The organism is Leptospira ainlahdjerensis (genome assembly GCF_016919175.1).
Classification (GTDB): domain Bacteria; phylum Spirochaetota; class Leptospiria; order Leptospirales; family Leptospiraceae; genus Leptospira; species Leptospira ainlahdjerensis.
The window spans coordinates 1-57,671 of the sequence record NZ_JAFFPU010000074.1; the positions used below are offsets into that span (position 1 = coordinate 1).

The 57,671-nt window shown below is 40.9% G+C and carries 47 protein-coding genes, 1 tRNA gene and 2 pseudogenes (1 of these 50 running past the window's edge); 19 read left to right on the plus strand and 31 right to left on the minus strand.

From position 1 onward, the window contains the following. Window positions 1-10 precede the first annotated feature (10 nt). Both rsx and JWG45_RS18090 read right to left on the minus strand, forming a co-directional pair. Window positions 11-1,381, minus strand: coding sequence for an LIMLP_03685 family anti-sigma factor (rsx, locus tag JWG45_RS18085; protein WP_205281027.1), 1,371 nt, complete (start codon window positions 1,379-1,381; stop codon window positions 11-13). A 12-nt stretch (window positions 1,382-1,393) separates the two neighbouring features. After that, a complete protein-coding gene (locus JWG45_RS18090; protein ID WP_205281028.1) occupies window positions 1,394-1,918 on the minus strand; it encodes an RNA polymerase sigma factor in 525 nt (174 codons plus the stop codon). 616 nt (window positions 1,919-2,534) lie between these two features. On the opposite strand from JWG45_RS18090, the gene JWG45_RS18095 reads away from it, so the two are divergent. Beyond that, entirely contained in the window at window positions 2,535-2,783 is a 249-nt protein-coding gene (locus JWG45_RS18095; protein ID WP_205281111.1) for a DUF433 domain-containing protein, read from the plus strand. A 66-nt stretch (window positions 2,784-2,849) separates the two neighbouring features. On the opposite strand, the gene JWG45_RS18100 is transcribed toward JWG45_RS18095, so the two are convergent. From JWG45_RS18100 to JWG45_RS18125, 6 genes are all read right to left on the minus strand, one after another. Continuing rightward, window positions 2,850-3,377: a NuoI/complex I 23 kDa subunit family protein gene (locus tag JWG45_RS18100; protein WP_205281029.1), complete on the minus strand. Its 528-nt coding sequence runs from the start codon at window positions 3,375-3,377 to the stop codon at window positions 2,850-2,852. Then, the gene (locus tag JWG45_RS18105; protein ID WP_205281030.1) at window positions 3,364-4,824 is read right to left on the minus strand and encodes a 2Fe-2S iron-sulfur cluster-binding protein; all 1,461 of its coding nucleotides are present in this window, start codon (window positions 4,822-4,824) and stop codon (window positions 3,364-3,366) included. Before JWG45_RS18105 ends, JWG45_RS18100 begins: the two co-directional genes overlap by 14 nt. 162 nt (window positions 4,825-4,986) lie before the next feature. Beyond that, window positions 4,987-6,129 carry a chorismate synthase gene (aroC, locus tag JWG45_RS18110; protein ID WP_205281031.1) on the minus strand — a complete coding sequence of 381 codons (1,143 nt, stop codon included), beginning with the start codon at window positions 6,127-6,129 and terminating at the stop codon, window positions 4,987-4,989. A 65-nt stretch (window positions 6,130-6,194) separates the two neighbouring features. Beyond that, window positions 6,195-7,676, minus strand: a complete 1,482-nt coding sequence (locus tag JWG45_RS18115; protein WP_205281032.1) for an HD-GYP domain-containing protein — start codon at window positions 7,674-7,676, stop codon at window positions 6,195-6,197. 342 nt (window positions 7,677-8,018) lie between these two features. Then, complete coding sequence (locus JWG45_RS18120) at window positions 8,019-9,488, minus strand: HD-GYP domain-containing protein (RefSeq protein WP_205281033.1); 1,470 nt, start codon at window positions 9,486-9,488, stop codon at window positions 8,019-8,021. 159 nt (window positions 9,489-9,647) lie between these two features. Further along, a complete protein-coding gene (locus JWG45_RS18125; protein ID WP_205281112.1) occupies window positions 9,648-10,262 on the minus strand; it encodes an ACT domain-containing protein in 615 nt (204 codons plus the stop codon). Window positions 10,263-10,445: 183 nt separating this feature from the next. On the opposite strand from JWG45_RS18125, the gene JWG45_RS18130 reads away from it, so the two are divergent. Next, on the plus strand, window positions 10,446-12,278 hold the full coding sequence (locus JWG45_RS18130) for an ABC transporter ATP-binding protein (protein WP_205281034.1): 1,833 nt from the start codon (window positions 10,446-10,448) through the stop codon (window positions 12,276-12,278). A 54-nt stretch (window positions 12,279-12,332) separates the two neighbouring features. After that, window positions 12,333-12,731 carry an SET domain-containing protein gene (locus tag JWG45_RS18135; protein ID WP_205281035.1) on the plus strand — a complete coding sequence of 133 codons (399 nt, stop codon included), beginning with the start codon at window positions 12,333-12,335 and terminating at the stop codon, window positions 12,729-12,731. Here JWG45_RS18135 and JWG45_RS18140 read toward each other — a convergent pair. Together JWG45_RS18140 and JWG45_RS18145 are read right to left on the minus strand one after the other, a co-directional pair. After that, entirely contained in the window at window positions 12,720-13,943 is a 1,224-nt protein-coding gene (locus tag JWG45_RS18140; protein WP_205281036.1) for a DUF3095 domain-containing protein, read from the minus strand. The two genes, JWG45_RS18135 and JWG45_RS18140, sit on opposite strands and share 12 nt — an antisense overlap. Window positions 13,944-14,474: 531 nt before the next feature. Continuing rightward, complete coding sequence (locus JWG45_RS18145) at window positions 14,475-16,517, minus strand: sigma-54-dependent Fis family transcriptional regulator (protein WP_205281113.1); 2,043 nt, start codon at window positions 16,515-16,517, stop codon at window positions 14,475-14,477. 287 nt (window positions 16,518-16,804) lie between these two features. On the opposite strand from JWG45_RS18145, the gene JWG45_RS18150 reads away from it, so the two are divergent. The 3 genes and pseudogenes from JWG45_RS18150 (at window position 16,805) to yihA (ending at window position 20,734) form a co-directional block, all read left to right on the plus strand. After that, window positions 16,805-18,751, plus strand: a complete 1,947-nt coding sequence (locus tag JWG45_RS18150) for a GAF domain-containing SpoIIE family protein phosphatase (protein WP_332476749.1) — start codon at window positions 16,805-16,807, stop codon at window positions 18,749-18,751. Window positions 18,752-18,771: 20 nt separating this feature from the next. Then, a pseudogene (gene tilS / locus JWG45_RS18155) lies at window positions 18,772-20,072 on the plus strand (tRNA lysidine(34) synthetase TilS). After that, complete coding sequence (gene yihA / locus JWG45_RS18160) at window positions 20,069-20,734, plus strand: ribosome biogenesis GTP-binding protein YihA/YsxC (RefSeq protein WP_205281038.1); 666 nt, start codon at window positions 20,069-20,071, stop codon at window positions 20,732-20,734. Before tilS ends, yihA begins: the two are co-directional and overlap by 4 nt. A 7-nt stretch (window positions 20,735-20,741) precedes the next feature. Here the strand turns inward: yihA and JWG45_RS18165 are convergent, their stop codons facing one another. From JWG45_RS18165 to JWG45_RS18175, 3 genes are all read right to left on the minus strand, one after another. Continuing rightward, window positions 20,742-21,419 (minus strand): hypothetical protein, encoded by a 678-nt coding sequence (locus JWG45_RS18165; protein ID WP_205281039.1) that lies wholly within the window; start codon window positions 21,417-21,419, stop codon window positions 20,742-20,744. Window positions 21,420-21,538: 119 nt separating this feature from the next. Beyond that, entirely contained in the window at window positions 21,539-21,889 is a 351-nt protein-coding gene (locus JWG45_RS18170) for a PilZ domain-containing protein (RefSeq protein WP_205281040.1), read from the minus strand. A gap of 133 nt (window positions 21,890-22,022) precedes the next feature. After that, window positions 22,023-22,961 (minus strand): MBL fold metallo-hydrolase, encoded by a 939-nt coding sequence (locus JWG45_RS18175; RefSeq protein WP_205281041.1) that lies wholly within the window; start codon window positions 22,959-22,961, stop codon window positions 22,023-22,025. A gap of 49 nt (window positions 22,962-23,010) precedes the next feature. Here JWG45_RS18175 and trmB point away from each other — a divergent pair, with 49 nt between their 5' ends. Further along, a complete protein-coding gene (trmB, locus tag JWG45_RS18180; RefSeq protein ID WP_205281042.1) occupies window positions 23,011-23,664 on the plus strand; it encodes a tRNA (guanine(46)-N(7))-methyltransferase TrmB in 654 nt (217 codons plus the stop codon). A gap of 14 nt (window positions 23,665-23,678) precedes the next feature. Here the strand turns inward: trmB and JWG45_RS18185 are convergent, their stop codons facing one another. The 5 genes from JWG45_RS18185 to rsgA all read right to left on the minus strand — a co-directional run bounded on the left by JWG45_RS18185 (window position 23,679) and on the right by rsgA (window position 32,370). After that, window positions 23,679-27,272 (minus strand): tetratricopeptide repeat protein, encoded by a 3,594-nt coding sequence (locus JWG45_RS18185; protein ID WP_205281043.1) that lies wholly within the window; start codon window positions 27,270-27,272, stop codon window positions 23,679-23,681. Beyond that, window positions 27,269-28,888 (minus strand): LIC10124 family lipoprotein, encoded by a 1,620-nt coding sequence (locus tag JWG45_RS18190; protein WP_205281044.1) that lies wholly within the window; start codon window positions 28,886-28,888, stop codon window positions 27,269-27,271. Before JWG45_RS18190 ends, JWG45_RS18185 begins: the two co-directional genes overlap by 4 nt. A gap of 157 nt (window positions 28,889-29,045) precedes the next feature. Further along, window positions 29,046-29,975 (minus strand): FecR family protein, encoded by a 930-nt coding sequence (locus JWG45_RS18195; protein ID WP_205281045.1) that lies wholly within the window; start codon window positions 29,973-29,975, stop codon window positions 29,046-29,048. A 131-nt stretch (window positions 29,976-30,106) separates the two neighbouring features. Then, window positions 30,107-31,417 carry a hypothetical protein gene (locus tag JWG45_RS18200; protein ID WP_205281046.1) on the minus strand — a complete coding sequence of 437 codons (1,311 nt, stop codon included), beginning with the start codon at window positions 31,415-31,417 and terminating at the stop codon, window positions 30,107-30,109. Continuing rightward, entirely contained in the window at window positions 31,414-32,370 is a 957-nt protein-coding gene (rsgA, locus tag JWG45_RS18205; protein ID WP_205281047.1) for a ribosome small subunit-dependent GTPase A, read from the minus strand. Before rsgA ends, JWG45_RS18200 begins: the two co-directional genes overlap by 4 nt. 18 nt (window positions 32,371-32,388) lie before the next feature. On the opposite strand from rsgA, the gene JWG45_RS18210 reads away from it, so the two are divergent. Genes JWG45_RS18210 through thiD form a run of 3 tightly spaced genes read left to right on the plus strand, consistent with a single transcriptional unit; the run spans window position 32,389 to window position 35,458 of the window. After that, the gene (locus JWG45_RS18210) at window positions 32,389-34,188 is read left to right on the plus strand and encodes a sensor histidine kinase (RefSeq protein ID WP_205281048.1); all 1,800 of its coding nucleotides are present in this window, start codon (window positions 32,389-32,391) and stop codon (window positions 34,186-34,188) included. 38 nt (window positions 34,189-34,226) lie between these two features. Then, complete coding sequence (locus JWG45_RS18215) at window positions 34,227-34,601, plus strand: MGMT family protein (RefSeq protein WP_205281049.1); 375 nt, start codon at window positions 34,227-34,229, stop codon at window positions 34,599-34,601. A 47-nt stretch (window positions 34,602-34,648) separates the two neighbouring features. Then, window positions 34,649-35,458: a bifunctional hydroxymethylpyrimidine kinase/phosphomethylpyrimidine kinase gene (gene thiD / locus JWG45_RS18220; RefSeq protein WP_205281050.1), complete on the plus strand. Its 810-nt coding sequence runs from the start codon at window positions 34,649-34,651 to the stop codon at window positions 35,456-35,458. A 7-nt stretch (window positions 35,459-35,465) separates the two neighbouring features. Here thiD and JWG45_RS18225 read toward each other — a convergent pair whose 3' ends face one another. From JWG45_RS18225 to hisB, 7 genes are all read right to left on the minus strand, one after another. After that, entirely contained in the window at window positions 35,466-37,283 is a 1,818-nt protein-coding gene (locus JWG45_RS18225) for a DUF885 domain-containing protein (RefSeq protein WP_205281051.1), read from the minus strand. Window positions 37,284-37,383: 100 nt separating this feature from the next. Next, window positions 37,384-38,796, minus strand: coding sequence for a PP2C family protein-serine/threonine phosphatase (locus JWG45_RS18230; RefSeq protein WP_205281052.1), 1,413 nt, complete (start codon window positions 38,794-38,796; stop codon window positions 37,384-37,386). Window positions 38,797-38,802: 6 nt separating this feature from the next. Next, window positions 38,803-39,327 carry a zinc ribbon domain-containing protein gene (locus JWG45_RS18235; RefSeq protein WP_205281053.1) on the minus strand — a complete coding sequence of 175 codons (525 nt, stop codon included), beginning with the start codon at window positions 39,325-39,327 and terminating at the stop codon, window positions 38,803-38,805. Between the two features lie 16 nt (window positions 39,328-39,343). Beyond that, window positions 39,344-40,564, minus strand: a complete 1,221-nt coding sequence (locus tag JWG45_RS18240; RefSeq protein ID WP_205281054.1) for a vitamin K epoxide reductase/DsbA family protein — start codon at window positions 40,562-40,564, stop codon at window positions 39,344-39,346. Window positions 40,565-40,657: 93 nt separating this feature from the next. Continuing rightward, window positions 40,658-41,383 carry a 1-(5-phosphoribosyl)-5-[(5-phosphoribosylamino)methylideneamino]imidazole-4-carboxamide isomerase gene (hisA, locus tag JWG45_RS18245; RefSeq protein ID WP_205281055.1) on the minus strand — a complete coding sequence of 242 codons (726 nt, stop codon included), beginning with the start codon at window positions 41,381-41,383 and terminating at the stop codon, window positions 40,658-40,660. Then, window positions 41,380-42,012, minus strand: a complete 633-nt coding sequence (gene hisH, locus JWG45_RS18250; RefSeq protein WP_205281056.1) for an imidazole glycerol phosphate synthase subunit HisH — start codon at window positions 42,010-42,012, stop codon at window positions 41,380-41,382. The genes hisA and hisH overlap by 4 nt, the downstream gene beginning before the upstream one ends. Next, window positions 42,009-42,590 carry an imidazoleglycerol-phosphate dehydratase HisB gene (gene hisB, locus JWG45_RS18255; protein ID WP_408611654.1) on the minus strand — a complete coding sequence of 194 codons (582 nt, stop codon included), beginning with the start codon at window positions 42,588-42,590 and terminating at the stop codon, window positions 42,009-42,011. The genes hisH and hisB overlap by 4 nt, the downstream gene beginning before the upstream one ends. Window positions 42,591-42,707: 117 nt before the next feature. On the opposite strand from hisB, the gene JWG45_RS18260 reads away from it, so the two are divergent. Then, window positions 42,708-42,791, plus strand: a tRNA-Leu gene (locus JWG45_RS18260). Between the two features lie 189 nt (window positions 42,792-42,980). Here JWG45_RS18260 and JWG45_RS18265 read toward each other — a convergent pair. Next, window positions 42,981-43,898, minus strand: a complete 918-nt coding sequence (locus tag JWG45_RS18265) for an LA_3696 family protein (RefSeq protein WP_332476751.1) — start codon at window positions 43,896-43,898, stop codon at window positions 42,981-42,983. Window positions 43,899-44,426: 528 nt separating this feature from the next. Here JWG45_RS18265 and JWG45_RS18270 point away from each other — a divergent pair. The 4 genes and pseudogenes from JWG45_RS18270 (at window position 44,427) to JWG45_RS18285 (ending at window position 47,438) form a co-directional block, all read left to right on the plus strand. Further along, window positions 44,427-45,138 (plus strand): annotated as a pseudogene (locus tag JWG45_RS18270) (TetR/AcrR family transcriptional regulator). Beyond that, window positions 45,116-45,781, plus strand: a complete 666-nt coding sequence (locus tag JWG45_RS18275) for a rhomboid family intramembrane serine protease (RefSeq protein WP_205281060.1) — start codon at window positions 45,116-45,118, stop codon at window positions 45,779-45,781. Before JWG45_RS18270 ends, JWG45_RS18275 begins: the two are co-directional and overlap by 23 nt. 164 nt (window positions 45,782-45,945) lie before the next feature. Then, the gene (locus tag JWG45_RS18280) at window positions 45,946-46,380 is read left to right on the plus strand and encodes an NUDIX hydrolase (protein WP_205281114.1); all 435 of its coding nucleotides are present in this window, start codon (window positions 45,946-45,948) and stop codon (window positions 46,378-46,380) included. 11 nt (window positions 46,381-46,391) lie between these two features. Continuing rightward, the gene (locus JWG45_RS18285) at window positions 46,392-47,438 is read left to right on the plus strand and encodes a carbon-nitrogen hydrolase family protein (protein WP_205281061.1); all 1,047 of its coding nucleotides are present in this window, start codon (window positions 46,392-46,394) and stop codon (window positions 47,436-47,438) included. A 3-nt stretch (window positions 47,439-47,441) separates the two neighbouring features. Here JWG45_RS18285 and JWG45_RS18290 read toward each other — a convergent pair whose 3' ends face one another. After that, entirely contained in the window at window positions 47,442-48,602 is a 1,161-nt protein-coding gene (locus JWG45_RS18290; RefSeq protein WP_205281062.1) for a hypothetical protein, read from the minus strand. Window positions 48,603-48,628: 26 nt separating this feature from the next. Further along, on the minus strand, window positions 48,629-49,234 hold the full coding sequence (locus JWG45_RS18295; protein ID WP_205281063.1) for a hypothetical protein: 606 nt from the start codon (window positions 49,232-49,234) through the stop codon (window positions 48,629-48,631). 40 nt (window positions 49,235-49,274) lie between these two features. Between JWG45_RS18295 and prfA the strand changes: the two genes are divergently transcribed. Next, entirely contained in the window at window positions 49,275-50,339 is a 1,065-nt protein-coding gene (gene prfA, locus JWG45_RS18300) for a peptide chain release factor 1 (protein WP_205281064.1), read from the plus strand. A 66-nt stretch (window positions 50,340-50,405) separates the two neighbouring features. After that, complete coding sequence (locus tag JWG45_RS18305; protein WP_205281065.1) at window positions 50,406-51,908, plus strand: PLP-dependent transferase; 1,503 nt, start codon at window positions 50,406-50,408, stop codon at window positions 51,906-51,908. On the opposite strand, the gene JWG45_RS18310 is transcribed toward JWG45_RS18305, so the two are convergent. From JWG45_RS18310 to JWG45_RS18320, 3 genes are all read right to left on the minus strand, one after another. After that, the gene (locus JWG45_RS18310; protein WP_205281066.1) at window positions 51,905-52,816 is read right to left on the minus strand and encodes a hypothetical protein; all 912 of its coding nucleotides are present in this window, start codon (window positions 52,814-52,816) and stop codon (window positions 51,905-51,907) included. The genes JWG45_RS18305 and JWG45_RS18310 overlap by 4 nt on opposite strands. 103 nt (window positions 52,817-52,919) lie before the next feature. Beyond that, window positions 52,920-53,531 (minus strand): TetR/AcrR family transcriptional regulator, encoded by a 612-nt coding sequence (locus tag JWG45_RS18315; RefSeq protein ID WP_205281067.1) that lies wholly within the window; start codon window positions 53,529-53,531, stop codon window positions 52,920-52,922. A gap of 52 nt (window positions 53,532-53,583) precedes the next feature. Continuing rightward, on the minus strand, window positions 53,584-55,758 hold the full coding sequence (locus tag JWG45_RS18320) for an MASE1 domain-containing protein (protein WP_205281068.1): 2,175 nt from the start codon (window positions 55,756-55,758) through the stop codon (window positions 53,584-53,586). 31 nt (window positions 55,759-55,789) lie between these two features. Here JWG45_RS18320 and pabB point away from each other — a divergent pair, with 31 nt between their 5' ends. Further along, window positions 55,790-57,604: an aminodeoxychorismate synthase component I gene (pabB, locus tag JWG45_RS18325; protein WP_205281069.1), complete on the plus strand. Its 1,815-nt coding sequence runs from the start codon at window positions 55,790-55,792 to the stop codon at window positions 57,602-57,604. A 10-nt stretch (window positions 57,605-57,614) separates the two neighbouring features. After that, window positions 57,615-57,671, plus strand: the 5' portion of a protein-coding gene (gene thpR, locus JWG45_RS18330) for an RNA 2',3'-cyclic phosphodiesterase (RefSeq protein WP_205281070.1). 507 nt of this gene lie beyond the right edge of the window; the window shows 57 of its 564 coding nt (coding positions 1-57); its start codon is at window positions 57,615-57,617; its stop codon lies off the right edge, out of view.

The following is a 57,671-nucleotide window of genomic DNA, read 5'->3' on the forward strand; positions in this document are numbered from 1 at the left end:
ATCGAGTCTTTTATTCGAAATCGATCGAGTCGACCGCATCCACCGGAAACAATAGATTTCCGTCCGATTTTAAAAGAATATAAAAACTATCGTGTTGATAGACAAAACCTTTCACTTTCGAACCGTCCTTGAAATAGATCACTCTTTCAATATCGGGCTGATTCTTATCTTTTAAAATTTGAATCAAGGGGGTATTGTCCAATTTTGCAACCAAAGACTTGAGCTTTTCCACCTCGTGCAAATCGGTTGGCGGAAACCGAACCATCGAATTGAACTTTGCGGTAAGATCTTCTTCTTCGCTCGGAAGGAGATTTTTAATCTTCTTACTTAAATTTTGATCGATCGCAAAAATATGATCGCCATTTATTTTTTGAACGTCCGACGAAAGTGCAAAAACGAAATCGCCTTCGACTTTCATTCCTTTCGCTTTCGCTTCTTCGATACTTTTTTCCAAAGATCGAATTTTCTTAAGACCGGACTCGGGAATCCCTTTCCATGATAAAGATTGTCCTCGATTGATTTCGACTTTTTTGCTTTGGAATAAAATCGGGAAATTAAGTTTTAAAAATTCTCTTTCCTCTTCCGTCAGACTGTTTGCGGTTTTTTCAAAGGCAACGGAAGGACCGGTTTCAATTTCAACTTTTCCGTCTAAAACATCCAGATCCAAGTCGGAATAAAATTCTCCAACCTTTCGAGAATAAACAACTTTTGTACCGACCAAAAGCGCCCGCACATCCGGAGAAAGAATCGAAAGCAAACCCTCGGATGAATCCGTTTCACTTTTTACGGAATCAATGAGAACCGATCCTCGATCCACGGTTACGGAAGAATTTTTCCGATCACCGGTTACCGATACTTCCGAATCCGGAAGCACGCGCACAGCGACACTTTTGGCTCCTTCCATTTGAAATTCACAAATGGAATAGTTTCCGGAAACCAATTTTCGATTTAAAAGATTAGCCCCGGGTTGAGAGGCAATTCCGTCGATCTTACAATCTCCATAAGAATTGATAAATGCTTGTTCTAATTTCGTGTTTGAATCGGATCGAAAACCCAACCAGATCGAAATCCCGGAGACAAGAAGAATCGCGGCCGCCAAACCGGAAACGATCCATGTCGACGGAAAGATGGAATTCTTAAATTCTAATAGTTTCCCGAATCGATTTTCCCCTGAACCGGAATTTTTCCCGTTTTCCGAATCCGAAAGAGTGTAAGAAAGAATCGAGTTTGTTTGGGTCGTAGCTTGATATATAGAACGGGCTTTCTCATTTTTGAATATGAAATTCAGTAATTCTTTCTTACCTTCCATATTCAATTCGCCGAAGAGATATTTCCCCAGCAGGTCTTCGAATTGTTCTATGTTATCCACTTTCAACTTCATAGAGCCTAGGGTTTAGAATTGTAATCCTTGTTTATCCATTTTCTCTCTTAGTAAAGAGACGGCAGAAATCAATCTTCTACTGACTGTTCGTTCTGAAATCCCAAGGGCAAGCGCCGTTTCTTTCAGAGTTTTTCTTTCTAGTTCCTTAAAGAGTATTATACTCTTTTCGGGTTCGGGAAGACTCTCAATTGAATCTTTTATTGCCTTTTCTAAAAAAGCTTTCTCTAAATTTTCAGGGATTTCCGGGTTTACTTCGATATCTATGACCAGGTCACCGATACTAAGATTCCCAAATTCCTTTTTCTGCTTATTATAATGTTTGAAGTAGAGGTTTTTTGCAATGGAACAAACCCATGTGCTGAAAGACGCGATGTTTGGGTCGAACTTTGCAAAAAAAGTGAAGGCTTTTAGAAAGGCTTCCTGTGTTAGATCTTCGGAAACTTCCGGGTCGCCGGAGATTTTGAGAAGAAAGTGGTAAACGGTCCTGTGGTTTTCTTCGTAGAGTGTTGAAAAATCTGTAGAATCGGAATGGACCATTTATAAAATGCAATGAAACCGGGGTTTTTTGCAGTTTTTCAAAGAAATTCTGATCCTAAAAGCACAAAAAAGAAATTAAATCGCTCCTCTGTTGATCGGAGTTGCTAAAAACTATGTCACAAAAGTCCGTAAATAAACCAACTACGCCGAGAACAAATCTTTGGAATCGATTGTTTCGTCCTCTCCAGTGGCTTTTTTTTATCTCTTTTCTTTTTCATTGTGCCTCCCAGGATTTTGAACCAAAAAGTTCGAGTTGTGCCGGGAAAGATAAAAAGAGAAATGAATGCTACGAACGATTGCTTTCGTACTGCATCTTCAACACGATGAGCACCGACAAACCGTTAACCAATTTTTGCGCTGGGAATCAAGGGCTCGTTTTTCTACTTTCTTGCGACGCGTTGTTCCCGGAATGCCCGTCGAAGTCTTCCTCTTCTTCCAGCAGTTCTTCCCAGTAATTTTTTAGATTCCTCGAAAACTTGAGCTCCGCAAAAAATCCAGATGAAAAGGAAAATCGGAATCTTGAAAATGCAGTATACAAAAGTTATTGAATGGAATGAATTTCGAAAAAAACTTTTCCGCTACAAATTTCAGCGATCCCCGCTGTTATTGAATGTATATGAGTAACGACGAGTTTACTTCGATTGAAATGATTCCCGGATATTTGGGTGGAAAACCCTTTATCAAGGGAACCGGCGTTCGCGTTTTAGAAATACTAGATTTGCTTTTATCGGGAATGTCTAGAAAAGGAATTCTTCGCGAATATCCCGGAATCTCCAATGATGATATCGATGCTTCCGTTGCGTATTTGGAAGCGAAGTTGGAAATCGCCAGACAAAATGAATACCTAAAACAAAAAGTAAGTTGAGAATTTAGAATCCCCCACAAGAATCCCGCGTACGACTGAACTCTGGATTCGGAGAAAGAACTTTTTTTAAATTCTTTCTCCGAGGATAGGCCCGCCTACTTTTTGCATCATTCTTTCCTTTGTGAGTATCAGATCTTCGCGGTTATCAGTTGCCATCTCTCCAGGACCATCCAAATAGATAGCTCCCTTCGGACAAGCCTCCTCACACAAACCGCAAAAAATACAACGTAACAGATTGATTTCAAATTTTTTGGCGAACTTATCTTCGGGATGAAGGTGTTGAATTTCCGGAGTGACCTCCGCGGCCTCGATATAAATCGCATCCGCAGGGCATATCCACATACAACAAAAACAACTCGTACATCTTTCTCTGCCTTGTTCGTCGCGTTTCATCGTATGCATTCCGCGAAAACGTGTAGAGTATTTTCGTTTTTTTTCAGGAAATTCTATCGTTACGGCGCCTCTTAAAATCGCCGCTTTTATAAAGTGTTTGAGGGTGATCCATAGTCCCTTTCCAATAGAATAAAAATAGAATTTCTCATACCAAGTGAGTTTATGCCGACTCGCAACTCGGATTACATTAACGGTTCCCAATTGAGCTAACCTCCTTCGGAGAAGAAGACAATTCTTTGACTAATTCGGAAAGCCTTTGAAATACCGCCCCGGAACTCAACAATCCCTTAGGGGGATCCATTGCTTTTTGAAAACGCTGATTCAAACCGTTCTTATTTGTAAAAGAACCCGCTTGCTCCGCAAAAGTCTGAATCGGAACTCCGTAGGCAACTTCCGAAATATCCGAAGTCAAATTCGTATGCAAGAGAACAACGGTAGTTTTGGAAGAAATAGAAGGAAGCATATCCTTTAGGTTTTCCTTAATTACGAAAACGAGATCGATGGCACCTGATTCTAAGGATTTGCGAATCGATTCGATTCCCTGTGATGAGATAAATCCCAGGTCCACTCCGCCTCTTGTGTTTGGTCTTAAATCGGTGGTCATGAGGAAATCTTTTTGTTCCGGTTGTTTTGATTGAGTGGAATCCACTCGAACTTCTAAAACTACGGATTTTCCAAAGGATCCTGCACTCTGTAGAATCGATTTTAAATTCTCATTGGATTCGGATCCGCCGCCTAAGATCGCAATTTGATTCGCTTGTCGGATTTTTTCGGCTATCGCAGGTAGAACGACTCCGCTTTCGGAAGATTTTCCTTCCTGATAATAGGCGAAAAGACGGTTTTCATTCAGCCAATCGATGTCGAAACGGCCTTTATCGCAGAGAAAATACATATCTTTCTCCTCGTCAATTCGAGGCATATAACGATACATTTTGTTGTCTCTCACGTTCGTTGTGATATTACACCCCGTGCTACAACCGTGACAGATGGATTCCGCGGTTTTATACCACCAAACTCTCGATTTGAATAACGTCTTATTGTTGAGCAAGGCGCCGGTCGGACAAAGATCCGCAAGCGCGCCTTGAAAGTTATGTTGAATAGGTTCATTCTTCGCGAGCCCGATGATCGAATGATATCCCCTTTCGAATAGGCCGAGATTGGATTCTCCAACGATCTCCTCTTCGAAACGAACACAACGATAACAAACGATACAACGATTATGATTGATGATAAGATTAGATCCGATTTCTTCTTGAGGAACATTCCTTTTTTCTAATGTAAACCTGGAGTTTCCTTTTCCTTCTTTGAATGCGTTATCCTGAAGTTGACATTCCCCGGCTTTGTCGCATACGGGACAATCCAGAGGATGATTTGCGAGAAGAAATTCCATCGTTCCTTCACGGGCCTCTTTGATTCGATCGTTCTTAGTAAAAATGGAAAGGCCTTCGGTGACCTTAGTATTGCAAGCGGCCTGGAGCCTTGGAACCCCTTCGATTTCTATGAGGCACATTCTGCACATACCTACAATGGAAAGTTTCGGGTGATAGCAGAAGAAAGGAATTTCTATTCCGACATCTTTCGCAGCAGAGATAAGATTTTTTTTCTCATCCACCTCGTACTCGATTCCGTCGATTTTGATTTTTACCATGGAATCATCCTTTTGATTGAACCCGGGTATTGGGAAACAATTCTATAGAAACGTACCGTTCTCATTCTGGCAACCCGTTTCTAAAAGTTCCCTGCATCGCTCCTCCGCTTTCCATTTCCTTGAAAAGTTCGGAAACCTTTGCTTCCATTTTGAGACTGATTCTTAAAGTTCTAAGTCTTTGTAATAATCCGGAACGTTTGCCCATTTTTGAAACCAAAGCGGATTGATCGCTCTTTGGTAGAGATAGGCGTCTACAAGAACCAAGTTTACGACAGCCTCGATGATTGGAACGGCCCTAGGCAGCACACAAGGATCGTGGCGACCCTTGGCTTCTAAAGTGGTTTCTTCGCCCTTTAAATTTACCGTATTCTGCTTTTTAAAAATTGTAGAAGTAGGTTTGAACGCCGCCCGAATTACGAGTTCTTCACCGTTGGAAATTCCGCCTTGTAGTCCGCCGGAGTTGTTGGTTTTAGTTCGAACGCGTCCGGTTCCCTCTTCGACATAAAACTCATCGTTATGCGTGCTTCCCGTAAGAAGTGTTCCCGAAAATCCGGAGCCCACTTCAAATCCTTTGCAAGCGGGAATCGAAAGAATCGCTTTTGCAAGATCTCCATCCAGTTTATCATAAACCGGATCGCCCAAACCGGGTGGAAGATTGTAGGAAACACATTTGATCGTTCCTCCGACGCTGTCTCCTGCTTCTTTCATTTTAAGAATCAAGTCTCGCATTGCATCAGCGCTGGACGTTTCAGGACAACGAACTTCGTTTTGATCCACATCGTCTCGGGACTTCGGATAATTCTCACCGATCTTAGATTGAACCGGTCCGATCGAATCGACCCAAGCTACGGTCTCGATTCCTAAATCGTCCTTGAGAATCATTCTTGCAATCGCGGCGGCCGCAACTCTTCCGATCGTTTCTCTGACGGAAGAACGACCTCCACCGACGTGAGCGCGGAAACCGTATTTTACTTGGTATGTATAATCTGCGTGAGATGGTCGAAATGTGGTTCTTAAATTTTCGTAATCTTTCGAAATCGTATTTTGATTGTTAACGATCAACGCAATCGGGGCTCCGATCGTTTTCCCTTCGAAAACGCCCGATACGACGCGAACCGTATCGGCTTCGTCCCGAGGCGTTGTCAAATTGCTCTGACCCGGTCTTCTTCGGTTTAAATCTTTTTGAATCTCTTCTAAACGAATTGGAATTCCCGCCGGAACTCCTTCCACGACAACGCCCACGGACTCGCCGTGGGATTCTCCAAACGTACTGACTTTAAAAATTTTTCCCCAACTTGAAGGCATAATACCAAGAAAACAAGGTAAAGCTCAGGGATAAAGCGCGTTTCTGGGAGAATCCTTTGGTTTTGTCAGGCGACGGAACGAGGAGCGCTTCCTCTGAAATTCTGATCCACCTTTTCAAAAAGACTCGGCTCTAATTCAGGATCGATAATGTAGATGACCCTTCTCGGATCCATGCTGTTGTTCAAATTAAAAACGGCCTTTCGTTTATCTTCACGGAAAGAATGCGGATCGTATCCTTCAATCTTGATCTTACCTTTGTTCGTGATCAACGGTCGAATCGTTCCGATTCTTTCCAAGAGCGGTCTTGTTTGATGTCTGTAAATTTCTTTGATAACGCAGGTTTCGAAATGCACTTTTCTCTGGGAATCCATAGAAACTACGATGATATAATCCCCCGGATTTAGAACGCTTTGATTTTCACAAAGACTCAACGCCATTAAATCGAAAAAGTCCCGAACTATCTTTTCGTTATAAGAAAAGAAACTATTGTTCAAAATCAACTTCATCGATGTAAGCGCGTTAAACGCGGGACGCCAATCCTGTTCGGAGCTAAGAGATGCGAATTCTCCGGCGATGGAAATGATTCCTGGGTCTTCGTCAGTATAAGTACTGTTCAACAAGTGATGAATCTGTCTCTGAATATCTTCGATGAGAGTGTGTTTGGTTTTATCGTCTTTGTATTTCTGAAGATATTCCGTCAATTTTCGAATCAACATATTCGTGGAAGGATAATTGTTGTTCAAACCTTCTCCGCGAAAAGTTCTATGGCTGTTGAGGACCGCCGATTTAACTTCTGAATCAATTCCGGTAAGATTTCCGATCATAAGATAACTGATAATCGGATGATTTTTAATATATTCGAATTCTTCCGGTCTGAGATTTGAATGATTCGGCAGTTTCATCCTGGACTTTCCGATATCGACCATATAGGAAGCAAGCATAACGTTCAGTTGTTTCGCTTTCTGAAGATCATTCTCCGCTTTATTCAAAGCTTTCATTCCACGAAGTTTCATCGCCATAGAAATCACGGTTCTCTTGGTCATAATTTCTGAATCCGTTTTAACCCCGGCCTGTCTCATAACTTCGATGACGTTTACGAGACCGAGTTCCATATCGGAACTGGACTTAAAGTCCACGAGGATATCATCGATTCCTTTTTGAACTTTTCGGATATGATTGTTATTGAGAGGGAAATGTTTGAGTTCTTCCAAGAGGTCCGAAGCCTCTCTCGCGAGCGCAATCGTAAGGTCGGTATTGACCAGTTTCGTAAATGAAACTTCGCGACCATGAATTGAATCCGGTTTTTTATTCTTAACTATTTTATCTTTTTCTGATATAAGAAAAAAGATACCTTGGCTTTCGAATTTTTGAAGTCGTGTTATGTCCTCTTCGGAAGCGTCCGACTTTTTGTGAATTAGAATTTGACCATTCTTATTATAAAAATCTACGGGAATTTCGTTCTGGCTTACAAAACTCTTAATTACTTCCGAAGTGAATTCAAATTTTTCTAGGAGTTCTTTGTTTACAGAATGTGAGTTAACGCTCATATTACAACTCTTCTTTTAAATTGCCCGTAGGCGTCGATTTGGGAGAGAATCGCGTACCTTAGAAGGTAAAGGCAACCCTTTCTTAACGATTGGAATATATGACTGGAAAAAAATTATTTATGACACTTGAAATAAGGTTTTAATTTCGATTCTGGGGGGAAAAGTTCGCTTTGGAAAAACTCCTTTCCAGTTGTTTCGATTCCGAGGCGAATGTTTATTCTTTAAGCAAATTGGAGACACGGTGTCGCATAACGATCTTTCTGAAGTATCGGAATAGGATAAAAGATATCGATACCCCGAAAAGTCGCAACGGTTCTGGTTCAAAAGACCGAACTCGTGTACTTAAGCGCCCTCCTTCGGAATTTCTCCGGTTTGTTTGACCAATTCTTCATAAAGACGTCCGTCCATTTCCGCGTCGAGAACGTAGATGATTCTTCTCGGATCCTGATTTTTTTCTAAATTATAGATGGCCTTTCTTCGATCCGGTTTGAACGAATTCAGATCAAAACCCGAAATTCTCAGTTTTCCCATATTGCTGAAGTTCGGACGGATCGTTCCGATTCTTTCGAGCATCGGACGAATCAGAGTTCGATACATTTCGCGAATAATACAAACTTCAAAAAAGACCTTTTGATTGGAATCCTGAGTTACAACGATTACAAAGTCGCCTTCTCGGATAAAAGGTTGGTTATTACAAAGCGACAACCCAATATGATCGTAAAAGTCTCGGAGAGTTTTTTCATTATATGCAAAAAAACTGTTATTCAAAATCAATTTCATCGCAACCAAAGGTTCGTAAGCGTCTCTCCATTCCTGCTTCGTGGTGAGAGAGGCAAATTCACCCGCAATCGAGATCACGCCGATATCGTCCATAGGAAGATTGTTTGTAAGAATGTTTCGAATTTGTTTCTGAATATCCGCGACTAAAACGGTCCGTTTCGGATCGTCTTTGTATTTTTCTTTGTAGAGATTCAGTTTTTGAACGAGCATCTTCGGCTGAGGATAGTTGTTATTCATACCCTCTCCCTTGTGAGGGCGATGATGATTGAGAACCAAAGTTTTAATATTGTCGTCAAGATCGGGAAGATTCGCGACCATAAGATAACTGATGATCGGATGATTTTTGATATATTCAAATTCTTCCGTTTTCAGATCTTTTTGTACGGGAATTTTCATTTGTGTATAACCGACATCCGCCAAATAGGAAGACATCATCAAATTCATCTGATCGAGTTTTTTTTGTTCCATGTCGACTTTAGTAAAAGCCTTTCCCGCTCTGACTTTCATCGCCATTGAAATAACCGTTCTTTTGGTCAACATCTCCGAGTCCATCGGAACACCCGCCGAACTCATCACTTCGATGATATTCACCAAACCGTTCTCCATATCTGGAGTGGATCGGAAATCTTCTAAGATTCCGTCGATCGATTTAGAAAGTTGTCGAACTTGACCGCCGTTTAACGGGAATTTCTTAAGCTCCGATAAAAAACCGGCCGCGTTTTTCGCAAGGTCTACGGTCAGCTCTGAGTTTACGAGTTTGGAAAAACTTACCTCGCGACCGTTGACACTATTCGGACCGGAAGCCTGTTTACCGCCGGAGATTTTTTCGAATTCGGATTTGAGAAAATAAATCCCCTGACTTTCAAACTTGAGAAGTTTCGTTATATCATCGCCGTTTGCATTTTCTTTTTTATGAATTAGGATTTGACCGTTCCTGTTATAAAAGTCCACAGGAATGACGCTGTTTATCTTAAAATGCTGGATGATTTCTTCAGTGAAATCGAACTTCTGTAAATCTTTTTGTGCGTCCATGCAAATCGTTGTAAAATTGAAATTTATTTAAGAAGTGATTAAGGTTACATAACGTGGAAAAATTCGCTTGGAGAAACTTCGTCCTGAATCCATGAAAAGGCAGGAATGCACCGTTTGCACCGAATATTTTCTTAACTGACGAAAAAAATATTTTCCGGATTACTTCCAGGAAGAATTCAAACTGATTTCGAGAATATTTCTGCTCACTCTTTCTTCCAGGGAAGAACCCGCAAAACCAGTCCCTTTGGAATCGGACAAAACAAAAGTATCTTGAGCTCGATTTCCGGTCCGATCCGTTCTGATTGTCGCGGAATGAATGTTAATTCCGTTTTCTTTTAGAACGCCGGTAACAAAATAAAGAAGTCCTTTGCGATCGGGTGCTTCCAGATAGAGTTTTGTTCTATTACCGCCTTCGATATCTTCAAAGTCGAGTTTAGAATCGTTGCTAAGATGGTGCGTATTTCTGAGATCGATTTCGCTGGAATGGTGAATGATTTCTTCCAAAGCCGAATCTTCCGTAAATACCGAGGACATAAGAATTCCCAGTTTGGACGCTTTGATTTTAGAATCCGTTTCTTCAGACTTTAAGGTAAAAACGTCGTAACTGAACAGCTGTCCTTTTTCTTCGATCGTTTGAATATCGCCGGAGACAATTTCCCAACCCATAAAGAACATCGCTTTCACCATCTTATGAAGAGTACCCGGAGCCGTTTCGGACGTTTTGAGGGTCACAGTATAAAGTCCGTTTTCCTCTTTGTAGTGAAAGTTAATCATCTCATTGAGCCTACTTACTAGCATAATAGGCGGTTTCTAAAAAAACGAGTCTTTTCCGGGTGGATTCTGTCTCTTAGCAGGTGAAAAATTCTTGCCTCGGACTTTCCCGGAAAAACAGTCAAAGTAGAGTGGAAATGGAAGATATTTGCCGAAAATAAAAGGACTGCATTTTCCAAAAACGGTATGAAAAGACCTCTCGAATACAACCCGGAGCAACTGATCCAAAAATCGGAACCCTTACCTCTTGATAAGGAAAAAGGATTCTCGAAAAAATGGAAAGCTCCCTACCTCAAAAAAGAGAAGCCCTCGTCCGAAAATGAAGGCGCTCCCGGATTATTGATTTTTGGGCTTTTCCGTTTTGTAAAAAAATACAAGGGAAGAATTTTTATCATCATCGCGCTCCTCTGTTTCGAGATAGGCTTTTACGCAAGCATTCCTTTTAGTTTTAAATATCTCATCGATGAAGCTCTCATCAACCGAAATCAAAACGCTCTCTATTGGATCGGGGCTTACTTAGCGGTAGGAACCGTAACGTTCGCGATCTTGGGAACACTTCGCGATTATTTATACAACTGGGCTTCTTCCAGAATCATCCAAGATCTTCGATTACAGATGTATGACCATTTGGACCAGTTGAGTCTAGATTTTTTCTCGAACAATAAGCTGGGCGATATTCTATCTCGTTTTTTTAACGACCTCGCCTCTTTGGAACACGCGTTACTCGCCTTTATCCCTTGGGGTCTTGGTCCTTTGTTAGAGGCCCTTTTTGGAACAATTCTTCTTTTTTTATTGGATTGGAAATTGGCTCTGATCGCCCTCTTAATCTGGCCGATCACATTTTTGGGTCCCGGTTTTCTTTCCAGAAAATCGACCGAGATCAGTTATTCCCGAAAATTAGAGGAAGCCCAGGTATTGAGTATGGTCGAAGAATCGATCTCAGCTCAAAATCTCATACGGGCCTATGATTTGAGCGATTATTTCTTCAGCAGATTTAAAAACAACTGCGAGAAACTCTTTCAAGTTTCTTTGAGGTTAGGACTTACAAATTCTTACTTGGAACGTTCGGCTGGTTCCGGAATTCTTCTTCTACAGGGGGTTCTGCTGTTGGCGGGAACCGCTTTTGCCTATAACAATACGTTGAGCATAGGAACCCTCGCGGCGTTCTTACCTCCATTCTTAAACTTAAGTTATTCTTTGCTTTATCTTTCTCAATATCTTCCCGCTTTAAATCACGCGAGCGGGTCCGCAAAAAGAATATTAGAATTATTGCGAGCTCCCGTTTTCGAATCGAACTTGGAAGAATCTTCCATTCCTGAATTAAAACAAGAGATTCGTTTTGAAAACGTCCACTTCCGGTATAAAGGCCGTTCTAAAAATCTAAGCGATATTTCGCTCACGATTCCAAAAGGAAGTTACACTGCGATCGTGGGAGGCTCCGGCGTCGGAAAGAGCACCTTTATCAAACTTCTTCTAGGCATGGTACAACCGAACGAAGGAAGAATTTATTTCGACGGTATCGATTTGAATTCGGTCTCAAGAAGTTCTGTTCGATCCTTGGTCGGAGTCGTATTCCAAGAAACGTTTCTTTTTAATACTACGATTTTTGAAAATATCCGAATCGGAAAACCGAGTGCGTCTCTGGAAGAAGTGATCGAGGCCGCAAAACGTGCGGAAATTCACGAACTGATTCTTTCGCTACCGATGGGTTACGAAACCAACACTGGAGATCGGGGCACAAAACTTTCCGGTGGAGAAAGACAAAGAATCGCAATCGCCCGCGCTTTTTTAAGAAATCCTCAAATTCTTCTTTTGGACGAAGCCACGTCTTCTTTGGATCCCGTAACCGAAGCGAGAATCATGAAAACACTTTCTTTATTGAGAGAAGGAAGAACCGTTATTTCGGTCACACACAGACTTTCTACAATTCGAGAAGCGGACAGGGTCTTTCAGATTAAAAACGGAAAACTCGAAAGATTTTCCGTTCCGGAACCCGAACAGCAGGCGATGGTTCTTTAAAGAATCTCGGTTTCTTACTTGCAATTTTATTCACGGCTATTTTAGATTTTCCAAATGCTTTTAGTACCCACTTACATAGCCGATTCCCCAATCGGAGGTTTTGGTCTTTTCGCAGGAAGAGACATTCAAAAAGGTGAATTGGTTTGGAAATACCATCCTAAAACCGTTTGGGTTCTAACGGATCAGGAACTCAATTCTCTCCCTTTCACGGTTCAAGAAATGTTTCGTACCTATTCTTATCAAACTAATGGAAAATGGTTCTACTGCTCCGATAATTCCAAGTTTATGAATCACAGCGACGATCCGAACACCAAGGAAGATTTCACGAGCGATCGAACCAATCCTATGGGCCAGGACAGCGCCACAAGATTGATTCGGATGGGAGAAGAACTTACCTGTAATTATAAACTCTTTGACGAAAATTGGAATATTAAACTCGGATCAGTTTCCTAATCGGATTTGCTCTTTTAGTTGAAGAGCCGCGAGAGCATAACCGCCATCTGCGGAATCCACGAAATGCACTTCTCGAACAGAACCTTCGTGCAGAGCGCAAGTCATAAGGGCGCGATCCGAAATATGATATCCGAAATACAACTTTCCTTCTTTGTAAAGTCCTTGCAAAAAATCGATGAACGCTTCTCTCGACTTCGTATCACAAGCGACTACCATTTTTAAGGTTCCGTCGTATTTTCGAAAGTCGGACGCGATGATCTGAGACTTTCTCAACTCTCGTAACTCCATTCCGTTGACCTTGGGACCGAATTTCCACTGCGTCTTAACCGCAAGATTTACCGCAAAACCTTCGACTTTGATTTTGAGAAATCTGAGAAAGTGCAGGAATCCTTTTTTACTTCCGGTGTGAACCGTCGCTTCTTTGTTATAATATTTTCCGGATAGATCTACCTTGATTCCGTCTTCGGTCAAAGGATGGATTTGTGTATCGTTACCGAGAAGAATTCCGATTTGATCCAGAATCAATTTTAACAGAGCCGGATCCGAGGAGGCCTGAACAGGATTCAACTTTATGATAAAGGAAACCGTCTCCCCCCGATGACTTGGAATGTCCTGCCAACGACAGGTGAATCCTGTAAAATCAGGTTTGATCTTCGGTCTGTGAGTCAAAGGAATGATATAAGGATTTGAAGAATCGTCATTCTTAACGAGATTCTCCGCAGCGTCCAAAGCGTTTCCTGTCAGGATTGCTTGGTTATAAAATTCGGAAATTTTAAGTTTACAAAGTTTTAATTCTTTTCCGGATTTTTTCAAATCTCCTACGTTGACGATTCCGGCTCTGAGCTTTAATCCAAAATTATTTTTTACCAATTCCCGAATGGAGAATAGAATATCTTTCACTCCCGGGAGAACGCTATTCGGTAAGAGTAGAGTCATCCCGTCCCCGCCGAATAAAAACGGGTAATCCATATCTCCCATCAAATTGGAAACCGCCATCGCGGTCACACCGCCCGCGATATTCACGTCCTTATAGTTACCGTTTCGAATCGCCTCGGTGGAATTTACGACGTCTGTGACGATCAAGTTCCAATCATCGGGCACAGTGTAATAATTAGAAGGCTCAATAATTTCGGTAAACGAAGAAAGGAACGGAAGATACTTGTAGAAGTTTTCGGTATTTACACTTGGCGTTTTATCCGCAGTCTGGATCATTCTCGCTCACCTAATTGAATATTTTTGAATCGAAGAAACGGATCGTCTGAAAATTTTGCGGTATCGGACTTTAAGAAAACTGATGATTCTTACATCCGGACCTAATATTTTCCATAACAATCGGTTAGAACGAAAACCGTCCTATTCTTAGACACATTCAAAAAAATTACACGTATTTTTTGCCTTAGAAAAGCGCGATTTAATTTCAGAATTAAGACATAAGCTCTTCTTCTAAAATCAACGCCATTTTGGAAGAAAGGAAATCGCCTGAGTTCCGACTAAAATTCTCTTGATAAAAAGACTAAAATCGGATCCAGAGCCTTCTTCGAAAACAAACTCGACCAAAAACCGATTTTGGATCTTGCAAAAATATCGTTAGAATTCGAATCGCGAGAATCCGATTTTCGTTTAGATTCGAGTTGAAATTTCAAAAACAATACAAGCAATGATAGACATCCGGTTTGTTTTTGAAAGTAATCAAAAGAAAAAAGATCTCAAAAGTCGATTTTGTCGGGTTGGACGGAACTCCGTTCAATAATCGATTTTGAGATCTTTTATTTTCTTATCGAGAGTGTTTCGATTGATTCCTAAAAATTTCGCGACTCGCGTTTTTGTGTATTTGAATTTTTTCATGGCATACTTGATCAAACGGGCTTCCACCTCTCCGACCACAACTTCGATAGCCCGACCGTCCAAAGCATCCAGATGCGAAGAGGAGAATCGAGAATTCGCAATTTCCACGGAGGAATCCGAATCACCCACTTCCGGATCAAATTCTTCATCCCCGTAAAGAAGTCTTCCGTTGATTTCGGAAAAATCCTGGATATCGAGCATTTCTAACTGGGAAAGAACGACCGCTCTTTCGATGACGTTTTCGAGTTCTCGAACGTTTCCAGGCCAATTGTAATTCATCAGAAGTTTATGAGCTTCTCTCGTTACACCGTTGATTTTTTTTCCGTTTTCTTCCGCGTATTTTGCGATGAAGTGATTGATCAACAAAGGAATGTCGTCCGCTCTTTCTCTCAGAGGGGGGGTTATCATATTAACAACGTTGAGTCTGTAAAAAAGATCCGGTCTGAATTTTTTTTCGGAAATTAATTCTTCCAAGTTCGCATTCGTTGCGGCAATGATCCTTACGTCGATCTTCTTTGGTTTTACGGAACCGACCGCTTCGATCTCTTTTTCCTGAAGAACTCTTAAAAGTTTGGATTGCAAGTTCAAATCCATTTCACCGATTTCATCCAGAAAAATCGTTCCGGTATCGGCCATTTCGAACTTACCTTTTTTATCCGCAACCGCGCCGGTAAAGGATCCTTTTTTATGACCGAAAAGCTCGCTCTCCAATAAATTTTCGGGAATCGCGGCGCAGTTGATTTTGATAAAAGGTTTATCGGAACGGGAAGAATTATAATGAATCGCAGATGCGATCATCTCTTTTCCGGTTCCTGATTCACCGGTAATCAAAACCGAAGCGCGAGAATCCGAAACGAGGTGGATCATTTCGAACAACTTTTCCATCGGTTTCGATTTTCCGATGAGAGAACCGAACTTATATTTATTCTTCAATTCCCTTTTTAGAAGAACGTTCTCTCTTGAAATTTCCCGCTTCTCTTCGTCGATCAACTTTTGAATTCGAATCGCCTGATAGATGATCGAAGCAACTACTTGCAAAAAGTCTAAATAAGTCTTTAAATCGATGTATTTCTTATGAACAAAATAAACACTGACAACTCCTAAAACATCCGTATCCGATTTAATGGGCGCGGCGAGGAAACTAACGTTCTCCGGATTGTTCTTAAAATGCGCTGCGTTCCCGACACGATTCAAAAAATTTTCGTCGTTTGCGATCGATTCTACGATGATCGGTTCTCCGGTTTCAAAAACCCTTCCCGTCACACCTTCGCCGGGAAGATAAACTCCCTTTTCCATTTCTTCCGCGGTTAAACCGGAAGCAGCTTCCAATTTAAGAATCGATTTCTCAGGTTCAAAAAGGACAATACTCCCTCTTTCGAGATTCAAAGATTTTTCCAGACGATCCATGATGTCTTCGAAAATTTCCTGAAGAACCAAAGTGGATGTGACCGTTCTAGAAATATCGATGAGCACTTGTTGAATCTTATTCTTCTGCTCCAATTGTCGGAATATCTGTAAATTCTTAAAAATCTGAGCGGCTTGATTTGCGAGAGTGGAAATAATTTCGAGATGTTCGTCATTGAACGCACCCTTGCGGCTGGAATCCAAAGAGATAACGCCGATCACTACGTCTTCGACGATCATAGGAACCGCGAGTTCGGACATAATGTCGTCTTTTATAGAAATGTAATGTGGATTGGCGGTAACGTCGCTGACGATCATTCCTTCACCGGAAGCTGCGACGATTCCGGTGATCCCTTCTCCGACTTTCAACTTTACTTTAGTCCGGATCGACGGGTTCATTCCACGAAAAGTAACGATATCTAAAAGGTTTTCTTTTTCGTTGATAAGCATCAAGGATCCAGAGCCGACTTCGCAGATCTGAATACAACGCTCCAAAATTAGATCCAGAAGTTTGTCCGGATCCAAGGTAGAATTCATCGCGGTCGCAACTTCTTGTATAGATCTTAAGGGACTTGGCTTCACATATCCTGACATGCTTAAAATTTTTGCGATTTGATGCTTTTGAGGTCAATCCATTTTTTTCATTTCGCTTAATTTAAGAGCGTCTTTTTTGTGTTTATTTCCAAATTATTTGTATCATAACAAACCGTATTTTTTATAATTTTACGGCTATGACCTGTGCATTTTGCTCAGAATTTAAGACTCCGGACGGTTTATTCCGAAATGGACGCTTTTTCTGTAGATCCTGCGGTAGAGAATGGATTTTGGAAAAGAGAAAAAATCCGCGTCTTCAACCTCCGACGGATACAAACTTTAGCAATGAAATTCTACTCGAGTTCCTTTCGCTCTTCAATACCAGTCCGAACCTAAGCCATCTCTTAGAGAGTTTCACTTCTCTTGCATTTTACAAATTAGGAATCCCTGGCGTGAGCGTGATGATTTATGAGCCGCGTCTGGATCGGATGACCGTGATGTCGGTGAAAAATCAAAAAACCTCTCTTTCCAGAGTCGCCCAGCATTTTGAAATTAAAAAGGGCGAAGACAACGGCCCTCTCACGGAATGTATCGAACACTGCAAATCGATTTATTATAAATTCGCGGATCAAAAACACAAACATTTCAAACAATATGCGAGGCTCAATCGAACGGTCGCCGCATTGGCAGTTCCGATTCATCTCAACGGAGAAGTTCTCGGGATCATAACCGTCGACTATAACCGGGACGATCCGGAAAAAGCCGAGAATGATCGGTACTTTTTAGAACTACTCGCAGCGCAATTTGCCGTAACTCTGAAAAATCGAATCCTATTTGAAGTTTCGCAAACCCAATCTAGAAATTTTAGATCTCTTCATTCTGCGGCGCTTCGACTTTCATCCCTAGGTTTCAAATACAAGGTTGAAATTTTTCGAGTGATTCTTCTTTCTCTGACTGAATTTTCAGAGAACGATCTATATTCTCTTTTTGAATGGAACAAAGACAATCATACTCTTTTCGGACATTTTCTTACCGGAAACATTACAAGTCCTGAAATTAGAATGGATGTCGACATGGCGAGACAATCCACATTTAGGGTGAGAATTCAAACTACAGAGGATGAAACTGAAACCGTCGGAGATGTCAAAAGAAGAATTCTCCGCAAAGAACTCGAACCGATTCCCGGAGAAATGTCGATCCCGATCAAACGATATGAATTCTTTCTAAAGGAGGTTTTTGCGCTTTCTGAATCAAAACTCGCATTCTCCTCGGATTTTCCGGAATTGGAAAAATTCGGAATGTGGGGGTTGAATCTTGCGATTCTTCCCGTGGTGCACACAGATAAATCGGATATCGTAATCATACTCGGAAAACGAAAGGACCGTCATTTTAACGCGGAAGAATTAGAAGTTTTGAATGCGTTTTCAATCCAAGCCGGAATTTCGATCCAGAACTATCACCTATTTGATCAAAGGGCTCAAAAGGAAAGACTGGATAAGGAGATCGAAATCGCCAAAGAACTGCAAAAATCGTTACTTCCACGGAAGATGCCCGAACACGGAGGATATGAATTTGCGGGAACGATGGTCCCAGCAAGAGGTGTCGGTGGAGATTACTACGATTTTATAACGGATCCATTTAACACGGAAACGGTGATCTGCATCGGAGACGTCAGCGGAAAAGGTGTCCCCGCCGGAATTGTGATGGCGACCGTAAGAACGATCATTCACTCTTTAGTTCGTAAGAAGGTAAGCCCTTGGGATATCGTAAATACCGTAAACACATACATCTTTCAAAACTACAATGAATCCGCTTCTCCGCGTTTTATGTCGATGACCGTCATAAAGTGGGAGATGAATCGAAATGATTTTTTTTATAGCGGAGCAGGCCAAGGTGCACTCTATCTCCTAAGAAACGCATCCCAAAAAATAGAAGAGATACCGACCGGAGGAATCATATTAGGAATCGATCCAGATATTTCAAAATTCGAAAATTTGAATCAATTTAGAATGTTAACCGGAGATCTTCTGATCATGTGTACGGATGGAGTTCTGGAGGCATCCAATCAGGATGGAATTCAATTCGAATCCGAGCGATTCAAAAAATCGATTCTTCAGTTCCAGAACGAACCGTTACAATCTATGTTAGACGGAATCGTTTCCGAAATACGCAAATTTACGGGCAACCAAGAACAGATGGACGATATTACTCTTGCAGCAATCCGAAGGATCCGTTAGAACTGCATTTGCAATCGCTTATGAGAGATAAGATCTCCGAAACAACACGAAGGATTTTCGAATCTGTTTGGGAAAGAGTTCACCCTTTTCACGAAATGCTTTTGTCCCGGCCCGCCGTAATCGCCTATTCCGGCGGAAAAGATTCTTCCATCCTTCTGCATTTTTACTTTTGGCTTTGGATGGAAAAAAAGATTCCGGCTCCTTGTATTTATCATCTGGATCATTCGATTCGATTCAACCTAGATCAGGAAAAGAAAATTCTCGATTATACCGAAACCACATTTCCGTTTCCGAGAATGTTTAAAAAAAAAACGTTCCTCTCTTATCTCGTAAGTTAGGAAAAACGATCGAAGAAACCGGAAGGGCGTTTCGTTATAAGGACCTGGAAAAAATTTCGGGTGAATACGACGGTTATATCGTTACCGGTCACCATTCTAAGGATTATTTAGAAACTCTTCTGCTGAATTTAATCCGTGGCGGCGGATGGAATTCCCTCCGTACCTTAGGCTGGTTTGAAAAGAATCGATTCCGCCCTCTTTTTGCTTTTTCTAAAACTGAAATTCAAACGATATTACAGACTGAGTTTTGGCCTGTTTTCGAGGATGAGTCCAATCAAAGCGACGAATATCTTAGAAATAGAATCCGAAATCATATAGTTCCCTTGTTAATCCAAGAAGGAGCCGATCCGGATCGAATTTATAAAAACTTTCACCGGATGGAAAGACCGGGTGCGGTAATTTTTTCACCGGAACTCAGATCGCGAAAAATCCCCACCTATATGAAGATCGACGTCTGGTTGTTAAACGACTTGTCCCCTCGGGAACGAAAATTCTTCTTGGATCGTTATTTGCGTTCTCTACGTTTACATCCGTTGACGCGGAATTTTTTCGAAGATTTAACCGATTGCCTTCAACGTGAGAATTCCTTCGGCCTCGAAAACAAAGAAGTCTGGTTTTGGAAATCGACGAGTTCGGATCTCTACTTGATTCCAAAAAATTCTCTCGCGTTGAAAGAGTTTCGGTTCGAACCGAGAGAGATGATCTTAAGGTGGAACGGAAATCAAAAAAAAATTCCACCCGGACTCATTCCTGATTTTTGTCCAACGGGTGCCAAAATACAAAAAAATGGGATGAGCGTGGAAATTTCGGAGATCTTTAGGCAGAAAGAGATTCCGGTTCCGATCAGAAAAATGCTACCCATTCTTTATGGGGAAGGGAAAGTTGATGTGATCTGTCTGAGCCTATGGGATCCTAAGATTAGCGATATCGTAGCGGACAAGGAAAAAGAAATATTACCTGACTTTCAGGAGCCCGGAAGATGAACGAGGATCCTCAAAAAAAGGATGAGCCATTTTTCAAAGACGTGGAGTTCAACTCGTCTTATGGCGAAGCAAGCAAGATCCCTTGTAAAGGGATCCCACAAATCGCATTTGCCGGTCGTTCGAACGCCGGTAAGTCCTCCCTTCTGAACGCAATTCTGGAAAGAAAATCCTTAGCCAAGGTTTCCTCCACTCCCGGTAAAACAAAACTTCTCAACTTCTTCTTTGTAAATCGTTCCATTTATTTGGTGGATTTACCCGGTTTCGGATATTCGGCGAACTCCCACAAAGATCACGAAGCCATGATGGATCTTCTTATGGACTATCTGAATCATGCAAAGGATTTGAAATCCCTGTTCTTAGTTTGTGACGCGCAAAGAGATCTTCCGGAAGAAGAATTAGAACTCATCGGAACCTGTTTTGAAAGAAACATCAAACCCGTTTTAATTCGCACAAAAATTGATAAACTCAACCAAAGTGATCTTTCCAAGTTGAGAAAAAAAATGAAAAACATCCACGAGCTATACCCTATGTTGGAAACGGTTCTTGTTTCCAATAAATCCGGGAAAGGACTTCTTGAATTGAGAAAGATTGTGGATTCTTTGATTGGAATGGTCGGAACACCGACGGAGTCTTATACCGAAAGAATTGAGGAAATTTCTTAAAAAGAATTTAAGCCTTCGTATCTATAAGCTTGCCGATATTGTCGGAAACACCCGAGTTTAAAAGTTTCAAATTCATTCGAGTTTGTTTGTCCATCAGTTCACTGAAAGTATCCAACGTTTCTTCTAAGATTCCTTTTAGTTTTTCTTGATTGAGAGAAATTTCAAGTTTTCTCTTTCTTTCTTCCAACTCAACTTTCCGAGTCGCAGAGATTCCTTTTTCTTTTTCAGAATCCTTTTCGGATTCAAAGGCTTTCAGTTCCGATTCTACTTTACGAATCTCCGAAAGAATTTGTTTTTCCTTATCCTCTAATTCGGATTTTGAAATCTCGGATTTTTTTTCCTTTTCAACAGCTTCTTTTTCTTTCGGAGTTTGTGATTCCGCGAGTTCGTTTTTGTTCGGTTTTTCTTCGGATTTTTTTACCGTTACCGCCTCGGTTTCTCCGGAAACGGCCACCAGCTTGCCGTTTCGAAATTCGTAGTGAATTTTCATGTTCAGAGAACGAATATCGGCCCGATCTCTCATGGCTTCCGAACGAAATTCAGCGACATGACCCAATTCGTGTGAGATTACATGAAGAATCGAAGTGGAAGCAGGAGCGCTTTCCAATTGTCCATGGCCGATATAATGCAACGATTCGTCTCGGGGAATTCCGAGCTGCATTCTTTGTTCACCGCCGATTCTCATTCTTATACTAGTGTCGGCCGCAACAAACCCAAGTTAAGTGCTTGTCATAAAATATTTCTAAATTTGAAACCGATCCAATTCTTTGATAAAAGAATATGAAATCTAAAACTAAAAGCTTCTCAATCGGCGGAAGCGATCTTATTCAAGATTTCAACAATTGCAGCATCGGAAAGATCGTGAAACACCAGACCATACTTATACGTTTCCTGAACCAAATCTCTGCGAATGATATCCGCCTCAATTTCAATGGAAAGTATCGGAGACATAAATCGAACACGCTGACCAAGGAGTATTTCTTCCCTGGAGCTGATCGAAGCTCCGATCATACTGATGTCTTCTAAATTTCCGAGAATCTCATTCTTACCAAGAATCATCTTCACTAGGTTATTCTTACGAAAGCGTTTATAAAAACGCTTATCGGATAGAGGATCGCTAGCAGTTTTTTTTTGTTGTCCCATCTCTGTTTGCATAGCGCATCCAGAATAACTCAATTTGACTGAATGAAAAGAAAATTTTTAGAATGGGCTCAGAATAAGATCACAAAATTCTTTTTCAAAAAATTTTTACATCGAAAGGGGTATTCAACAGACTGCAGAAAGGTTCTCAGAGAAGAAAGAAATCGTTTTCACGTCCCAAAAGGACGTTCATTTTGGGAGATGCTCCGGATTCTTTTTGAAAGATTTTCAAAATTTCCTCGTCCTTATGATCAGGTTCGTGATGTGTAAGGACCAATCGAGCTACTTCTAAAATTTCTCCACACCGAACGGCAACTTTTCCGGACGTATGGCCCCAGCCGACCTTCTTCTCAGCTTCTTCCGTGCTGTACTGAGCGTCGATAATCAGCATATCCGTCTTTCCGAAGGCCTTTCTCAAATCTTGGAACTCATCCAAATCGGGCTCTTGAACTTCCACATCGGTGCAAAACAGAAAGCTCTTTCCCTGCTCCTCAAAACGAAAACCGGTGCAATTCCCGGGATGTCTGAGAAGAAACGGAGTGATCTTTACAGATCCGATTTCTTTGCATTGATTTTTTTCCAGAAGATGAAAGGTCTTCTTTGACAGCATTCCCGAAAGCGGAAGAGGAAAATTTTCCTCGTTTTGCTGTCTTTCGAACCTCTCTTCGAGATTTGGTATGGTAGAATAAAAGTGAATTTCTACATTGGGAAAGTAAGCGGGTTTGAAAAAAGGCCATCCTTGAATGTGATCCCAGTGAGTGTGTGTGATCAAAATGTGAATCTTGTCTCCCGGTTTAAGACCTTCCGCAAGCAGATCGTTTCCCAACTGACGGATCCCTGAACCACAATCGATTATGTAACGATCTCCGGATTGAGCCTGAATATAAACGCAGGTAGTGTTCCCGCCGACGGTTCTTGAAAGCGAAGGATCCAAAGAATCTAAGAATTCTTCTTCTGAGAAGCTTCCGTTCTTTTGTTTGATTTCAGTATGAGCCGCTTTTAGAATTTTAAGAATTTTTTCCCGATATTCGGATTCGCCCAAGGGAGTGGGAAGAGAACCCCTTACGCCGTATAGTTTTACTTTCACTGTATTAGATTAGACAAACGAAATGTGTAAAATTCTCTGACGATAACCCATGATCCAAGATCTCGAACAAAAACTTTGGTCAATTGCAGGAGGAATTCCATTCGCTTCTGAATATTTTTTACAAGCTAGCCCTGTAAGGAAACTGAAAAAAGAAAATTTATTCCCAAAAGAATTTGAGACATATTTTTTAGAGCTCGGCTCCGGCTGGGGTGAAGTTGCGATTGCGATGGCCCTGGAAAGACCGAATACGGGTTTCGTGCTTATGGAGAAAAAATTTGACCGAATTCGACACACGATGCGCGCCATCGAAAGAAATCGGCTCGAAAACGTAAAAATTCTCTGCGTTAACTTCAATTGGTTTTTAGAAGATGTTTTTGAAGAGAATCTTTTTTCCGAAATCCTATTAAACTTTCCGGACCCCTGGCCCAAAAAAAGACATCATAAAAAAAGAACGATGAATCCTAAGTTTCTTCATTCTTTAAAAATGCTCCTTCCTGAAGGGGGAAAATTTTCATTCGCGACTGATTACGGCCCTTATGCGAGAAAAGCCCTTCGGATCTTTCGCGATTCAAACGCGTTTCGACCGGAACAATTCGAACTCAGATTGGAAAGGTCGGAATTTCCCGTTTCTCACTTTGAGAGAAAGAAACGGGAAGAAGGAAAAAGAATCTACTACATAGATCAGATTCTAATTCAGAAATAAAAATCCCTTTTCTATCAGCGATAGACTAAGGAATAAATCTTTCCCTCTTCGTCCTTGAGAGGATAGGTCCAGAGCGGCTTTCCATCCAATCCATACCGAATCGCCTTTCCCGATCTAAAAAGTACAATGCTATCGTCTTTTTTACCCGGAAGAATCCCTTCTATATCGGAAGATTCTACGTTAAACGAAACCGATTTCAAAGAATCCGATTCGATTCGATAAATCGTTTTTCCCGAATGGAACCAAAGATACGGCGAACGGACCACAAAGAGAGAAGCGGAATCCGCCGGAAGATCGATCGTCGAAACGCGATTTTCATCGAGAGAAACGATTTTTTTACCGGAGAGAAAAAAGATTCCGGTTTCGTAAGCTCCGAGATACCGAAGATCTCCGGTTCCTTTTTGCTGGATTTTTTTCGCGTTCAAATCCTTCAAAGAAGAATCATAGATTTGCGCTTCGATTCCACTCTTATTGCCGACAACGAATAATGTGCCGGATTTAATTCCGGACCAAAATGCGCCTTCAAAAACGACGGAGCCGCTTTGTTCGAGTTGATCCGAGTAGCTGTAAATTTTAGAATTTTTTCCAGAAACGATTTCGACTAAAATATTTTCACCGGAAATAGCGGCCTTTCTCACTTCCCCAGAAGGAAGTTTAGTTTCTCTTAAAACGAGTCCCGTTTTGAGATCTAGTATTTCGAGTTTTTTTTCTGAAATTCCGACCAATCGTTTATCGGCAAAGATAAACTTCAAAGGTGTTGAAGTTTGGATTCTCCAATTACGAATTCCCCTGTCCTTATCCAAGGATTCAACACTGGTTCCGTAATTTAGAATTACGGAATTATTAATGAGAACAGGAACCCCGATCAACTTTCCTCTGCTCTGATAGGATTGAAGGATTACCGGGTTGTCGTCGTCGGCGATTACCAATCGCTCCGCCTGAGTCGCGTAAGGCGAAGTTGGAAATTTTTCCGCGATCTCCCTTCCTAAATCCAAAATTTCCTTTTTGATCGCGGGGATCGCCGTTTTTGTTTTTTGTTCCGAAAGAATTCGAATGAGCGCAAAAATATTTCTCGCGCTTCTTTCCAGTTCCAAAGCCCTGCGAATTTCTTTTTCAGCCGGTTCAAAATCTCCGCGTTTATAGTAGATGTAAGAAAGCTCATAATGAGCATCCGGGAAATCCGGATTCTTTTGAATGATATCCTTAAAGATCGTCACCGCTTCGTTGTAAAGATTATCGTTAAAAAGAATGATTCCGATGTTGTAAGGAGCCAACTCGTTGTCCGAATCCTGTTGCATCGCGGCTTCAAATTCTTCCTTAGCAAGTTTTTTATTTCCCGAGTGGTAAGTTGAAATTCCTTTTCCGATCCTCGCCGCTACGAAGTCCGTATTGAGTAGAATCGAACGGTCAAAAGAATCGATCGAAGCTTCGTATTTTTTTTTCTGAAGATGAATGATTCCCATCTGATAATGGCTATAATAGGAATCAGGTTTTTTCGAGAGAATTTCTTTGAATCCTTCTTCCGCTTTGTCGATTTCTCCCTTCCTCAACAAGAAAGCATAAATCGCTTCGCGGCTTTGCAAGTTTCTCGTTCCTTGAGGAGGATTTTCGAGCATAGAAATTCCCTTTTCCTCGTTTCCAAGTCCGAGATAACATTCGGCAATTTTAACATAAAGAGTCAACTTTCCGGTTTTTTGAAACGCTTCCTGATAAAGAGGAATCGCCTTTTCATAATGTGCAGTATCGAAAAGTCTGTTAGCTTTTTGAATGGTCGGAATTACGGTCGCAAACTTTTGGTTCTCCTGGATAGTTTTGCGAGTTTCTGCGATCTCAGGAATATCCTTCGATAACTTTTCGGCTTTTCCGATCCAGTTCAGGGCGGAATCATGATTGCTTTTTTCGTTTTCTTCCAGGGCGATTTTGTAATACAACATCGCCAAACGAAAGTTCACAGCTTCGTTGTTCGGAAATTTTTTTTGAAGATTCTTATAAACCGATTCGGCCTTATCGTATTCTTTTTTATCCTCGTAGGTTCTTCCCAAAACGATTGCCGCCGACGGATCGTTGCTGGTAAGAGTTTCGAGTTCTTTTGTATATTGATTTACAAGACTCTGATTTTTTTGCGAGGAATAAAGGCGGATCAAACCTTGGATCGCGGGGATATTTTGTTTATCGATCGAAAGCGCCTTTTTAAAATTTTCCTCCGAGAACTTCGATTCTCCGGAGATAAAATACAAACGCCCAAAAGCGTTGTAGACGGAAGGTTCTTCGGAAGAAGCCTTCTTCGCTTTTTCATAAAAAACCTTAGCTCCCTTTGTATCGCCCTTTCTGAGATGTCTATCACCTTCATAAATTTGCTCGGAAACGTCGATAAAAGCAATGATCTGTTTTTTCTCTGCTTCCGACTTTAAAGAATCAGCTTCTTTTCTCGCGGCCTTATAACGGTTTTCAGCGATCAAAAGGAATACTAAATTCGTAATCGGTTCCGCAAATGAGGGATCCAATTCCTGCGCTCTTGTAAAATATACAAGGGCTTTCGCGGGTTCCCCCAGACCTTTCATGTTCAAACCCATCTGGTTCTGAAAGATCGCGTTGTTCGGAAAAAGAGTCGTTGCTTTCTCCAGAACTGCGACCGACTTCCGAAAGTTTCCAGCCTTGTAATGAACGGCCGCGATTCCGGAAATGGCTTCTGGATAATCGGATTTAAGAGAAAGAGAAGTTTCAAATGCTTTGAGGGCCGATTCAAATTCTCCTAATAAAATTTTAGAATTTCCGAGGAAGATATATGGAGCCGGATTCTTGGGATCGTTTTGAACCGCTGTCTGAAAATGACCGGCCGCTTCCTTATAATTCTTGCGACGCATCGCTTGATTTCCGCTTTCTAATGCGGAAGCAACACGGGTGACAGAAGCAGATTTTTTGGCAGAAAGTAATTCAGGATCGTTCTTTCTTGCTTCTTCAAAGTAGGCTTCCGCCTCTTCGTATTTTTTTAACTGAACAGCCGCGTCTCCGAGTTGCATATTCAACTGAGCCGGAAAAGAAAAATCTTTCGCAGGAATTTTTTTCAGAGTAGAATAAGCTTCTTCAAACTTGTTTTGATTCTTTAAAAGAACCGCTTTTTTAAACGAATAATTATATTTATCTTTTACGGGAAGTGTTTCCAGTTTCGCATAAACCTCGATCGCACTTTCATTTTTTCCTTCCGCAGTATAAATGATGCCTAACGTAAGAAGAATTTGTTCGTTTTCAGGATCCACTTCCGTTCCTTTTTTCAAAGAAAGAAGAGCTTCCTGATTTTTACCGAGTTTGTATTCGGAAATTCCAGCTAAGTAGTAACCGGGAGCGGTTGGAAAAGTGTTGATGGCAAGATTTGCCTTTTCCAAAGACTTTTCGAAGTTTCCTTTTTGGAAAAAAGAATTTCCATCGTTTAGAATTTTAGAAACCCTTTTCAGCTTTTCGCGAGTCGCCGCGTCCTTTTCCAAAACTCCGTCTTGAGTTTGGGACTTTCTAAAATCCTTACTCGAACAATTGATAAAAAATTGTCCGCCAATCAATGCGAAAATGAGGATCGATATAAGATTACTTTTCATAAAATTAAAACCTTTCATTTATAACCCTTGTATTCTATCTGAAGATTTTTTAACGGAGATCGTTTCGAAAATTTTTCACCTCGAGTAAGAATCGAAATTCTCCAGACTCCGGAAGATTCGATCGTATCTTCCAATACTTTGGAATAACCAAGATAAAGACGAATCTTTCCTTCTTTCGTATCGGTTACGATTCGAAACGGACGCCCTTCTTCTTTTTCTTCCTTTTTGAATCTATAGGTTCCGATATTCGTTCCTGTGGAAGGAAAAGAATAAAGACTCAGTCTTTCTTTTTCATATTCCAAACTTACCGTTTTTTTGGCGGTATGAAAAGAAATCGCAGCGATCCCCGAATCGACTTCCGCAGTGATAGGAATGATTCCGCGAATTTCAAGATTTTCCGGGACGAACGGAGTCGAAAAAACTCCGAACCAACCTGGAGGCAAAGCAGAAACATTCTTAAAATCTAATGTATTTCCCGAAATCGCTTGGAATCCTTTTTCACCCGATAATTTCCAAAACTCCGGTTCGGAAACTAAATTCCCGGTTTTATAAGGAAGCGCGATTTCCGTAATCTTATCCGCATCGACGACCAACTGACCTTCATAATAGACAAGCGGCCCGTTTTCGGTATCACGGACCAATTCCAATTGGAGAGCGCCCGGACTCAAATTGCTTCGATAAAAAGGAGTTTCTCCTGCGCGAAATCCATCCAGTGCAACTTGCAAAGCTTCGGGAAAACTTAATATACGAAGACCGCCCAAGGTTCGGTCTTCTTTCCATTCTTGATAAATGGTAACGGTTTGACCCGAACGGATTTGAATGGATTTATGAATATCTTTCTGGCCTGGTCGAGTAATCTGAATCTGCTGTAGACCTTCCGGAAGCGGGTAGTTTCGGAAAGAAGCGATTCCAATCTTCTCTCCCTGGAATAAAACCTCAGTATCGGCGGAAGACGCGCTGAAGGACAAATAACCTTGGACGGATTTTTTTAGAATTGAATCGATTTCTCCCGAACTCAGCGATTTTTCCCAAATTGGTACGAGAGAAGATTTCGGATCCAAGGCAAGAACTCCGGAACCGTGTTTTAAGTAGAATACCTGATTGACCGGAGTTTCCGTTTGTACCATAGGAGGTTGAAAGGAACCGCTCACGTTTCCATAGACGATTTCTTTCACCGGATCCGTAATTTTTTGACTTACAATCCATTTTCCACCGGACTCTCGGATTTCCGTTCGAACGACCGCGTCGACCTTTTGTTTCTTCAATTCTTCGGTCAACTGAGCTGAATTCTTCCAAATCTCATCCGAAAAACGAACTTGTTTTCCTTTTACTTTCGCCCAAATCAATCGGACTTCATCCGATAAAAAAGCCGATAGTTTTGAATCCATATCTTTAGGAACTTCGATAGGACCAAATGCGAAGATCGGTGTTGGATTTCCTTCTTTTCGAATTTTGTAATCCGTATCGGAACTGTTTCCAAGAATGATTTCTTCCTCTTTTAAGGCCCTATACACTGGCTCTTGCAAAACCGAATTGAAATTTTCAATTTTTTGAACCGAGGAACAATCGATAAGAATCAGTAAGAAAGAAAAAGAAAGTGTTATAACTCTGAAAGGTTTAAAAATAAATTTCATAATAATTCAATTATTTTCCACCAAGTTGAATGAGAAATCCAGTATAAAAAATTTCACGGACAGGATCATCCGTAATTTTCGGGGAATGAACTAAAAATAAAAAAACCGGGGAAATTTCCCCGGTTTTTGCACCGAATTCAGGGTAAGGTCAAAAAACCTAGAAGCTTTCTTTCGGGTTTAACTTCAACTTTTCCTTTTGTACATCTTGTTGAACGTATTTGGTCTCGTTTACGGCTTTTGCAGTTTTGGTTACTTCATCTGCGTTGTTACGAGTGGCTTCCCGTTTCTGGAATTCGGCCTTTACTTCGTCCACCGAACCAGATTGACTCAATATCTTAAGTTCTTCACTGGAAGATTTCAATTCTTCCACAAGTTTTCCGTATTCAAAAGTTTCATTTTTATGAAGAACGATCAGTTCCTTCATTTCCGTCAAAGAATCTTTTTGAAGAGAGCGAATTAGCTTGTCGGTGAGCTTTTGATTCTTCTCGATTCTCAGTTCGCGATTCTTGCTGAGAATAACTTCCGAAGACTCTCCTTTTTTAGAAACCGCGATACTTCCTTCGATGACCGCAAAACGTACCGTGCAACTTTCTTTAGCACAGTTGACTTTGGACCCTTCAGGACTTTCCACGGATGTTAGGAAAGAAGTTCCACGCACACCGGCAAGAGCCGTTGGTGTAGAAACGGTAAATTCTGTAGTCTTCTGACCCTTTTTCACCATTGTCACGATCTTACCGTAATTCACTTGAACGTTTGTATCGGACCCATTCGGACTCATCAGATTGGAAATTTCCACGTCCGAATTCTTGGACATTTTGATGATACCGCTATCGGCCACCATGATTTCCGCGCCGCCGTTTGCTCCCGTTACGACTCGATCCGTAGCTCCCAGGGTTACTCCTAACTCGGCCTTTTTCTCGCCGGCATCGGAAAGAATTTTTACATCACCCAAAACCCATACGATTCTTGCGACTGCGGTTTCGGATTCAGTTTTTACCTGATCACTACCGGAAGATTTATTTGTGCTACAAGCCATCAACAAGGCCAAAAAGCCGTAGCTAATCATTATTAATAGAGAACGTTTCATATTACCCCCGAACATCAAAAGGATGCACTTTTACTAACAGACTTACAAGGAAAAAATTGCAGGAAACCAGATTTAGTTATACCATAGATAAAAGTATTTTCCACCAAAATTGGGAACAACGGGCTTCAAAACTACTTTTTCTTAGGCTTTTCCGGATCGACGGAAATGTCGTCCAATTCTTCTTCGAGTTTACATTTTGGATAATTATCGATCGGCAAGCTCGTTCCCACCCATCCAAAAGCTTCTTGTGCCGTTATTACATGGATATCCCAACCCATAACTATATTCGGACAATCCCAAACCTTATTTTTACAAAGAACCTGACTCGATTTCGGTTTTGGATAAGCCCACGCGGAAGGCGGATACATACATTTCATTTCTACTTCTGCAATCTTTCTCAATCGTTTTACGTTGGTTTCGAACTCTTTAAAAATCGAAACCAACGGATTTGCCAGCAATTCGTCGAAGTATTTTCTAGAAGTGTTATATGCAATGTAGTAAACCAATTCTTCCATCACATAATCCTTATCGCTCGCATTGTGACTTACGTTAGAGATATACCGAGCGAGTTTTAGTGTATCCGTAAGCAGAGATTGAAAAAAATCATGAGCCTTCTCAGGAATCGCATCTTCGCGGTTAGACGATTGATTACTGTCGCTTTCCCCGTCGTTCGAAAGGATATCGTCCAAAAACCTTTCATCAGGACTTTCAGATTGGCCAGTTTTTTCGATCGAGATCGGCTTATCCGGGTTATCCGTCATTCCCAAAGGAACGTGATTCGCAATCGAAGGATAAATAAAATCTTGAAGATCTAGTTTTTGCAATATATCGGAACATGCCTTTGCGACGCGAACTTTCTCGCTGTCCTCGCTGGGAAGTTTTGTGTATCGATCCACGTTGATTCTCGGGATATCCATTAGAATTCCCGCCGTAAACGCGTATCTTCTCAATAAACGAAATTTCATCGTATCGGGAATCATGACGATTCCTAAGGATAAAAGTCCCAATTCGCTGATGTATTTAAAAAAATTCGCATTTTGATTGTAGGCTTTTAAAAGTGTAAGCACCGTTTTTTTGGAATGTAACGAATTTCTAATGATTCCTTTGTAATTGTAGATGGAATTCTCATACATGAATTTCAAAAACTTCATATCAGAAGTTTTCAATTGATCTACAACTTTAATCGCTAAAATATTCTGGATTTGTTCCAAAAGCTCCTTATTTAACTTAACGTCGAACTTCGGGTTGTATTGTCCTTTGATATCTCTCAGACGTGTGAGCGCTGATTCTTTGACTTGAACCTCTTCCTTTACTAAAACATTTCCGGAGTTGTCTTCGATCGGGGAAAGAAAACGAATCATGGATCCGGTTTCAAATTCTTTTGTGAATTCGATCAAATCGTCGATGGAATCGAATTCTAAACTGGAATGGGTCACTTTCATTTTGAAATTCTATCTCTCCGTGTGACTCTATGTGGATTATCAAGGCTTGCAAGCATAGATTCGAGACTTTTTTTTCTTTCTAACGTAATACGATCACTTTCTAATGCTTTAATCATCGCGCAATTGGATGAAAGTATGCAACAATTTGATTCTTCACAATTCTTTTTTTGACTCAAGAGTTCGGGAAAACTCTCCATTATTTCCTCTTTTTTTAAGTGAAGAATTCCCCATTCTTTGATTCCGGGAGAATCGATCAGAGTTGTTCCGTCTTCCAACGCGAGCAAAAGAGAATTCGTGGTCGTATGTTTTCCCTTATCCTTCGAGACGCTGATCCCTGACGTCTTTTGGATTTGTTTTTGAGTCAATAAATTGAGTAGAGTAGACTTGCCAACGCCCGAATTTCCGACTAAGAATGTGGTTTTTCCTTTTAGATATTCCTGTAATGCGGGAATTCCCTCACTCGTCGTACAGGAAACTCCAAGGACCTGATATCCCAGATCTCGATACACTTTCAGACGGACTTCGGCTTCCTCTTTCGAAACTAAATCCAATTTTGTGAATAAAACCAGAGGTTTTGTTCGAGACGTATAAACCGCCGCGAGACAACGATCGATAAATCCGTCCTTTGTTTCGGGAGATTTGAGAGAAACCAAAACCGCTGTTTGATCGGCGTTTGCACAAAGCACCTGTGTGTCGCCTTCCCGACTTTTTCTTGTTAGGAAAGATTTTCTTTCCAGTCGTTCCGAGATCACCCAATCTTGACCGGAAGAAGGTTCGGCAAGAATTCGATCGCCTACTACAAAAGGATGTCGTTCTTCTGCGGCGACCGTACGCAATTTTCCTCTGAGAAAAGCCCTTACGGTGCCTCGTTCCGGCGAATAAATTTCATAGTAAGCCCCGTAAACACGAGAAATGATAAAAAACTCTTTGACTGATTTATCCTGATCTAACATGATTCTTACGCGTTTTCTATGCCTATCCGTCGCCTCAATGCCTTAGGGCCAATCGTATATCTGATTCTTTTGATAGCCGGTTTTCAGCTTATCTCCGTCCTAATTTTGCAGTCATTCCATTTCTTTTCTTTCGAAATTCTTAGAATATTCCTAACTCTCATCCCTGGAGCGCTTCTTGGATTTTTAGTCTATATCTTATCCATTCGAATTTTAAGAAGAACTTCCGGAAAATTTTTGGGGAGAATTTTTCCTTTTCTTCAGTCTTCAAACGTGGAGATCGTTAAATACCTTTCAGTATTGGATCAATTCAAGAACGATCTGATCGCAACAAATCTCACAGAACTTGTATGTGAGAAAATTTTAAAGTTCATTCAGACGGTTATTCCGACAAAAAAGGTCACGATTTTTTTATGGAAAGAGGAAATGGGAAAATTTGCCCCGTTTCCAGACTCGGGTGAAATACAATTTTTTATCTTCGATCCTTTTTTACTTTGGGTTACCGAAAACGATAAAATTTACAATTTTAAAGAATTTGAAACCGATCCGTATCTGAACAAGATTCGAAAGTCCGCTGAAATCTTTTTCACCACAACGCAAGCTGAGCTTGTTGTTCCTTTGATCTTGAATAAAAGTTTATTAGGAATGATCGTTTTAGGGGAAAGAAAAAATCGAAAAAAATACACGTCTTCGGAAATCGAAAAACTAAACGAGATTCGTTCCGTTTCGGTAATGTCTCTTTCCAATGCGATCTTTTACGAACGTCTGATCGAGTTGACGGAAACACTAGAAGAAAAAGTTCGAATCAGAACGAGAGAGTTGGAGAATGCACAATCACAATTGATCATGTCGGAAAAAATGGCTTCGCTGGGAATTATGGTCGCGGGAATCGCGCACGAGATCAACACCCCCGCGGGTGTGATCAACGGGGCCGCGGACAATCTAGACCAGAACATGAATTATCTCGTAAGGAATATTTTTGACATCGTCCTTTTGGCGGAAAATAAAATTCTGAGAAAGAATTTTGAATTGGCGCTTCTTCATCTTTTAAGAGATAAAAAAAGATCCGAATTGGACTCCCGAGAAAAGTTTCGTTTAAAAAATCAGCTTCGTGAAGAAATGAAACGAATGCATTTCAGCGAGGCGATTTCCGCTGAACTTTCCAACTTTATCATCGAAAATCAGATCGGAGATGAAAGGAAATATATTTATAAAGTGATTATGGGAGACGACGACCGGGGTTATTTGATGCTTAAAAACGCGACTCATATCAACCGAAACATCAAGAATATTCGGTACGCAATTCGAAACGTAGTTCGGATCGTAAAGGCTCTGAAGTCCTATTCTCACTTGGATCAATCCAAAACTTTATCCCCCGCAAATATAGTCGAAGGTTTGGAAACTACGTTAGTCATCCTTCATAACCAGGTTAAATACGGAATCGAAATCGTTCGGAATTTTTCGGAAATTCCTATGGTCGTCTGTAACCCGGATGAGTTGAATCAGGTTTGGACTAATCTGATTCAGAATGCCGTACAAGCCCTCAAAGGGAACGGAAGAATCGAAATTTCAGTGTTTCAGACCGGTGATTCGGTTGTCGTTCAAATCGAAGACAACGGTCCTGGAATTCCTTCTAAGATTCAAGATCGAATTTGGGATCCGTTTTTTACCACAAAAGATCAAGGAGAAGGAACCGGACTCGGCCTGGGAATCGTCAAAGGAATCGTAGAAAAACACAAAGGAAAAATAACCTTAACTTCAGTCCCCGGAAAAACAACGTTCCGAGTAGAATTGCCCGTGAACCCGGAGCTTGTCTCATGATAGAATTATTGTAACCATCGAATTCAAAAGCACATAACGTGAAGAAAGAAAAAGACATTCAAGAAACTTCATTTTTTAAGGAAGTTTACACATTGGTAAAGAAAATTCCCAAAGGAAAAGTCACTTCTTACGGAAGGATCGCCGCCCTTCTGGGGAAACCGAGAGCGTCTCGTGCGGTGGGCTACGCGCTCAACGCGCTTTCCAAAAGTCAGGAACAAAAGGTGCCTTGGCAAAGAGTCATCAATAGTCAGGGAAAAATTTCGTTTCGAGGAGATACGGGCCGTTCGATTCTTCAAAAAAAAATGTTGGAGGACGAAGGTATAAAATTCAGTGTTAGCGAAACCGTGGACCTCGATGTTTTTGGATGGCCGAACTTAATTCAAAACCCGACTCCGCGTAAAAATAGAAAATAAGGTTTCCCCGTTTTCGAAGCTTTGCGAACTTATCTTAGAAATCATTCATGAGCAAAAACAAACCAGTCACTCTTACGATCGCCGGATCCGACTCCGGGGGCGGCGCCGGAATCCAAGCCGATCTCAAAACGTTCACCGCTCTCGGAACGTTTGGGACATCCGCAATCACTTGTTTAACCGCTCAAAATCCATCCGGAGTTACGGGAATTTTAGAAGTGGACGCGGACTTTTTAGAAAAACAAATTCTCGCGGTAATGAATTATTTTCCGGTAAGGTCAATCAAAACGGGAATGTTGTTTTCGACCGCAATTATGGAACGAACCCATTCTCTTTTAACGAGCCGGAAAGGGAAGGAATCGTTTTCTTTGGTGATCGATCCGGTCATGGTCGCAACAAGCGGAGCAAAACTTTTACAAGACTCCGCAATCGATGCTTTATTGAATCTGTTGATTCCGATCGCCGAACTCATCACTCCGAACTTGGACGAAGCGGAAATTCTTTCCGGAAAAAAAATCAAAAGTAGTTCTGAAATGCCCGATCTTGCCAAAGAAATTTTCGAAAGATTTAGAGTTCCAGTTCTTTTAAAAGGCGGGCATATCCAAAACGAGAAAATCGCTCTGGATATTCTCTATGACGGAAATGAAATTTCATACTTTGAAAAACCATTTATAAGCGGGTTCTATCCTCATGGAACCGGATGCACTTATTCTTCGGCGATTACCTCTTATTTGGCGTTAGGCGATTCTCTCGTAGACGCGATTCGTAAGGCAAAAGAGTATCTTCACTCAGCAATCGAACAGGCTTATACGGCTGGAAAAGATAAAACCCTAAATCATACTCCGGTGATTGAAATCTGATTTCGGATTATTTTTTTCCATTTAACAATTTTTCGTTCACCAGATTCTCGAGAATGGTAAGAGGTAAAGAGCCGCTATTCAAAACGACTGAATGGAATTCGCGGATATCGAACTGTTCCTTTTTATTTTCTCGAACCTTTTCTCTGAGTTCTAAAATTTTCAACATCCCCAGTTTGTATGAACAAGCCTGACCGGGATAAACGATGTATCTTTCGATTTCCGCGGTAACATCCTTCGGCGGCATTCCCGTATTTTCCATCATGTAAGAAATCGCTTCTTCTCGAGTCCAGCGTTTATAGTGCAATCCGGTATCTACCACTAAACGAACAGCTCGAAAGAGTTCGGCTTGTAGTCTTCCTAAATCGGAATAAGGATCCTGAAAAAAATGATAATCCTTTGCCAAACGTTCGGCATACAAGGCCCAACCTTCGACATAGGCAGTAAACGTAATCGTATTTCTAAAACGGGGAAGGCCTTTTAGTTCCTGCATAATGGCGATCTGCAAATGATGACCGGGAATCGTTTCGTGATAAGTAAGGGTTCTCATACCGAATTTAGGAATTTCTTTCGTATCTCTGAGATTCGCGTAAAAAATTCCCGGCCTGGAACCGTCCAGAGCGGGTTCGTCATAATAAGCGCCTGGAGCGGTCTTTTCTTTAAAAACGGGAATTCTTTCCACTTCGACTTTTCCTTCCGGCATTTTTAAAAAAAGAGCTTTTGTCTTTTCCTCGCCATCCTTTAGAATATTCTTATATTCTTCTAAAGCCTGAATTTTTCCATCCTCAGTATCCGGAAATAAGAATCGGGGATCCTTTCGAAGTGCGGACATTGCCGCAGGGATCGGTTGATTTTTCCCGAGTCCTTTTAAAATTCTCTTCATCTCGGTCTGAATTCGTGATACTTCGGAAAGACCGATATTATGAATCTCTTCGGGGCTCAAGTCCGTCGTAGTATGTTTTTTTAACTCGTGGGAATAGTATTGATCTCCGTCCGGAAGTTTCCAAACGCCGGCCTTCGAATCGGAGTGTTTTTTCTGTTCATTGAACAAGTTAAGTAATTTTGAATATGCCGGATATATCTGAGTGACGATAGAATTTTGAACTTGAATCAGATAAAAATCCTGTTTCTCTTTTGGAATCGATTCTATCTTTCTAAGTTTTTTTTCAAAGGCGACATAGAGAATATTCTCTCTTGCGGGAACGGAAATAAAATCCGAAACCTCGGAGATCAAACGATCTAAAATAAAATCGGGAGGAAGAATCCGATTCTGATCTCTAAGTAAAATTCCTGCTATCAACTGATCGATTTTTTTCGGAACGGCTCCGAGTCGAAAAACGTAATTCTCCACGTCATTGGATGATTTTAACGGATGTTGAGTGACTAAAAAAGTCGGAACTTGGCTTTGAACTCCGAATAACTGATTTGCCGGATAATCGTGAAATAAAAATCTTTCACCCGCAATCCGAAGACGAAGGGACCATTCTAAAATTTCGAAAGAAAGCAGTTCTTGATCCGCCAATCCGTCCTTTCCATAGGAAAGAAGAGTTTCTAAATTTTTCTTCGCTTTTTCCAAATCCTGTTTTTGCTTTTCGATCGATATATCCGTAAGTCTCTTTTGATAACCGTTGATTCCGAGATTATTGAGGACACCGAGAGATGTAAGATATTCCGGATCGTCTAAAACGGATTCCCAAAAAACTTTTTCGTAAAAAAGACCGAGCGTAATCGGTTTAAAGAATATGGTTTGTAAAAGAAGGGTGAAACAAAGAAGTACAAAAAATAAAAAACCGAAAAGAATCCGCTTTCTCGCCGTAATACTGACCATAGTGGGACAAAATACAAAATCTACTAAAGAATGAAAATTCTATTTTTGAAAATGAAATCGATTTCGGTAAAATTACGGATTCAATACGGAATGCAATCGTTTATCCCGCCGAAGGAACCTTGGAAATTCGCAAGGAAATAACGGTCAAGTCATCCTGATAAACATTCCCGTTTGTAAACGTTGCCAAATCGTTCAAAATGCTATCAACGAGCTCACGGGAGGATTTTCCCTTCTCCTTATTCAATACATTATAAAGTCGTTTTTCACCGTAGAACTCTTTGTTGAGATTCGGTTCTTCGAAAAGACCGTCCGAAAAAAGTAAAAGTCGATCCTCCGAATGAATTTTTAGAATTTTATCCTTATAGATCGATGCCGGAGAAAGTCCTATCATTCTTCCAGTGTTCGGTAGTGTGAGAAATTCGGAATTTTGTATCAAAACTTGTTCCGGATGACCTGCGGAAGAATAGCGCAGAACACCTTTGTTTAGATCAAGATCAACAAGTATACAGGTATAATAAAGATTTAAAGATTTGAATTTTTCGATAAACTCTGAATTCAAAATTTCTAATATTTCACCGGGACGTTTTCCGGAGTTTTTTAAGAATTCGTATCCGACTTTAATCGCCATCGTGATCAAGGCGCCTTGAACTCCATGTCCGGTTGCGTCCGCCAAAAAGAGACGATAAACTCCTTCATTGATACGAGTGATATCGTAAAAATCCCCGCCGACCTCGTCTCTAGGAATGTATTCCGCGCGAATGTCCAAGTCGGAATAATGTTCGAAACCGGAAGGAAGCATAATCTTCTGAATTCTTTTGGCCGTTAACAGATCCTTTTTGATGATTTGGAAGGACTTATTTAACTGTGCCATCAATTCTTCGATCGTCTTTCTTTCTTCGGAAAGTTTGCGTTTATCTTTTCGGGACGATCGTAGAAGTTTTTGAACCTTCGAACTTTGGGACTTTAAGAAACCCGATGCGATACTCATCCAATAAAAATAGAGAAGAATCGTTAAAACGAAGATAAAAAAGAATATGACGAGGGTTCGGTCGCTGAGACGAATCGGAGACGTTCCTGCAATTCCTGTAAAATAAAAGAGGAACAAAGAAAACGAATAAATCAAAGCACCAAGAATAAAATAACGCCGTTCCATCATTCCAAAAGGAGCGAGATAACTCGCATAAAGAGCCGTAAGCATTACTACCATAAAGTCAGGGACTTGAACCATGAGCCAGGCGTTAAAAAGAAGCATCGGGATATGCCAAACGTAAAACGAAATCTTCATCCATTTTTGAAGATTCCAACGACCGTTTGCCAACTGATAATTTAAGGGAATTGCGGTGACAGCATTTACGACTAAGAATAGAATCAATTCGCTGTAGGAGACTTTTTCCAAACCTTCCGTATTAGAAAACTTTAAAATAGAAAATAGGACGGAGACAAATCCTCCTCCTAAAATCCAGTTGAGAGTTACCGGAAGTTTAAAGGTTCTTTTGAGATGGAAGAAATTCATAAATTTCTAAATCAAGGGAACGATGACTAGAAAAATAAACGAAACCAATGCCGTCCAAATGCTAGCGGACACCAACGAAAACCAAAGAGAATTCTGCCATTGAATCAAGGGTGTTGCGACAAACAAAATCATTCCTAGGTAAGAAAGATAAGGAGACCGATCATAGAGATGTTTCTGCCATTCGATAAAACCTTCTCGAAAATCCTTAACGTCTCCGCGGAATTTCAAATCCAGGATCAATTCGCCAATCCAACCCGAAACTGAAAAAATCAAGGACCAAAAAAAGAATAAAATCGACAAAGAAAGAGGAAGGACGTTTCTCCAAAAAACGAAAGTCGAAATCAAAAGTAAAAATCCGAAAATCGGAACTCCGGGATAAAGGATTTTGATTCTAAAAAACTTACTTTCAGAAAGAAAACGTAAGAGCGGAATCCCTTCTCTCGATTGAAACGATCCGCAGAAAACACATTGTATCGACTCTGCTAAAATGTGGGTTCCGCAATTCCTGCAGAATCGTTTCTCCGTCTCCATTATTTCCGAAAATCGATCAGCTCTGGCTGATGAGTTGATTGATCAATTGACGCAAAAAATCCACATCCGGAGTTCCACTTTTTGGAAGAGGCTTATTGTTGATAAACAAAGTCGGAGTGGAATTGATTTTTAATTTTTCAGCTTCGTCGACTTCTCGATTGATCTGATCTCTGATTTTCGGAGAACTCATACAAGAACGGAATTGATCCATTTTGAGACCGTTCTTTTCGGCAAGTCGACTTACCGTTGCAACCGTATGCATCACGCCGGTTTCATTGTCATCGTAAAGCCCGGTATAAACCGGATAAAATTTGTTTTGCTGATCGGCACAAAGCGCCGCACTCGCAGCGACACAAGAGCTTGCTTCAGGCGATTTTCTTCCAACGAGTCGATTGCAATTTCCATCCAAAGGAAAATTCTTGTAAGCCACTTTGATGATCCCGTCGTATTCGGTCAGAAAGGATTTAAGAATTTTGCTCGTGTGCATACAATGGCCGCAATTGAAATCGGCATATTTCACGATTGTAATCGGCGCGTTCGGATCACCTACGATCGGAGTTTCTTTTAAATCGATCTGAACCGAAGGAGTCGATTCAAATTCTTTTAGAAGAAGTGGAATCGCCTTTTCACCCGAAGCGGAACCCGAAACAAGCCTCCCGCCGCTGGTCGAAATTCTTCCACCATACAGGCCGAGAACAAAAAAAGATAAAATGACGATCAGAAGATTTAGAAAATTTCCATTTAGACCGTTTGTCACGGCGGAAATTGATTTGTCGGAGATCGATTTAAACCCTGGAAAATTTACTACAATCAGTGCAATCGTAACCACATAAGTAGCGGCGCAAAGACCACATAACGCTTTGATCACTCCGACCGAAATAAGGAACAAACCCGCATCTGCGACCAAACCTAAAAGCAAAACATAAAACGCTAGACGAAGGTTCGCTTCTGCGGTTTCTTTTTTGATTTCCGAAAGAACGAAAAGAAATCCGACAAAGCCGTAAAAAATAAAACCGAAAAGCGCAGTCGGGACGTCTCCTAAACCGGGAACATTACGAATCGCGGAAAAAGAACTCTCTGATACTTTATCACAGGAACCGGGTTCGCTGATCACGTTACAAAGGGCTTCTCCCACGGAACTAGGATCTCCGTAGTATTTTTGGATGAGAAGAAAGGAGAGGATCAAACCTATAGCCGAGAGGATGATCGAAATTTTATTTTTAGACAACTGATTCATGAATTTCCCCGATCCTGTAAGATCGATTTACCTTTATGTATAGTTCCATTTTTAGTGAAAAGAAAAATCCGAAGGATTTTTCCGTTTCCATTCTTAGAGAGAAGAAATCGCTTCCGCGAGATCTAATTTTCCCTCGTATAACGCCTTCCCTGTGATCACTCCGAAGAGAGGAATTTTGGTATCGAGAGAAGAAAGATCCATAAGATCCTTGAGAGAAGAAATTCCCCCAGACGCAATGACTTGAAAAGGAAAAGAATTCAGAATTTCGCGGTATGCTTCCAAATTTGGCCCGGCTAGAGTTCCATCCTGCGCTATGTCCGTAAAAACAATGTGTTCGATTCCGGCTTTTACAAGACGTTCCATAAGCTCCCGGTAATGAACACCGGAATCTTTTTCCCAACCTGCAATTTTTACGATCCCATCTCGAGCGTCCACGGCAACTACGACTCGATCCTTGCCGTAAGTCTCAAGCGCAAATTTGAGAAGATCCGGATCGCTCACTGCTGCGGTCCCGATGATAAAACGATCGATTCCGATTTTATCATAGTATTCTAATTTTTCCCTATCTCGGATTCCGCCGCCAAGCTGAACTTTCAGAGAAGTGGTTTCTCGGATCTTTAAGATAGAACGTTCGTTTATGCCGATTTGATTTCGAGCTCCGTTGAGATCGACCAAATGAAGCAAAGACGCCCCATTCTTACTAAAACCTTCGGCTAGTTTCCAAGGTTCGGAAGAATAGATTTTCTTTTCCTCGTAATTACCTTTGAACAAACGAACTGCACAATTATCTAATAAGTCGATAGCGGGGATGATGATCATACAGATTGAATGAAATTCTCCAAAAGTTTAAGTCCGTGAGTGTGCGATTTTTCGGGATGGAACTGAGTACCGAAAATGTTATTTTTTTCAACAACCGCCGGAAATTTTTCCTGATAATAATCGCAGAGTCCTGTGATCGCGTTTCCTTCCGCGTCCGTAGGCCGATACGAATGGATAAAATAAAAAAATGACTGATCCGGAATTCCTTTCAAAAGAATACTTTTATCCTTCTTACGAAACTGAAGACGATTCCAACCGATATGAGGAACTTTAAAATCCTTACCGTGAAATTTTCGAATTTTTCCTTTGATATAACCTAAACCTTCGATCTGATCCTTCTTTGTATCTTGCGCGATTTCTTCCGAGGATTCAAATAGAATCTGAAAACCTATACAAATGCCAAAAAGAGGTTTTCCTGCGTTGACGTGTTTATCAATCGTATCTCGCAGACCAGTGGCGTTTAGATTCTCCATCGCTTTGTCAAAATGTCCGTCGCCGGGAAGAATCAACGCTTTCGAGTTTTCAATCGTAGCACGATCATTGGTAAATATAAAGTCTTTTGTATAAAGGGAGACGGCTTTGATGCAAGAATGGATGTTTCCCATTCCATAATCCAGAATTGCAATCACTCAAGAACTCCCTTTGTGGAAGGAATTGTTCCTGCCGACGCAGAATCTTGGGCAATCGCCATTCTCAAGGCCTTTCCAAGAGCCTTGAAGATCGACTCGTGGATATGATGTCTGTTGTCACCGTAGTGAACAACGACGTGAAGATTCATCTTTGCGTTGAGAGCGAGTTTTTGTAAGAATTCTAAAGATAACTCTGCGTCGTAAATTCCGAACTTTCCCGTTAGTTCGGGACCGGTATATTTGAAAAAATAACGACCTCCAAGGTCCACAGCGACGGTAGTCAACACCTCATCCATCGTAAGAGTGAAGTGTCCGTATCTAAAAATGCCCGCCTTATCACCAAGCTGCTTGTGGATGGTGTTGCCCATGAGAATTGCGGTGTCTTCCACGGAGTGATGGCAATCGATTTCAATATCTCCTCTCAACCAGAGATCAAGATCGATCAAACCGTGTTTGGAAATATGAGAAAGCATGTGCTCGAAAAAAGGAATCTCCGTATCAAATTGATACTTGCCGGTTCCGTGGAGATTCATCTCCAATTTGATTTCAGTCTCAGAGGTTTTGCGTTCTGCTTTCATTCTACCTGGATCATAGAATCCGAACGACCTCCGTGTCAATGAATTCCAAAATAATGGATGACGGAAAACCCGAGCCTTTCGAGATTGTAAGAGCAGTTTCTCACTGCATTCCACCTCGCCGAAGTGGCGGAATTGGTAGACGCACTGGCTTCAGGTGCCAGCGATCGCAAGGTCGTGGGGGTTCGAGTCCCTTCTTCGGCAAAAATTAATTTAACAATTCAACATGGACTCGAAGCTTTCGAGCGAGAGCATTTCAAGCGACCCATAGGGAGCGAAGAAATGCGATGTGAGTACATGGATGGACGAACACGCGAGAAAGACGCCCCGGAGCAAAGTCGAGCACGACGCGAGGCTGCATAGAGGGCGAGTCCCTTCTTCGGCAAAAATTAATTAATTGATTATTTTTCCTATAGCCGCTGAAAGAGTTGCAACTCCCAGCATACCACCAAGTATCCAACGAGTCTGTAGAACGATCGATTTATGAATATCACTGATTGACCTTTGTAATTCAATTCGAACATCCGAGATCTCTATTTTCATTTCGGTTCGAAGAATGGAAATCTCATCTTTCAATTCGGATTTTACTCCGGCAATTTCAGTTTTCAAATCCGCGACTTCAGATTTCATTTCGGTTCGAAGAATGGAAATCTCTTCTTTCAATTCGGATTTTACTCCGGCAATTTCAGTTCTCAAATCCGCGACTTCAGATTTCAATTCGGTTCGAAGAATGGAAATCTCATCTTTCAATTCGGATTTTACTCCGGCAATTTCAGTTTTCAAATCCGCAACCTCAGATTTCATTTCGGTTCGAAGACTGGAAATCTCTTCTTTCAATTCTGTCCTTACTTCCGCAACTTCACTCTTTAGCTCCGTTCGTAATTCTATAATTTCAGGTTTTAATTCTGCTCGAAGTTCTACGATTTCGATTCTTAATTCTTCTCTAAGTTTTGAAATTTCTTTACTAAGGTTGGCGTTATCCGTTTTGAGTTCAGATCTAAGCTCCGCGATTTCAATCTTTACCTCAGCGCGAAAATTTGAAATTTCACCTTGAATATGGGTAACTTCGATGTTGAGTTCATAGCGCAATTTTTCGAGCTCGGCGGAAACGCTTGTTTTCAATGCTTCTATACTTAAAAAAACATTTCTGCTCTCGGAAAGAATGCTCGTTTCCAATAGATTTGCGGACGACTCGAGTGTGGATGTTTTGGAAGCCATAAAAGCGTCGTTCAAAAAAACCACAAATTGATCCGTTCCTTCCGGACCCAAAAGTTCTTCTAACTTGCGTGGAATTCTATGGATCAAATCCATTCCCATATTTGCACCTTCCTCTCTTTTGAGTTCAAGCTCATTTTTTCCTTCTCCACAATACGGTTCCGGAAATCGAAAGAAACGTTTCCTAAAGGTTAATTTTTTATCTTATTTTAGAAAAAATGAATCTTTGCTTGAGAATTTTTAGATCTCTTGATCGCTCTATGAATTGAAAGAATCCATTCGAATTCTAGTTTTCTTTTTGGTTTATTGCACTCATCTTTTGAAAGTAGGAATTCTCATTCCGTCTCTGAAATGAATGTCAGAAAAAGAAAAATTCGAATTCTTTGATTCAAGAGAATATTTATCTCCTTATAAAAAGAATAGATTATACTCTTACCCTTTTAAGGTCAGAATCAAAACTTTGAAATAGGAAATTCTACTTTTTTCATTCAATTCTTAAATGAATGGAAAAGAACTTGCTAACCTGAAAACGAGAACAATTCGTTTTTCACTCAATACTTTTCTTGAATTTCTCCCATGAAATCTGTAAATGGAACCTGGCCGTTTCTGCGGCGGAGATTTGCTTTGATTTCAAAGAAAACAATAAAGAATACGAAAGTTATAAATAGCGAATCAGGGAAAAATTCCTCTCTTTTGGATCCCAGAAAAGAGCCTTCTCAGCGGCGATCGATTGATCGCGTTCAGAAAATTTTAGACGTTGTGGCTATTTTATTGGAACGAAACGGCGCTGAAGCGATCACCACGAATATGATTGCTCAAGAAGCGGAAATTCCAATCGGATCTTTGTATCAATACTTTCCGAATAAACACGCGGTTTTGAATGCAGTCGGTCAAAGACATCTGGAAAGAGTCAATCAGATGCTTTCTGAAATTTTTCAATCCAATCTTTCGGGGAGAAATTGGGAAGAACTGATCGACCTCGTAATTGATTCTTTTGCCAATTTTTATCTGACCGAACCGGGATTCGCGCCGCTTTGGTCCTCCATGAAACAGGATCCTGAGCTAATAGAAATTGATAGGGAAAACAATCTAAAAATTTCCGAAAACGTTTCACGAATTCTTTCTCAGTTTCAAGTTGATCCTGCGGAAAATAATATCATCTCAAGAATTATCGTGGAAGTAACGGATGCGATTTTGAACCGTTGGATACGCGAGCAAAAAGATAAGGAATTTTCAAGCAGAATGATTATCGAATTGAAAATCATTCTGAAATCCTATCTGTCTCGATATTTTCCCGGAGGAAAAGAAATACTTTGATTCGGATTCTTCTTTTTGAATTTCCTTTAACTACTTTTTTTGTTTTTTTGATGACCGCGACTTTTTTTCTGGTGAATATTTTTTTACCGGAACATTTAATCCGTCAATATTTCCTGAATCATCCGGGACATATCCAGCCGATTTCTTGGATCGGAGCGGTATTCTATCACGGAAACATCTTTCATCTTTTTGGAAATATGTTTTATCTTTTTTTTCTCGGAAGAGCCGTAGAACACAAGGCCGGAAAAGGGAGATGGCTCCTTTTCTTTTTTATGGCCGCTTTGATTTCTTCACTTTTGGATTCTTTTATTCGAGGAATTATATTACACGACTCGACTCCGGTAGTCGGCGCCTCCGGAGCGATCTCCGGAATTGCGGCGGTGGCCGCGCTACTTTCTCCGTTCTCATTACGTTTTAATCAGAAGAATATTCCCTTTCCCGTCTTTCTTGTCGCGTGGATCATGGTTTACTCGGATATAACAAATGTTTTTAACGATGATGGAGTCGCTCGTTGGGCGCATTTAGGCGGATTTATTTCCGTCATCTTTGCTGCGTATTTTTTAAAACCAACGGAACGAAAACAACTTCATTCCGGTTTTATTCTAAACTTAATATTTATCGTCCTAACTTTAATCTTAGCGTTTTTCTATTCCAATCGTTAAGTTCCAAATCCGACAATCACAAACGAGATTCCTATAATTATCTAAGAATCTCGTCTTGCCTCTTTCGTCGGATCCGCCCGCAAAATAGGAATCCAAGATAAAAATGATTGTCAGCAATGAAAAATTATAAGCCCCTGTATGGAAACTCGGAGAATGAATCGTCCTTGAGCAAACACGGCTTCTTTCAAATCACTCAAAAATTATTCCTAAGAAAGGGAGACGACTTGTTGATTCTTAGAGATAGAAAATCGGGTCTTGGGGATTTACCGGGCGGAAGAATGAACGAAGACGAATTCTACCAAGATTGGAAACTGAGTATGGAGCGCGAAATCGAAGAAGAATTAGGTTCCGAAGTTCAAATCCGAGTTTCTTCAAAACCTCTTTTCGTTCATAAACACCGGGTCAACGAGGGGAACGTTCCGTGTATCATCATCGCCTACCACGCGAATTTTTTAGGCGGAGAGATTCAACTTTCCGACGAACACGACTACATAGCTTGGGAAAACGTTCGCTCCTATGATCCCAGTCCGCTGTTTTCGGAATATATGCTCGATGCGGTCAATCTCTATCTCAAGGAATACGCATCTTTAGTCTATTAGAGAAAAAGAATATGACTCCATTTTGGAAAAATACAATCGCGTCCTTAATCTTGATTCCTATTTTTTTAGGAATCGCTTTCATATTTTCCGGTAAAGAAATTTCCTCGGAACAATACGCAGCACTCAAACGGAAGGAATATCAGATCCTTACCGCCGGATACGACAGAAACGCCGGTAATATTCTTGTGATTCAACCGGAATGGCGACTCGAAGATTTTTCTTCCGAAGAGAGATTTTTGAAATCTTTCGAAAATCCCATCAAACAAGCTAAACAAAAAGGGCTGATTAAAAAAAATACGTTAGTCGTTCTTCCCTCTCATACCGGAAGTTTTTTGTATTTTCTAAATGCGCGCCGGGAAGTTTTTTCGGCGCCAAATTTAGAAAGGGCCTTTTTTCTTTTAAGTCTTGAAATCCGATTTAAAAATTGGATCGGACTGATTACGGGACAAAAGACGGATCCTTATTCCAAAATTTCATCCACCTATCAAAGAATTTTTTCAAATCTTTCCAGAACTTATGGAATTTATCTTTTACCGGGTTCGATCCTTTTGCCCGGCGCGAGGCTGGAAGATGGAAATTTGACTTCGAATTCGGAAGGGGAATGGAAAGAATTCGCATTTCTTTTTGAACCGGACGGAAAAATCGCCAAAGAATTTTTATCTCACAATCCTTCGGAAATTTGGAAAAAAGATCTTTCCAAGTTTACGGAAAATAATTTTTCTTCTTTGGAAGAGGATGACCGATCGCTGATTACCTTTCAATTTCCATTTGCAAGATTCGGCATTTTTTATTTGGAAGAATTCAAAAATCCCGAATTTCAGGATAAAATTAAAAAAACTTTCGTTTCCAGGATCATCGCGATTGGAGAAGAATCTTCCGAAACTTTTCTGAAAGAATGGGCTACAAAATCCAATTTTGAATCTACGATTCGAGTAATTCCTTCGGGTTCCTTGATCGATCAAGAATACGAAGGCGGGAGTTATGTGAAGACAAGATACGGAGCTCCGACTCCGGGTGTGAATAGCAGAGAACCTCTGATTCTCAACCTATTCTTATAGACTTTATTTGCTTCGAACTTCTTCGTAGAGTTTCCAAATACTCCAATCCTCCGGCTGAAAGTCGAGTTTACTCAGGATCAATAAGCCGGGTTCGGTTTCACAGACGATTCGATCGTCCCCGGAAAGATAAGCTCTTTCGCAAAGGATTGGGAGATTCTGACTTTTTTTCAAAGGGCCCCAAAGATGAACCTTTCCCGAATAACCGGAAAGAAACTCGTTCTTCTTTGCTAATTTCCAAGGATAGATTTCTTTTCTGCTCACGGTGAAAAGTTTTGTGATCGCGGGTTTGCCCTTAGAGGAAAAATTAATTCTTCGCAAATGTAATTTCCCGATTTCACCGCCGATATAATAAGCGCTTTCTCCGTTTCCATAATAAAGAATCGGACTCAAAATATCCTTATCGATTTTTTCAGCGGTTTTTTGTGTGGGATGAAACCAGTAGAGATTGTAAGAGCCTGCGTTTCCGGAAAAAATCAAAAAAGAATTTCCGGATGGATACATCAGAGAACGTGTTTTTAGATTCGGAAACGGAGAAACGATCTTTTCTTTATTCAAGACTAAAACCGGCTTTCTCGGTTCTACCGTTTTTTCTTCATAAAGATTGTCATCGACGAAGTAATAGATTTTAGATCCGTCGGGAAGAATCGATCCCCGATTCTTACAAGAAACTTGAGCGCCTGCCTCGTAAGAAAGACTGGAATCTTTTAATGATATCGCAACGTATCGACAACCGCCCGAAGCTTGCATCGGATATTCGACCAACGCATAATTCGCGTTTTGCGAAAGGGATAAGTTGGAAGGAATCTGATCCAAACTTCTCGAATTATTTTCACCCGCAGAAAGATCCTGATAGAATATTTTTTGATCTTCCGTCCAGACCAACTTCAATCGATCATTTGAAAACTCGATTACCCTTGAAGAATCGGGAGCTTCGGAAGAAAGAATCTCGTCCCTGTCTTTCGGGGATTGAAGTTTCTCCTTTAACTTATCAGCTGCCTTTTCGTATTTTTCCTGCTCTACCAACTCTTGGATTTCTTCAATAAAAGTTTCGTGACTGCTTTTGCAGAAATGAAAAAAAGAAACCGTAAACAAAATCAAAATCGTATTCTTAAGGAAAAACGCTTTCAATCTGATTTTATCTTTCAAAATGGATTCAATATTCATAATATACTTCAGTTTCTCTTTGGATTCTATTCTTCGATTTTGTTTGTAAATTCGAATTCTTTTTGAAAAAGTTCGGTCGCCCTTCTTCCCGTGGTTTTTGTATCCAAAAACGAAATTCCTCCGTTCAAGATCGCACCCAAATAAGGAAGCCATCCATATCTCGAAGAAGAACTTCCATTTTTACGAAACAACTTCCAACCGAGATGAAAGCCGATGGAACGAAGAATTTCCAAAGAAGCGGGTCTTACGAGAACTCGACTTCCCACGTCTCGGACGATCGAACGAATTAAGGCGTGGTTCGTATCCGGAAAGATACAATAACTCATAATCTCTGGAGAGACTTGAGATTCTTTTCCGTAAAGGGCTGCGATATCTTTTACAAGATGACCTTGGATTCTGTAGAACAGGATCATTTCAGGCAATAAGGTAAGATATCCCAAGTGCATCTTGGGAATCGAAAGACCGGCGCTTACGGCTCCGGCTCGAATTGCGGCCTTCTGAACGCATTCTTGGATGAAATCGCTCGGATCGCCCACGGTTTTACCGAAAGGACTGCGGTATCCCCTGAGGTCGGTCAGTAAGGTTAAGAATTTTTCAGAAAAAGCTTCTGCGACGGAAATATGGTTTTCCATAGAGTGGGTTGATTTACAAAGGAAAGGTCGAGTTCATTCAATGATAGATAGACTTGAAAAAATACAAGAAAAATACCTTCGGATCAGTGAAGAGTTAAATCTGGCGAAAGATCCCTCCTCGCTCAAGAATCTTTATAAAGAAAGATCGCGTCTGACACCTCTCTATCTCAAGGTAGAAGAATATCTCAAACTTACAAAAGATAAAAAAGACGCCGAAGAATTGATTCAGTCCGAAAAGGACGAAGAAATGCACCAGATGCTCAAGGAAGAAATTCGGCAAGCGGGTGAGAAACTCGAACAACTCGAAAAAGAACTCGAAATTCTACTTTTACCTCCGGATCCGAATTCCGGTAAAAATATCCTCATCGAAATCAGAGCCGGGACTGGAGGGGAAGAAGCCGGTCTTTTCGTGGCCGATCTTTTTAGAATGTATTCCCGATTTGCGGATAAGAACAAAATCAAAACCGAAATCATAGATTCTTCGCCAACCGGGATCGGTGGCTTGAAAGAAATTATTTTTGCTTTGGAAGACGATCGGGCTTACGACCTTTTTAGATTCGAAGGCGGAACACATCGAGTGCAAAGAATCCCGAGCACCGAATCGGGAGGAAGAATCCATACGAGCGCCGTAACCGTTGCGGTTCTCCCCGAAGCCGACGCCGAAGAAGTCGAGATCAATGAGAACGATCTTAGAATCGACGTTTATCGTTCCTCCGGGGCTGGTGGTCAGCACGTAAACACGACCGACTCAGCGGTTAGAATCACTCACATTCCGACCGGAGTTGTAGTCGCTTGCCAAGATGAAAAATCGCAGCATAAAAACAAGGCCAAGGCTTTGAGAATTTTGAGCGCGAGAATTCTTGAAAAACAAGCGGAAGATAAAAAACAAGCTTCCGACGCGATCAAAAAACAAATGATCGGAAGCGGAGATCGTTCTGAAAGAGTACGAACCTATAACTTTCCTCAGGGAAGATGTACGGACCATAGAATCGGATTTACGAGTCACAATTTATCCGCCATCATGGAAGGCGACTTGGACGAACTCATCGGCGCGCTTACGGAAGAAGATCGAATTCGAAAAATTTCAGAAACACAGCCAAGTTAAAGAACTAAATCTTAGAATTTTACAGGTTGATAAATCACGGATCGATCTCGAACTGGAATTAGAGAAATGTTAAAAGAAATCAGCGAACCTCATAGAACTCTCTGCGGAGAGAGAATCCCGTTCGAAAACATTCATGCGGTTTCCGTGAGCCTACCTCACCTAACGGACGTTATAGGCTACGAGGAAAAAAGAACCGAAACCCTTTCCCGATTAAAGTCCGGTTATCCGAGGTTCGTAGCACATTCTTATATCGCTCGGATTCTGGACTACAACAAGGAGAATCGAAAGATTTCCACTCCTCAGTTCATCGTATCTTCCCGAAAAGCGGCAGAGGCGATCGTTCAGAAATTCTCCATTCAAGAATTTGAAATCATTGAAGACGAAGGAATCGTAACCTTAGTCATTCCGAATCTCAAAGATTTAGAAAAAGAAATTCTATCTTTTATTCAGCACACGGGATGTCTCGCTTCGTCGAGAAAAGCGGAAGACTTTCTTTTAAAAAAAGGAATTCTTCAGGAAATTTTTCGAGAGAATGTGGAAAGGGAAAATCCTGTAGAAAAAATCATTTCGACGTTATCCTCCTTTTATCCGAATCTAAATCCGGAAATTTTTCTTTCCTCTTCGGGTATGAACGGAGTTTATACCGTCTTTGAAGCGCTTAATCAAATTCAAACAAAACAAAATAAAACGATTTGGATCCGTCTCGGCTGGTTGTATGTGGATAACATCCGCATCATGGAAAAATATACGAAAGATTCTTACGTGATTCATAATGCGACGGACTTGGAAGATCTGGAACAGTTTCTGAATGAGAACAGCGATCGTGTCGCGGGAATCATCACCGAATGCCCGACCAATCCTCTTCTTTTGGTTCCTGATTACCCTAGACTCAAATCGATCGTGGATCAGTATGAAATTCCGTTGATCGCGGATATTTCTATCGCAGGCTCCGCGGTCATCAATGTTCTTCCCTATGTGGACGTGATCGTAGAAAGCCTTACAAAGTTTGCTTGTGGAAACGCGGATTTGATGATGGGGGCTCTGATCTTAAATCGAAAGTCTCATTGGTTTCAGGAAATTCTTCCCGTCTGCAAGGAATCGGTGGAAATTCCTTATATTCGCGATTGCGAAAGACTCGCGTATGAAATCAAAGGATACGAGGAACGAGTCCTAAAAATCAGTTCGAACGTAAAAAAGTTAGCGGAATTTTTTTCCAAACAACCCGGAATTAAAAACGTTTTTTGGACCGGCTCTTCCGAGTCCTCGGAAAATTTTTCAAAGATAACAAGAATTCCGGAAATTCAAGCCGGAGTTTTATCCATCGAGCTTTCGATTCCATTGGAAACGTTTTACGATCGATTGGCGTTGCTAAAGGGCCCGAGTTTCGGAACCGAATTCACATTAAACATGCTTTATGTTTATTTGGCTCACTACGAATTGGTGACCAAAAAAGAAGGACTTGAATTTTTAAAAGAAAACGGATTGGATCCGAATCTAATCCGGATCTCCGTTGGAATCGAAGACCCGGACCTTTTGATTCAGGAATACAAAAAGGCTCTCGAGATCTAAGCCCTCGCCCCTGCGGGAACCCCACTTGTAGAAGCCGAACGTCCTTTGAGATGGAAAATTCCCTTATAAAAAACAAAAAGAATTCCAAATTTAGAAATTCCTAATATATAAAGCATTCCGAGTGCGACGACACTTCCGAGAATCCATCCGAGTGCGTGGATAATCAAACTGGAGAGAATCGCGAGCCCGAGCGCACCGATAAAAACGGAACCGAAAAAATAAACGATTCTTTGAATCGGACTTCCTTTTCCTTCTTTCGCTTCCTGTTCGAGAGAAACGCCTTGAATTTCAAGACCTTCTTCCAACCATCTGGACATTATGACGATCATAATTGGAATCATAATCACACCCATGACATACAACGTGATCGCGACATCGGAAGTTAACCAAGAAAGCGCCGTATTCCAAGACCAGTTGTTAAGGTATTCTTCACGAGTTGCTGAAAAAAATCTTTTGTAACCTTCTCCATCCCAACCGTGAACAAGAATAAAAAACATTCCAAAATAGCCCAACATCACTTGTAAAAAACCGAAGAAAACTTTGGATTTTTCAAGAAGTTTCCAAACGATCCAGAAGGCGAGAATTCCTTGCGAAACATTTGTAAAACCGAAAAGAGTAACCAACCAACCCGGCATCGATTTATCCAAGGCCTGCATGGTTTCCCAATTGGTAAATTGCCAAACGAGATAAAGCCCAGAAGGTCCGAACACGAGAGAAAGGAAAAGCACGTTGATCAGAAAATACGTAGTCTTCCAAAAGGGAGTTTTTTCATTCTTCCCTCCGACCTCTGTCAGAGCCTCTGCGGGTGAAGAATCCGGCGAGGTTTGAATTTTTTTAATCTGACGGGAAGCCGCCATTGCAAAGCCTGCGCCCAATCCGTAGGCCCAGAAAACATCGACTTGAACCATTTTCAATTCTCCTGTTTCGTTATTTTAAAATTAGAATGACATATCATTCAGTTTTTTCAATTAAAAAAAAGTAGAAACTCCTGCTTTTTCAAATACAAGAATTTCACGAACTGGCCCTCATTCCGTCCAGCATCAAGTCCGGAACGGCTTTCATCCAACGAATCGCGTATTCTTGGTTCGATTTGTGGGAAATGGACTGACGAATCCCTTCAAACATCATGGAATTGATCGCTTTGGAAGCGACGTCGGTATCCAAATTCTTTCTTAAAAAACCCTTTTTTACGCCGTTGATCAAATAAAACTCAGTGACCTTTGCGGAAAGATCGTAAGTTTTTTTGATTTTCGTCGAAATGGAATCGTCGATGCCCTGGGTTTCAAAAAAGAAAACCTGACCGACTCGAACATCTTTTCCAAAAAGTTCAAACAAACCGACGCCGATCTCTCCAATCTGTGATCTGTATTCTTCCAAAGAATTGGATTGATCGGGACTTTGTTTTGAGATCACCTCCGAAAGTCCTTTCTGAATCTGATCAAGAAGTGCGTGTAGGATATCCAATTTATTCTTAAAATAACGATAACAAGTTCCGTGCCCGATATCCAATTTCCCCGCGATGTCCGCAATTCCTGCGGAGTGATAGCCTTTTTTCGAAAAGATATCCAAGGCCGCGTCCAAAATTTCTTCTCTTCGAGCCTGAATTTTTTCTTCTTTTTTCATACTTGGGTAAGAATGTTTTGGGCCGGAGTTTTTTTTGTAAACCAGAAGATTCTTAGATGAGATCCACGCTCAAAGGAACTAAGATCGTAAACCGAGTTCCTTTTTTAGAATCGGAGGAAAAATCGATTTTTCCTTTCAGCTGTCTTACGAGAATATTTACGAGTTTCAAACCGAGTGAAGTGGAATCGTCAAGATCAAATCCGAGAGGCATTCCAATTCCATTGTCTTCGATTTTGAGCTCTAAGTTTTCGTTTTTCTTCGAGAGAGAAATTTTCAACTCGGGTAAATCGATGGCGGAAACTTCGGAAGGAAACGCATACTTTAGAGAATTGGAAACCAATTCGTTTAATATCAAGCCGATTGGAATCGCTCTGTTAACGCTGATATCTAAGGATTCAAGTTGGGTAATCAGCCGAATCGAATCCGCTTTTCCGTAGACTTGAAAAAGTTGGTTTAAGAGTTTTTCAATATATATGGAATACTGAATTTTTCCCAGGTTCTCAGATTGATATAACTCTTCGTGAATCATCGACATCGTTCGAAGTCGATTCTGGCTTTCCTTAAAAACCGAAAGACTTTCCTTATCGTGAACATAGTCCGATTGCATAGACAAAAGCGATGAAATCACCTGAAGATTATTCTTTACCCGGTGATGAATTTCCTTGAGCATCACTTCCTTCTCTTCTAAGGAAAGTTGTAGTTTTCTTTCCGTGGATTTGATCTCCGTGAAGTCGAGCATAGTTACGATCACGCTGGAAAGAGAAATTTCGAATCCCGGCGGAACGGACCATCGAATCTTAATATCCAACCGTGTATTGTCTTGAACTCGAAATCCGACTTCTACTTCATAAAAATAGGATTCTTCTCGGATTTTACGAAGAACCCTTCGAAATACTTTAAAATTATCCTGACTAAAAAAACGTTTCCAGTTCTTAAATACGTCTTCAAAAGAAGACACTCGAAGTAGATTCACCGTTTCCTGATTGACGCCGATGATCCGGATCGAATCAAAACAGAGTTGAACAAAATCGGGATTTTTCTCCACGTAATCCGTGAAAACATCTCCATACAATTCTTTCGGAAGTCCGTCCAATACACGTTTGAGTTCGGAATAATCCGCTTCGATAATTGCCACGGGAAGATGTTCGAACAACCCCATATATCGGGTCTGACTTTTTTCCAAAGCAGCCTTTGCTTCGTTCTTATCGAGTATTTCCTCTCTGAGAATTTCGTTCGCTTTAAGAAGTTCACGGGTTCTTTCTTTCACCTTTCCTTCCAGACTTTGGTGGGAAATTCTCAGCTGATTTTCGGCTTCTTTTCTTTCGTTTACAATACTTGCTACGAGCAAACTCGTTATCGAAAGAACGGCGACAAAGAATTGAAGTAGAATATAAGAAGCATTCATCGTCTCAGCATAGAATTGAGGAGATCCTGAAATAGTTCCTAAAATTGCGATTACGGAGGAAAGGACTACAGCCAGACTGCTCGCCCTTTCCCCGAGACGAAACGCGGACCATAAAATCAAAGGAATTAGAATATGGCCCAACGGATAACTAAAGGAAACGATCGGAGTAACCAGATCGAAAGAAACAAGAGAAAAAAACACGATCAACAAAAGTAAGGTTAACGATTCTAAAAAATCGAAAAGCTTCGGAACCTTGTATTCTCCTCGAAACCAAAAAAGAATAAAAGGAGCGCCAATATAAACCCCGAGCGTATCACCCGCCCACCAAGTCAACCAACTTTGACGCAAACCCGATGATTCGATTTGCCCGAAGAAATACATCGTTGCCACGGAACCGGTCGAGCTGATAGTGCAAACGAGCGCTTCAAGCGATATGAATAAAAGAACGAAATACGTGCGATTCGAGAGTTTAATACCGGGAATTTTTTTTGTTAATACAACTTTGCCTACATAACTCTGAAGCGCCGAAAAAAAGCCGATAGAAACGCTGAGAAATAAATTTTTGTTCGGATCGATCCAAATTTCCGAGAATAAATCCGTGCCTGAATTGGAAAGAAAAGACGCTATAAAAACGCCGACGATAGTGTAGTTTCCAAAAATAAGAGTTAAACCAAGCGCCGCTCCGGATGCCGGCCAGATTGCAGAAGCGTATCCGGGATAAATCGCCGTATTTCTTCCGATTTGGGCGAGAACATAATAGGCCGCTCCGGAGAATAAAATGGTTCCTGAGATTCTTATGATTGCTTTGAAACGAAGAGACAAAATCATCAATCCTAATTAGGTTTGCTCTAAAATGAGAATCGAAGAACTCCTATTCTCTGACCAGCCTTTTATGATTTTCGACGAAGGATTCCATCCTTCCGGAAAGATTCTCTTTCGTAACCCAATCACCACAATAAAGGCATTTACTTCAAAAGAAATCGAATCGTCGCTTCGGGAAATCCAACTCTATATTCAAAAAGGGTTTTACGTCGCCGGATTTATTTCTTACGAATCCGGGGAAATTCTTTCGGGAATGAATCAAAAAGATTTTGAAACGGATTTTCCATTTTTATACTTCGGCGTTTTTCATGAACCGGAAATTCTTCCAAAAATGGAGGAGGCCGTTTCAAAAAGTTTCGGATTTCATATTTCATCCTTACCGAATCGGAAGAAATATTTTGAAAATCTAAAATTCATTCGTGAAAAACTTTTCCAAGGAGAAATCTATCAAATCAATTATACCGATAGAATCCTTTTCGACTTTGAGGGCGATATATTATCATTTTATAATGCAATTTTCAATCGTCAACCCGTTCCATACGGATCTTGGATAAGAATTCCGGATTGGGACCTTCTTTCGTTTTCGCCGGAACTTTTTTTTGAAAAACAAGGACGGAGTATGATCACCAAACCGATGAAAGGCACTTCTCCCAGGGGAAAAACCGAATCGGAGGACGACAAAAACGTCGAATTTTTGAAAAACTCCGAGAAGGAAATTGCGGAGAATCTAATGATTACGGATTTGATGCGAAACGATCTTGGAAAAATCAGTCGTCAGGGAAGCGTTCATGTTCAGGAATTATTCTCTGTGGAAAAATACAAAACCATTCTCCAAATGACGAGTACGATCCGATCCGAACTTTCATTCGGAGTCGAAACACCCGACATTTTCAGAGAATTATTTCCGGGAGGTTCGATCACCGGGGCGCCGAAGCTCAGAGCGATGGAATTGATTCGGGAATTGGAAAAGCCGAGGGGGATTTACACCGGAGCAATCGGGATTTTTCGTCCGAATTCGGACGCCGTCTTTTCGATCGCGATTCGTACATTAGAAATTTCTCATGGGAAAGGAAAACTCGGAATCGGATCCGGGATCACATGGGACGCGGATCCTGAAAAGGAATGGCTTGAAATTTTAGAAAAGGCGAAATTCTTTTCCGAAGCGCCAAAAAACTTTTTCTTATTCGAAACGATACTTTACAAAAATGGAATATTCTATTTTCAAAAGGAACATCGGATGAGAATGAAAACTTCGGCGGAAACCCTAGATTTTCCCTTCTCCGAGGATGAATGGGATTCTTGTCTGCAAAAGGTTCGCTCCGTTTGTAAAAGAACGAATTCTTATCGTATCAAAATTTGTTTGAATACAACCGGAAATTTTTATTTCGAACATTCGATTCTCTCTAACTTTCCCAAAAAAGGGAACTTACAAATCAGTTTAATCGAAATGGATTCTTCTTCCGAGTTTAGAAAACACAAGACTAACCTCAGAGATACTTACGATCGTGAAGGAACCCGATCTAGAAATTCTTCTTATTTGGACGTTCTATTTTTAAACGAAAAACGGGAGATAACGGAAGGAAGTATCACGAACGTCTTTTTGAAAATCGGAGATTCTTACTTTACTCCGCTTGGTTCTTCCGGAATTCTTCCTGGAATCTATCGCAATCGTCTTTTGAAACGAAAAGGTTTTTACGAACGTTCTCTTTCTCTGGAGGATCTTAAATCGGCCGAATCCGTTTTTCTTTGTAATTCGCTTCGGGGAATTTTGAGAGTTCATAAGATCGAAAGTTCTTCGAAAAATCCGCATTCAGAATCTAGTTGCGAAAATCCGCGGAAGTTCTAAGCTTTCGAGCATGAGAACCTTTTTGGGGATTTCCATTCCGGACGAAGTGAAAGAACAGCTAACTTCA

Bases quoted from the DNA above. Each gene is read 5' to 3' on its own strand.
- thiD (WP_205281050.1), top strand. From the start codon at position 34,649: ATGAGCAAAAACAAACCAGTCACTCTTACGATCGCCGGATCCGACTCC.
- JWG45_RS18230 (WP_205281052.1), bottom strand. From the start codon at position 38,796: ATGAATTTCTTCCATCTCAAAAGAACCTTTAAACTTCCGGTAACTCTC.
- JWG45_RS18170 (WP_205281040.1), bottom strand. From the start codon at position 21,889: ATGCAAACAGAGATGGGACAACAAAAAAAAACTGCTAGCGATCCTCTA.
- hisA (WP_205281055.1), bottom strand. From the start codon at position 41,383: ATGATCATCATCCCCGCTATCGACTTATTAGATAATTGTGCAGTTCGT.
- JWG45_RS18210 (WP_205281048.1), top strand. From the start codon at position 32,389: ATGCCTATCCGTCGCCTCAATGCCTTAGGGCCAATCGTATATCTGATT.
- JWG45_RS18145 (WP_205281113.1), bottom strand. From the start codon at position 16,517: ATGAATTCTACCTTGGATCCGGACAAACTTCTGGATCTAATTTTGGAG.
- JWG45_RS18195 (WP_205281045.1), bottom strand. From the start codon at position 29,975: ATGAAACGTTCTCTATTAATAATGATTAGCTACGGCTTTTTGGCCTTG.
- JWG45_RS18130 (WP_205281034.1), top strand. From the start codon at position 10,446: ATGAAAAGACCTCTCGAATACAACCCGGAGCAACTGATCCAAAAATCG.
- JWG45_RS18200 (WP_205281046.1), bottom strand. From the start codon at position 31,417: ATGAAAGTGACCCATTCCAGTTTAGAATTCGATTCCATCGACGATTTG.
- JWG45_RS18120 (WP_205281033.1), bottom strand. From the start codon at position 9,488: ATGGACGCACAAAAAGATTTACAGAAGTTCGATTTCACTGAAGAAATC.
- JWG45_RS18135 (WP_205281035.1), top strand. From the start codon at position 12,333: ATGCTTTTAGTACCCACTTACATAGCCGATTCCCCAATCGGAGGTTTT.
- JWG45_RS18115 (WP_205281032.1), bottom strand. From the start codon at position 7,676: ATGAGCGTTAACTCACATTCTGTAAACAAAGAACTCCTAGAAAAATTT.
- JWG45_RS18285 (WP_205281061.1), top strand. From the start codon at position 46,392: ATGACTCCATTTTGGAAAAATACAATCGCGTCCTTAATCTTGATTCCT.
- JWG45_RS18290 (WP_205281062.1), bottom strand. From the start codon at position 48,602: ATGAATATTGAATCCATTTTGAAAGATAAAATCAGATTGAAAGCGTTT.
- prfA (WP_205281064.1), top strand. From the start codon at position 49,275: ATGATAGATAGACTTGAAAAAATACAAGAAAAATACCTTCGGATCAGT.
- JWG45_RS18095 (WP_205281111.1), top strand. From the start codon at position 2,535: ATGAGTAACGACGAGTTTACTTCGATTGAAATGATTCCCGGATATTTG.
- JWG45_RS18265 (WP_332476751.1), bottom strand. From the start codon at position 43,898: ATGGATTTGATCCATAGAATTCCACGCAAGTTAGAAGAACTTTTGGGT.
- JWG45_RS18125 (WP_205281112.1), bottom strand. From the start codon at position 10,262: ATGATTAACTTTCACTACAAAGAGGAAAACGGACTTTATACTGTGACC.
- aroC (WP_205281031.1), bottom strand. From the start codon at position 6,129: ATGCCTTCAAGTTGGGGAAAAATTTTTAAAGTCAGTACGTTTGGAGAA.
- JWG45_RS18310 (WP_205281066.1), bottom strand. From the start codon at position 52,816: ATGGTTCAAGTCGATGTTTTCTGGGCCTACGGATTGGGCGCAGGCTTT.
- JWG45_RS18240 (WP_205281054.1), bottom strand. From the start codon at position 40,564: ATGAATCAGTTGTCTAAAAATAAAATTTCGATCATCCTCTCGGCTATA.
- rsgA (WP_205281047.1), bottom strand. From the start codon at position 32,370: ATGTTAGATCAGGATAAATCAGTCAAAGAGTTTTTTATCATTTCTCGT.
- JWG45_RS18090 (WP_205281028.1), bottom strand. From the start codon at position 1,918: ATGGTCCATTCCGATTCTACAGATTTTTCAACACTCTACGAAGAAAAC.
- JWG45_RS18140 (WP_205281036.1), bottom strand. From the start codon at position 13,943: ATGATCCAGACTGCGGATAAAACGCCAAGTGTAAATACCGAAAACTTC.
- JWG45_RS18305 (WP_205281065.1), top strand. From the start codon at position 50,406: ATGTTAAAAGAAATCAGCGAACCTCATAGAACTCTCTGCGGAGAGAGA.
- JWG45_RS18190 (WP_205281044.1), bottom strand. From the start codon at position 28,888: ATGAAATTTATTTTTAAACCTTTCAGAGTTATAACACTTTCTTTTTCT.
- JWG45_RS18165 (WP_205281039.1), bottom strand. From the start codon at position 21,419: ATGAGAATCGGCGGTGAACAAAGAATGCAGCTCGGAATTCCCCGAGAC.
- JWG45_RS18315 (WP_205281067.1), bottom strand. From the start codon at position 53,531: ATGAAAAAAGAAGAAAAAATTCAGGCTCGAAGAGAAGAAATTTTGGAC.
- trmB (WP_205281042.1), top strand. From the start codon at position 23,011: ATGATCCAAGATCTCGAACAAAAACTTTGGTCAATTGCAGGAGGAATT.
- yihA (WP_205281038.1), top strand. From the start codon at position 20,069: ATGAACGAGGATCCTCAAAAAAAGGATGAGCCATTTTTCAAAGACGTG.
- JWG45_RS18225 (WP_205281051.1), bottom strand. From the start codon at position 37,283: ATGGTCAGTATTACGGCGAGAAAGCGGATTCTTTTCGGTTTTTTATTT.
- JWG45_RS18235 (WP_205281053.1), bottom strand. From the start codon at position 39,327: ATGGAGACGGAGAAACGATTCTGCAGGAATTGCGGAACCCACATTTTA.
- JWG45_RS18185 (WP_205281043.1), bottom strand. From the start codon at position 27,272: ATGAAAGGTTTTAATTTTATGAAAAGTAATCTTATATCGATCCTCATT.
- hisB (WP_408611654.1), bottom strand. From the start codon at position 42,590: ATGAAAGCAGAACGCAAAACCTCTGAGACTGAAATCAAATTGGAGATG.
- pabB (WP_205281069.1), top strand. From the start codon at position 55,790: ATGAGAATCGAAGAACTCCTATTCTCTGACCAGCCTTTTATGATTTTC.
- JWG45_RS18105 (WP_205281030.1), bottom strand. From the start codon at position 4,824: ATGGTAAAAATCAAAATCGACGGAATCGAGTACGAGGTGGATGAGAAA.
- rsx (WP_205281027.1), bottom strand. From the start codon at position 1,381: ATGAAGTTGAAAGTGGATAACATAGAACAATTCGAAGACCTGCTGGGG.
- JWG45_RS18295 (WP_205281063.1), bottom strand. From the start codon at position 49,234: ATGGAAAACCATATTTCCGTCGCAGAAGCTTTTTCTGAAAAATTCTTA.